The sequence below is a fragment of the Massilia frigida genome, from assembly GCF_011682175.1.
Classification (GTDB): Bacteria; Pseudomonadota; Gammaproteobacteria; order Burkholderiales; family Burkholderiaceae_D; genus Telluria_A; species Telluria_A frigida.
The window spans coordinates 229,554-283,835 of sequence record NZ_WHJG01000002.1; the positions used below are offsets into that span (position 1 = coordinate 229,554).

Annotated in this window: 58 protein-coding genes and 1 tRNA gene (2 of these 59 running past the window's edge); 15 read left to right on the forward strand and 44 right to left on the reverse strand. The window is 63.8% G+C overall.

Annotation, left to right across the window (positions count from 1 at the left end; translation table 11 throughout):
* Positions 1 to 470: the 5' portion of an NAD(P)/FAD-dependent oxidoreductase gene (locus F2P44_RS03320; protein ID WP_167085007.1), read on the reverse strand. 424 nt of this gene lie to the left of the window's left edge; only the first 470 of its 894 coding nucleotides appear in the window; its start codon is at positions 468 to 470; its stop codon lies off the left edge, out of view.
* 149 nt (positions 471 to 619) lie between these two features.
* On the opposite strand from F2P44_RS03320, the gene F2P44_RS03325 reads away from it, so the two are divergent.
* Positions 620 to 835 (forward strand): DUF3820 family protein, encoded by a 216-nt coding sequence (locus tag F2P44_RS03325; RefSeq protein WP_054263608.1) that lies wholly within the window; start codon positions 620 to 622, stop codon positions 833 to 835.
* Positions 836 to 850: 15 nt separating this feature from the next.
* Here F2P44_RS03325 and F2P44_RS03330 read toward each other — a convergent pair whose 3' ends face one another.
* From F2P44_RS03330 to F2P44_RS03345, 4 genes are all read right to left on the reverse strand, one after another.
* Positions 851 to 2,731: a glycosyltransferase gene (locus tag F2P44_RS03330; protein ID WP_187363225.1), complete on the reverse strand. Its 1,881-nt coding sequence runs from the start codon at positions 2,729 to 2,731 to the stop codon at positions 851 to 853.
* Positions 2,732 to 2,840: 109 nt separating this feature from the next.
* Positions 2,841 to 5,027, reverse strand: coding sequence for a putative bifunctional diguanylate cyclase/phosphodiesterase (locus F2P44_RS03335; RefSeq protein WP_167085009.1), 2,187 nt, complete (start codon positions 5,025 to 5,027; stop codon positions 2,841 to 2,843).
* Complete coding sequence (locus F2P44_RS03340) at positions 5,020 to 5,973, reverse strand: EAL and HDOD domain-containing protein (RefSeq protein ID WP_167085011.1); 954 nt, start codon at positions 5,971 to 5,973, stop codon at positions 5,020 to 5,022. The genes F2P44_RS03335 and F2P44_RS03340 overlap by 8 nt, the downstream gene beginning before the upstream one ends.
* A 149-nt stretch (positions 5,974 to 6,122) precedes the next feature.
* Positions 6,123 to 7,058: a LysR family transcriptional regulator gene (locus F2P44_RS03345; protein ID WP_167085013.1), complete on the reverse strand. Its 936-nt coding sequence runs from the start codon at positions 7,056 to 7,058 to the stop codon at positions 6,123 to 6,125.
* Positions 7,059 to 7,209: 151 nt separating this feature from the next.
* Between F2P44_RS03345 and F2P44_RS03350 the strand changes: the two genes are divergently transcribed.
* Positions 7,210 to 7,911, forward strand: coding sequence for a pirin family protein (locus F2P44_RS03350; RefSeq protein WP_167085015.1), 702 nt, complete (start codon positions 7,210 to 7,212; stop codon positions 7,909 to 7,911).
* A 65-nt stretch (positions 7,912 to 7,976) separates the two neighbouring features.
* Here F2P44_RS03350 and F2P44_RS03355 read toward each other — a convergent pair whose 3' ends face one another.
* A complete protein-coding gene (locus F2P44_RS03355; protein WP_229423351.1) occupies positions 7,977 to 9,875 on the reverse strand; it encodes a hybrid sensor histidine kinase/response regulator in 1,899 nt (632 codons plus the stop codon).
* A 181-nt stretch (positions 9,876 to 10,056) separates the two neighbouring features.
* Here F2P44_RS03355 and ribA point away from each other — a divergent pair, with 181 nt between their 5' ends.
* The 3 genes from ribA (at position 10,057) to F2P44_RS03370 (ending at position 13,167) form a co-directional block, all read left to right on the forward strand.
* Positions 10,057 to 10,701, forward strand: coding sequence for a GTP cyclohydrolase II (ribA, locus tag F2P44_RS03360; RefSeq protein WP_308609939.1), 645 nt, complete (start codon positions 10,057 to 10,059; stop codon positions 10,699 to 10,701).
* A gap of 76 nt (positions 10,702 to 10,777) precedes the next feature.
* Entirely contained in the window at positions 10,778 to 12,199 is a 1,422-nt protein-coding gene (locus F2P44_RS03365) for a S1C family serine protease (protein ID WP_167085018.1), read from the forward strand.
* A complete protein-coding gene (locus F2P44_RS03370; protein WP_167085020.1) occupies positions 12,196 to 13,167 on the forward strand; it encodes an FHA domain-containing protein in 972 nt (323 codons plus the stop codon). Before F2P44_RS03365 ends, F2P44_RS03370 begins: the two co-directional genes overlap by 4 nt.
* Before the next feature lie 9 nt (positions 13,168 to 13,176).
* Here the strand turns inward: F2P44_RS03370 and F2P44_RS03375 are convergent, their stop codons facing one another.
* Entirely contained in the window at positions 13,177 to 13,782 is a 606-nt protein-coding gene (locus F2P44_RS03375; RefSeq protein WP_167085022.1) for a YdeI/OmpD-associated family protein, read from the reverse strand.
* Positions 13,783 to 13,871: 89 nt separating this feature from the next.
* Between F2P44_RS03375 and F2P44_RS03380 the strand changes: the two genes are divergently transcribed.
* The 3 genes from F2P44_RS03380 to F2P44_RS03390 all read left to right on the forward strand — a co-directional run bounded on the left by F2P44_RS03380 (position 13,872) and on the right by F2P44_RS03390 (position 16,946).
* Positions 13,872 to 14,927: a sensor histidine kinase gene (locus F2P44_RS03380; protein ID WP_167085024.1), complete on the forward strand. Its 1,056-nt coding sequence runs from the start codon at positions 13,872 to 13,874 to the stop codon at positions 14,925 to 14,927.
* A complete protein-coding gene (locus tag F2P44_RS03385; RefSeq protein WP_167085026.1) occupies positions 14,915 to 15,631 on the forward strand; it encodes a LytR/AlgR family response regulator transcription factor in 717 nt (238 codons plus the stop codon). Before F2P44_RS03380 ends, F2P44_RS03385 begins: the two co-directional genes overlap by 13 nt.
* A 106-nt stretch (positions 15,632 to 15,737) precedes the next feature.
* Complete coding sequence (locus tag F2P44_RS03390; RefSeq protein WP_167085027.1) at positions 15,738 to 16,946, forward strand: acyltransferase family protein; 1,209 nt, start codon at positions 15,738 to 15,740, stop codon at positions 16,944 to 16,946.
* Positions 16,947 to 16,995: 49 nt separating this feature from the next.
* Here F2P44_RS03390 and F2P44_RS03395 read toward each other — a convergent pair whose 3' ends face one another.
* Positions 16,996 to 17,670, reverse strand: a complete 675-nt coding sequence (locus F2P44_RS03395) for a phasin family protein (protein WP_167085029.1) — start codon at positions 17,668 to 17,670, stop codon at positions 16,996 to 16,998.
* Positions 17,671 to 18,063: 393 nt separating this feature from the next.
* Here F2P44_RS03395 and F2P44_RS03400 point away from each other — a divergent pair, with 393 nt between their 5' ends.
* Complete coding sequence (locus F2P44_RS03400) at positions 18,064 to 18,792, forward strand: hypothetical protein (RefSeq protein ID WP_167085031.1); 729 nt, start codon at positions 18,064 to 18,066, stop codon at positions 18,790 to 18,792.
* A gap of 91 nt (positions 18,793 to 18,883) precedes the next feature.
* Here F2P44_RS03400 and F2P44_RS03405 read toward each other — a convergent pair whose 3' ends face one another.
* The 4 genes from F2P44_RS03405 to F2P44_RS03420 all read right to left on the reverse strand — a co-directional run bounded on the left by F2P44_RS03405 (position 18,884) and on the right by F2P44_RS03420 (position 21,497).
* On the reverse strand, positions 18,884 to 19,759 hold the full coding sequence (locus F2P44_RS03405) for an ion transporter (protein ID WP_167085033.1): 876 nt from the start codon (positions 19,757 to 19,759) through the stop codon (positions 18,884 to 18,886).
* A 12-nt stretch (positions 19,760 to 19,771) separates the two neighbouring features.
* The gene (locus F2P44_RS03410; protein WP_167085035.1) at positions 19,772 to 20,182 is read right to left on the reverse strand and encodes a VOC family protein; all 411 of its coding nucleotides are present in this window, start codon (positions 20,180 to 20,182) and stop codon (positions 19,772 to 19,774) included.
* A 15-nt stretch (positions 20,183 to 20,197) separates the two neighbouring features.
* The gene (locus F2P44_RS03415; protein WP_167085036.1) at positions 20,198 to 20,749 is read right to left on the reverse strand and encodes an NADPH-dependent FMN reductase; all 552 of its coding nucleotides are present in this window, start codon (positions 20,747 to 20,749) and stop codon (positions 20,198 to 20,200) included.
* A gap of 109 nt (positions 20,750 to 20,858) precedes the next feature.
* The gene (locus F2P44_RS03420; protein WP_167085038.1) at positions 20,859 to 21,497 is read right to left on the reverse strand and encodes an NAD(P)-dependent oxidoreductase; all 639 of its coding nucleotides are present in this window, start codon (positions 21,495 to 21,497) and stop codon (positions 20,859 to 20,861) included.
* 202 nt (positions 21,498 to 21,699) lie between these two features.
* On the opposite strand from F2P44_RS03420, the gene F2P44_RS03425 reads away from it, so the two are divergent.
* Positions 21,700 to 22,614: a LysR family transcriptional regulator gene (locus F2P44_RS03425; protein WP_167085040.1), complete on the forward strand. Its 915-nt coding sequence runs from the start codon at positions 21,700 to 21,702 to the stop codon at positions 22,612 to 22,614.
* 59 nt (positions 22,615 to 22,673) lie between these two features.
* Entirely contained in the window at positions 22,674 to 23,126 is a 453-nt protein-coding gene (locus tag F2P44_RS03430) for a hypothetical protein (protein WP_167085042.1), read from the forward strand.
* 41 nt (positions 23,127 to 23,167) lie between these two features.
* Here F2P44_RS03430 and F2P44_RS03435 read toward each other — a convergent pair whose 3' ends face one another.
* The 4 genes from F2P44_RS03435 to F2P44_RS03450 are packed head-to-tail and all read right to left on the reverse strand — an operon-like array spanning position 23,168 to position 25,509.
* Positions 23,168 to 23,488 carry a hypothetical protein gene (locus F2P44_RS03435; RefSeq protein ID WP_167085044.1) on the reverse strand — a complete coding sequence of 107 codons (321 nt, stop codon included), beginning with the start codon at positions 23,486 to 23,488 and terminating at the stop codon, positions 23,168 to 23,170.
* Between the two features lie 2 nt (positions 23,489 to 23,490).
* Positions 23,491 to 23,799 carry a hypothetical protein gene (locus F2P44_RS03440; RefSeq protein WP_167085046.1) on the reverse strand — a complete coding sequence of 103 codons (309 nt, stop codon included), beginning with the start codon at positions 23,797 to 23,799 and terminating at the stop codon, positions 23,491 to 23,493.
* Positions 23,800 to 23,801: 2 nt separating this feature from the next.
* The gene (locus F2P44_RS03445) at positions 23,802 to 25,061 is read right to left on the reverse strand and encodes an MFS transporter (protein WP_167085048.1); all 1,260 of its coding nucleotides are present in this window, start codon (positions 25,059 to 25,061) and stop codon (positions 23,802 to 23,804) included.
* On the reverse strand, positions 25,045 to 25,509 hold the full coding sequence (locus F2P44_RS03450; protein WP_229423353.1) for a MarR family winged helix-turn-helix transcriptional regulator: 465 nt from the start codon (positions 25,507 to 25,509) through the stop codon (positions 25,045 to 25,047). The genes F2P44_RS03445 and F2P44_RS03450 overlap by 17 nt, the downstream gene beginning before the upstream one ends.
* 112 nt (positions 25,510 to 25,621) lie before the next feature.
* On the opposite strand from F2P44_RS03450, the gene F2P44_RS03455 reads away from it, so the two are divergent.
* Positions 25,622 to 26,155 (forward strand): PaaI family thioesterase, encoded by a 534-nt coding sequence (locus F2P44_RS03455; protein WP_167085050.1) that lies wholly within the window; start codon positions 25,622 to 25,624, stop codon positions 26,153 to 26,155.
* Here the strand turns inward: F2P44_RS03455 and F2P44_RS03460 are convergent.
* The 27 genes from F2P44_RS03460 to F2P44_RS03585 all read right to left on the reverse strand — a co-directional run bounded on the left by F2P44_RS03460 (position 26,142) and on the right by F2P44_RS03585 (position 49,568).
* On the reverse strand, positions 26,142 to 27,092 hold the full coding sequence (locus tag F2P44_RS03460) for a hypothetical protein (RefSeq protein WP_167085051.1): 951 nt from the start codon (positions 27,090 to 27,092) through the stop codon (positions 26,142 to 26,144). The genes F2P44_RS03455 and F2P44_RS03460 overlap by 14 nt on opposite strands.
* A gap of 122 nt (positions 27,093 to 27,214) precedes the next feature.
* Entirely contained in the window at positions 27,215 to 27,730 is a 516-nt protein-coding gene (ispF, locus tag F2P44_RS03465) for a 2-C-methyl-D-erythritol 2,4-cyclodiphosphate synthase (RefSeq protein WP_167085053.1), read from the reverse strand.
* A gap of 18 nt (positions 27,731 to 27,748) precedes the next feature.
* A complete protein-coding gene (gene ispD, locus F2P44_RS03470) occupies positions 27,749 to 28,435 on the reverse strand; it encodes a 2-C-methyl-D-erythritol 4-phosphate cytidylyltransferase (RefSeq protein ID WP_167085055.1) in 687 nt (228 codons plus the stop codon).
* Between the two features lie 8 nt (positions 28,436 to 28,443).
* Positions 28,444 to 29,130, reverse strand: a complete 687-nt coding sequence (locus F2P44_RS03475; RefSeq protein ID WP_167085057.1) for a hypothetical protein — start codon at positions 29,128 to 29,130, stop codon at positions 28,444 to 28,446.
* 6 nt (positions 29,131 to 29,136) lie between these two features.
* Positions 29,137 to 29,709, reverse strand: a complete 573-nt coding sequence (locus tag F2P44_RS03480) for an NUDIX domain-containing protein (RefSeq protein WP_167085059.1) — start codon at positions 29,707 to 29,709, stop codon at positions 29,137 to 29,139.
* Between the two features lie 16 nt (positions 29,710 to 29,725).
* On the reverse strand, positions 29,726 to 30,049 hold the full coding sequence (locus F2P44_RS03485) for a DUF2818 family protein (protein WP_167085061.1): 324 nt from the start codon (positions 30,047 to 30,049) through the stop codon (positions 29,726 to 29,728).
* Entirely contained in the window at positions 30,049 to 31,566 is a 1,518-nt protein-coding gene (gene nuoN, locus F2P44_RS03490; protein WP_167085063.1) for an NADH-quinone oxidoreductase subunit NuoN, read from the reverse strand. Before nuoN ends, F2P44_RS03485 begins: the two co-directional genes overlap by 1 nt.
* Before the next feature lie 8 nt (positions 31,567 to 31,574).
* Entirely contained in the window at positions 31,575 to 33,080 is a 1,506-nt protein-coding gene (locus tag F2P44_RS03495; RefSeq protein ID WP_167085065.1) for an NADH-quinone oxidoreductase subunit M, read from the reverse strand.
* A 24-nt stretch (positions 33,081 to 33,104) separates the two neighbouring features.
* Positions 33,105 to 35,258 carry an NADH-quinone oxidoreductase subunit L gene (gene nuoL, locus F2P44_RS03500; protein ID WP_167085067.1) on the reverse strand — a complete coding sequence of 718 codons (2,154 nt, stop codon included), beginning with the start codon at positions 35,256 to 35,258 and terminating at the stop codon, positions 33,105 to 33,107.
* 56 nt (positions 35,259 to 35,314) lie between these two features.
* Positions 35,315 to 35,623: an NADH-quinone oxidoreductase subunit NuoK gene (nuoK, locus tag F2P44_RS03505; RefSeq protein WP_099876580.1), complete on the reverse strand. Its 309-nt coding sequence runs from the start codon at positions 35,621 to 35,623 to the stop codon at positions 35,315 to 35,317.
* Positions 35,620 to 36,315 carry an NADH-quinone oxidoreductase subunit J gene (locus F2P44_RS03510; protein ID WP_167085069.1) on the reverse strand — a complete coding sequence of 232 codons (696 nt, stop codon included), beginning with the start codon at positions 36,313 to 36,315 and terminating at the stop codon, positions 35,620 to 35,622. Before F2P44_RS03510 ends, nuoK begins: the two co-directional genes overlap by 4 nt.
* Positions 36,316 to 36,369: 54 nt before the next feature.
* On the reverse strand, positions 36,370 to 36,858 hold the full coding sequence (nuoI, locus tag F2P44_RS03515; protein WP_054263642.1) for an NADH-quinone oxidoreductase subunit NuoI: 489 nt from the start codon (positions 36,856 to 36,858) through the stop codon (positions 36,370 to 36,372).
* Between the two features lie 10 nt (positions 36,859 to 36,868).
* The gene (gene nuoH / locus F2P44_RS03520) at positions 36,869 to 37,960 is read right to left on the reverse strand and encodes an NADH-quinone oxidoreductase subunit NuoH (RefSeq protein WP_167085071.1); all 1,092 of its coding nucleotides are present in this window, start codon (positions 37,958 to 37,960) and stop codon (positions 36,869 to 36,871) included.
* Positions 37,960 to 40,299 carry an NADH-quinone oxidoreductase subunit NuoG gene (gene nuoG, locus F2P44_RS03525; protein WP_167085073.1) on the reverse strand — a complete coding sequence of 780 codons (2,340 nt, stop codon included), beginning with the start codon at positions 40,297 to 40,299 and terminating at the stop codon, positions 37,960 to 37,962. The genes nuoH and nuoG overlap by 1 nt, the downstream gene beginning before the upstream one ends.
* A gap of 15 nt (positions 40,300 to 40,314) precedes the next feature.
* On the reverse strand, positions 40,315 to 41,610 hold the full coding sequence (gene nuoF / locus F2P44_RS03530) for an NADH-quinone oxidoreductase subunit NuoF (RefSeq protein ID WP_167085075.1): 1,296 nt from the start codon (positions 41,608 to 41,610) through the stop codon (positions 40,315 to 40,317).
* A complete protein-coding gene (nuoE, locus tag F2P44_RS03535) occupies positions 41,607 to 42,086 on the reverse strand; it encodes an NADH-quinone oxidoreductase subunit NuoE (RefSeq protein WP_166886563.1) in 480 nt (159 codons plus the stop codon). The genes nuoF and nuoE overlap by 4 nt, the downstream gene beginning before the upstream one ends.
* 25 nt (positions 42,087 to 42,111) lie before the next feature.
* On the reverse strand, positions 42,112 to 43,365 hold the full coding sequence (locus F2P44_RS03540) for an NADH-quinone oxidoreductase subunit D (RefSeq protein ID WP_167085077.1): 1,254 nt from the start codon (positions 43,363 to 43,365) through the stop codon (positions 42,112 to 42,114).
* Complete coding sequence (locus tag F2P44_RS03545) at positions 43,358 to 43,972, reverse strand: NADH-quinone oxidoreductase subunit C (RefSeq protein ID WP_167085079.1); 615 nt, start codon at positions 43,970 to 43,972, stop codon at positions 43,358 to 43,360. Before F2P44_RS03545 ends, F2P44_RS03540 begins: the two co-directional genes overlap by 8 nt.
* A 15-nt stretch (positions 43,973 to 43,987) precedes the next feature.
* The gene (locus tag F2P44_RS34865; protein WP_054263649.1) at positions 43,988 to 44,464 is read right to left on the reverse strand and encodes a NuoB/complex I 20 kDa subunit family protein; all 477 of its coding nucleotides are present in this window, start codon (positions 44,462 to 44,464) and stop codon (positions 43,988 to 43,990) included.
* Between the two features lie 3 nt (positions 44,465 to 44,467).
* Entirely contained in the window at positions 44,468 to 44,827 is a 360-nt protein-coding gene (locus tag F2P44_RS34870) for an NADH-quinone oxidoreductase subunit A (protein ID WP_054263650.1), read from the reverse strand.
* 171 nt (positions 44,828 to 44,998) lie between these two features.
* A tRNA-Leu gene (locus tag F2P44_RS03555) sits at positions 44,999 to 45,085 on the reverse strand.
* Between the two features lie 170 nt (positions 45,086 to 45,255).
* Positions 45,256 to 45,726, reverse strand: coding sequence for a preprotein translocase subunit SecG (secG, locus tag F2P44_RS03560; RefSeq protein ID WP_167085081.1), 471 nt, complete (start codon positions 45,724 to 45,726; stop codon positions 45,256 to 45,258).
* Positions 45,727 to 45,762: 36 nt separating this feature from the next.
* Positions 45,763 to 46,509 carry a triose-phosphate isomerase gene (tpiA, locus tag F2P44_RS03565; RefSeq protein WP_167085083.1) on the reverse strand — a complete coding sequence of 249 codons (747 nt, stop codon included), beginning with the start codon at positions 46,507 to 46,509 and terminating at the stop codon, positions 45,763 to 45,765.
* Positions 46,510 to 46,592: 83 nt separating this feature from the next.
* Positions 46,593 to 47,573, reverse strand: a complete 981-nt coding sequence (locus tag F2P44_RS03570) for an NAD(P)H-quinone oxidoreductase (protein WP_167085084.1) — start codon at positions 47,571 to 47,573, stop codon at positions 46,593 to 46,595.
* A 263-nt stretch (positions 47,574 to 47,836) separates the two neighbouring features.
* A complete protein-coding gene (locus F2P44_RS03575) occupies positions 47,837 to 48,451 on the reverse strand; it encodes a tetratricopeptide repeat protein (RefSeq protein WP_167085085.1) in 615 nt (204 codons plus the stop codon).
* Between the two features lie 76 nt (positions 48,452 to 48,527).
* Positions 48,528 to 49,280 carry a GIN domain-containing protein gene (locus F2P44_RS03580; RefSeq protein WP_167085086.1) on the reverse strand — a complete coding sequence of 251 codons (753 nt, stop codon included), beginning with the start codon at positions 49,278 to 49,280 and terminating at the stop codon, positions 48,528 to 48,530.
* A gap of 81 nt (positions 49,281 to 49,361) precedes the next feature.
* Positions 49,362 to 49,568, reverse strand: coding sequence for a hypothetical protein (locus tag F2P44_RS03585; protein WP_167085087.1), 207 nt, complete (start codon positions 49,566 to 49,568; stop codon positions 49,362 to 49,364).
* Between the two features lie 233 nt (positions 49,569 to 49,801).
* Between F2P44_RS03585 and F2P44_RS36525 the strand changes: the two genes are divergently transcribed.
* Positions 49,802 to 51,055, forward strand: coding sequence for a GMC family oxidoreductase N-terminal domain-containing protein (locus F2P44_RS36525; protein ID WP_167085221.1), 1,254 nt, complete (start codon positions 49,802 to 49,804; stop codon positions 51,053 to 51,055).
* Between the two features lie 18 nt (positions 51,056 to 51,073).
* Here F2P44_RS36525 and F2P44_RS03595 read toward each other — a convergent pair whose 3' ends face one another.
* Entirely contained in the window at positions 51,074 to 51,760 is a 687-nt protein-coding gene (locus tag F2P44_RS03595; RefSeq protein ID WP_167085088.1) for a methyl-accepting chemotaxis protein, read from the reverse strand.
* 520 nt (positions 51,761 to 52,280) lie between these two features.
* On the opposite strand from F2P44_RS03595, the gene F2P44_RS03600 reads away from it, so the two are divergent.
* Together F2P44_RS03600 and F2P44_RS03605 are read left to right on the forward strand one after the other, a co-directional pair.
* Positions 52,281 to 52,835, forward strand: a complete 555-nt coding sequence (locus F2P44_RS03600; RefSeq protein WP_167085089.1) for an FxDxF family PEP-CTERM protein — start codon at positions 52,281 to 52,283, stop codon at positions 52,833 to 52,835.
* 167 nt (positions 52,836 to 53,002) lie between these two features.
* Positions 53,003 to 54,282, forward strand: partial view of a M16 family metallopeptidase gene (locus F2P44_RS03605; RefSeq protein WP_167085090.1) — the 5' portion only. It continues 112 nt past the right edge of the window; 1,280 of the gene's 1,392 nt are visible here — the first part of the coding sequence; it begins with the start codon at positions 53,003 to 53,005; the stop codon falls past the right edge of the window.

The window sequence follows — 54,282 nt, forward strand, 5'->3', positions numbered from 1 at the left end:
GCCATGTGGGAAGACATCGGCATCACGCCGATCACCGCGAGCTGCCGGCCCAGGAATTCGTAGCCGTGGCAGTAGGGACAGTGCAGCACCGAGGTGCCCCAGCGCTCGCGCACGCCCGAAATCGAAGGGAACTGGTCGACCACGCCACTGGCCAGGATCAGGCGCTTGCCGCGCATGCGCTCACCGCCTGCCAGGACGACTTCGAAGCCGCCGTCGACAGGGGCCGCGCTGTCGACCATCGCATCGATGACGCTGGCGCTAGGATAGGCCAGCAGCTGGCGGCGCGCATCGTCGATGATGGCGCGCGGGGCGCGTCCGTCGTGGCCCAGGAAGCCGTGGGCGGCGGCGGCGAAGCGGTTGCGCGGCTGGCCAGCGTCGATCACGCGCACCGGACGGTTGGCGCGCGCCAGTTGAATGGCGGCCGCCATGCCGGCGAAGCTGCCGCCGACGACGATAAAGTCTGTATCCATCATATGCCTTTTGGCTTGTTGGCACCCCGGCCAACTCGCCGGGATTTAATGTAACAATGATAGTTACGTTAACCGGCGATGTCAACCGGAGGATGGTCGCGAATGCGCAAGCGGCCGGGGGACGCGGTTTTTGTTACAGTAGCGGGATCATGAAACCAGAACACCTCCAGCTGCTGCTGACCCGTGAGATGCCTTACGGTAAATACAAAGGCCGCGTCATCGCCGACCTGCCCGGCCACTACCTTGGCTGGTTCGCGCGCGAAGGTTTTCCGCGCGGGGAAATCGGCGAGCTGCTGGCGCTGATGTACGAGCTCGATCACAACGACCTGCGCAGCCTGCTCGATCCCCTGCGCGGGCGGCGCTGATCCGTGCACTGACGGTCAGCCCGTCGCCGTGCGCTCCCCACGCGAGCGATTGCTGCCTGCCGCCGCGATCACTTGCCGGAAAAACGCGACCAGTTCGGGTACATGGGCATCAAAGGTGAAGAGCGCGCGCTGCGACCACACCTGCTCGCGCAGCGCGTCCATGTGCGGACGGTCGCGCAGCAAGGCGCCCAGGTGCGCGATGGAATCGTAGAACAGGCCGGTGCCGAGCGTGCGCGACAATGACTGCGTCGCGACGATGGCGCCCTCGTTGCGGCGCTGGATCATCGGCAGGCCGGCCGCCGCCAGCGTCGCCATGCGCGCCGGATAGTTCAGGTCATCCCAGTTGGCGCGCCGCAGTTCGCCCTGGTTGGTGCTGGCGAAGGCGTGCAGCCAGCCGGCGTCGTAGCGCGAGAATTCGTCGACCCAGCGCGACTGGTCGACGTTGGCGTGCAGGTGCAGGTGGCGTGGCGCCAGGCGCCGTGCGTCGGCGATCCATTGGCGCCACTGGCCGTGCGTGAAGTCGCCGTAGAAATGCAGGTGGATGCCCTGGGCCGCCAGTTCGCCGACGGTGTGGGGATGCAGGCCGATGGGGCGGCCGGGAACCACGGTGTGCAATTCGCCGTCCCCGGCGGCGGACAGCAAGGGTGTGCGCACGTCGCCGAACCAGCTCGCCTTGGGCAGGTCGCCATCGAGCACATGGCAGGGCTTGGACGTCGACAAACCCGGCAAGACCGTATCGAACCAGTCGCGCATTTCCGGGCTGCTGAAAATGCAGCCGTCGGCCAGCTCGAACAGGTCGATCAGCTGCGGCCAGCTGCCTTTTTCAAGGCAGATGAACGGGCCTTCCTTGAAGTGCCACACGAACGGCACGCCGGGCGTGGCCAGCATCAGCTCGTGGCAGAACGGCACCGCCTGCCAGTTCAGCTGGGCGTGGATGATGTGGGGCCGCAGCTGCGCGAGCGCCTCGCGCCAGCGGCTCAAGCGCACTTCGCGCACATGGCCGAAGGGCAGCGGCCCGACCGTGTTGTACCAGTACGGCGCGCGCATCCACAAGCCGTGCAGGGTGTGGCCCTGCTCTTCCAGCGCCAGCACCCGGTCGGCGTTGTAGGCCAGTTCGCCGGCCAGCAGGATGGTCAAGCCATCGTCCGCAGGCGGCGTGGGCGGGCGCGCGCGCATGGCGCGGTACTGCGCCACCTCGTCGATCGCGTTGCCCACCGTAGTGTGGAAGCGCAGCGGCTCGCGCACCCGGTAATGCTGGCGGAACGGGTTGATGCCGCCCGCCGGCTCCTGCATCAGCTTGTGGCGCTGGGCCGGGTGGCTGGTCCAGTCGCACGTTACCCGGCCGGTGCCGGTAAAGGCGCCCTGCGCGCGCAGGCGCGACCAGAACAGGCGTTCCAGGTCGTCCGATTCGAGCTCGTCGCGGTCGGTCCAGCGCAGCTCGCTCCTGCGGTACATGCACTGGACCAGTTGCAGCGCGCCGCCCGCGATCAGGCCGTCGGCTTCGCGGTTGTAATGATGGCGCACGCCCGCGTAGGCGAGAACGGCGCCGGGATGGGCGTGCAGCGCCGCGCACAGCGAGGCCAGATGGTCGCGGTAGAACACATCGTCGCTGGGCAGGCAGGCGATCAGCGGCGCGCGCGCCAGGTCCAGCGCGCAGTTCAGGGCGTTGCCCAGGCCGGTGTTGTGCGGCAGGCGCCGGTAGCGCACGCGCGCGTCAAGCAGGAACGGGGCGACGATGGCGGCCGTGTCGTCGGGCGAGCCATCGTCGATGAGGATGGCTTCCCAGTCCTGCATGGACTGGGCCAGCAGGCTGTCGAGCGCGCGCCGGATGAAACCGGACTGGCCGTAGGTCGGCATCAGCACCGTGACTTGCGGATCGGTAGGGGAAGGGATCATCAAAGCGGACTCTTCAAAGGGGTGGTTGACCTGTGAAGAAAGCATGCGCGGAAAATACGCGCCTTGTTTGATGTTGAGCAGAGGTGCGCGCGATCGGCGATGCGGCGCTTCAGCGGGTCACCATCAGCCGTTTCGCTTCGCGCTGCATGCGGGCAAACTCATCCGCGCACACCGCCTGGCTGAACAGATAGCCTTGCAGCTGGTCGCAGCCGAGGTCGCGCAAGAAGGCCATCTGCTCGGGCGTCTCGACGCCTTCGGCCACGATTTCCTGGCGCAATTGCTGGGCCATCGTCACGATCGCGCGGGCGATGGCGCAATCGTTTTCTTCGTACGGCAGGCCGATCACGAAAGAGCGGTCGATCTTGAGCGTGCTGATCGGAAATTTCTTCAGATAAGCCAGGCTCGAATAGCCGGTGCCAAAGTCGTCCAGCGCCAGCGCCAGGCCCATGGCCACCAGTTCGTTCATGATGGCGATGACGCCGTCGGTGCCGCGCACCAGCAGGCTCTCGGTTATCTCCAGCATGATTTGCGCCGGCTCGACGCGGTGCTGATCGAGCACGTCGCTGATGCGGTCCGGCAGGGTGCAGTCGAACTGGCGCGCCGAGACGTTGATCGCGATCGGCGGCATGGACAGGCCCGCGTCGTCCCACGCGCGGATCTGGCGGCAGGCTTCGTTCATGACCCAGTTGCCGATATCGAAAATCAGGCCGGTCTCCTCGGCCAGCGGAATGAACACGCCCGGCGAGACCATGCCGTGCTCCGGATGGCGCCAGCGGATCAGCGCTTCGGCACCCACGATGCGGCCGCTGCGCAGGCTGACCTTGGGCTGGTAGTGCAGCTCGAACTGGTTGCCGGCCAGGGCGTCACGCAGTTCGGTTTCCAGGCGCAGGCGCTCGCGCGCGCGCTGGTCCATCTCATCGCGGTAGAACAGGAAACCGCCGGCGCCGGATTCGCCGGCCTTGGCCAGCGCCACCTCGGCAAAGCGCAGCAGCGAGGCGGTATCCATGCTGTCGTCGAGGTACAGCGCGATGCCGATATTGGCGCTTACCTGCAGGCCGTGGCCGGCCACCAGCAGCGGCGCGGCCAGTGTCGCCAGCAGCTTTTGCGCCACGATGCCGGCATGCTCGCGCTGGCCGATGCTGGGCAGGGCAATGGCGAATTTGCTGCCGTCGATGCGCGCCAGGATATCCGGCTCGCGCAGCACGCAGCGGAACTGGCGCCCCACCATGCAAATGACTTCGCTGGCCACGTCGTGGCCGAGCGTGTCGCTGATGGCGCCGATGCGGTTCACTTCGACCACCATCAGCGCGCCGTACTCGTTGCCGCGCCGCGCTTCGTTGAGCACTTGCCCGACCAGGTGATTGAACAGCGAGCGGTTCGGCAGGCCGGTCAGGCCGTCGTAGTTGGCCATGCGCTGCATGCGCGCTTCGGCGTCCTTGTGCACGCTGATGTCGGAAAACAGCGAGAAGGTATGGGTGATCCTGCCCGCGGCATTGTGCACCACGCTGATGGTGACCGATTGCGGAAACAGCTCGCCATTTTTGCGCTTGCCGACAATCTCGCCCCGGAACGGGCCGTTGCCCTGCATGGCGGCGCGCACCTTGGCGCGGAACTCGGCGTCGTGCACGCCGGAGCGCAGCAGGTCGGGGGTCTGGCCGATCGATTCGGCCGCCGAGTAGCCGGTGATGCGGGTAAACGAACTGTTGATCGAGACGATGCGCTCGCTGGCATCGGTAATGAGCACGCCCTGGTCGCTGTCTTCGATGATGCGGGCGTACAGGCGGATCTTGTCTTCCTCGGTCAGGTGTTCGGCCAGCGGCGAGAGGTGCACCAGCATGCCGATCGCTTCGCCATCGTCATCGTGGATCAGCGACAGCGCCAGGCGCACCCAGATCACGTCACCGCTCTTGCGGCGGCGCCGCACTTCCACCAGGCAGCTGCCGTGTTCGAGGAACAGTTCGGCGATGCCGGGGTCGACTTCGTCGGTATCGTCGGCGTACAGGAACAGCACGTGCTGGCCGATCGCTTCCTCGCTGCTGTAGCCGAACACCGCCTCGGCGCCACGGTTCCAGCTGGTGAGGTAGCCCGACAGATCGAGCACGATCACCGGTTCGTCGGACGCTTCGTAGGTGTCGGCATGGTGCCGCAGCAGGCGCCGCGCCGGCGGCTGCTGGGCCTCTTTGGCCAGCAGCAGCTCGGCTTCGAGCCGCACCAGCATCTGGGTCAGCGCACTGCCCTCCATCGCGCGCGCGGTGCGCACGAGATCGAGGCTGCGGTCGAGGGCCGATTCAGCCATGATGACGCGCGCCGCTGTCGCGCAGCGCGCCCAGCATCCAGCGGTTCGCTTCGATGACGGCGCCGTTGAAGTCGCACGGCGTCATTTGCAGCGCGCCGATGCGCGCCGCCAGGGCATCGGGTTGGCCCCGTTCGGCGCTTTCGACCAGGTCCAGCAGCGCGCCCAGTTCACCGGCGCGGTGCAGCAGCGCGCCCAGGACCGCGTCGCTGATCGAGAGCGGCGCCAGGATCGCCGGCAGCGGCATGCCGAACAGGACACCGAGCAGCGAGAACATGCCGGTCATGAAGGCTTGCTCCTGGGTGAGCTTGTCCAGGCCGCGGGTGCGGGCCAGCAGTTCGAGCGCACGCGCGCGCACCGACACGCGCGCCAGCAGCATGGGCGAACGAATGTCATCCTTGTTGGCGGCGAACAGCATCAGGTTGAGCCAGCGCCGCAGTTGCTGGCGCCCCAGGATCAGCAGCGCCTGGCCAAAGCTGGTGATGCGCCGCACCACGCCCATGCCGAGTGAATTCACAAGCCGCAGCAGCTGGTAAGAGAGGGTCGGGTCGAGCCGCAGCAGCGCTTCGATTTCGTGGGTGTCGGCATCGGCGGCGACCAGTTGCACCAGTTGCAGGGCGAGCGTGCGCGATGCCGCCTGGCGGGCCGGCTCCCTGGCCGGCGCGGCCATGCACCAGTCGCCATCGATCCAGCGCGCTTCAGGGGGCAGCAGCGCCGCGCTCAGGCGCTGGTCGGCGCAAAACAGGCTGGGCGCGGCCAGCTCGGTCCAGCCCTGGCCGCGCAGCACCTCGGCCAGCCGGACATCAAGCCCGGGCCGGTACAGGCAGGGAAACTCCTCGCGCAAGGCGCCCAGCGCGGCCACGGTGGACGGCGCCATGAGCGCGTCGGCCGCTGCCGCGCCGGCCTCGATCAGCAGGCCGGAAGGCACGCCGCGGCGGTCCGCTAACACGCGTAAAACAAGTAATGGCGCCGGGCTCGAGCAAGTCATCGGGATCGAGAAGGTGGGTAACAGTGAAGTTCATGGTACCCCCGAGTTATTTACCCTCACCAACGTTTCGATCAAGAACTAAGGTGATTCGCGGAAAATTTTTCCCGTGTTCAAGCCGGTGTTGCAAATCCGCCCGGCACGAAACCGGCCAGTTGCGCAAACAGGCCGGGGCGCTGCATGCGCTCGCGCCACCAGCGCAGGGCCGCGCCCTCCTCGCCCACGCGCCAGGCCAGGTAAAAGGTTTCGGCGCCGCGTACTTCCTCGACCTGTTTTTCGATCAACAAGCCGCGTTCGATGGCGGGGCGGGCGCAGGCTTCGGGCAGAAAGCCGAAGCCCAGGCCGGCGATCTGCAAATCGTATTTGGCTTGCATGGTTGGCACGGTCAGCGCGTCCTGGCCGAGCAGCAGGCCGACCGTGCGCGCGGCCATGTTGCGTGCCGAATCGGCCACCACGATGGCACGGTGGTTCTGCAACTGGCTGCGCCCGAGCGGCTCGGGCATGGACGCCAGCGGATGGCCGGGCGCGACGGCGAACACGAAGGGCATGGAGCCAATCACGCGCGCAACGTAGCCGCCCCCGGCCGGACCGTCGCCAGCCACGCCGACCAGCAGGTCGACGCGGCGGTTGAGCAGGGCTTCCCACGGGCCAGACAAGGTTTCCTGCACGATGCGCAGGCGGGTCTGCTGGGCCACTTCGTAAAAGGCGCGGATATCGTCGCGCAGCGCCAGCGCGGAAAACATCGAATCGATGCCGATGCCCAGTTCGGTTTCCCAGCCGGAAGCGACCCGGCGCACGCGGTGTTCCAGGTCTTGCGCTGCCTTGAGCAGGTAGCGCCCTTCGGTGAGCAGCTCGCGCCCGGCCGGGGTGAGCAGGATGCGCGGGCCGTTGCGCTCGAACACTTGCACGCCCAGGTCTTCCTCCAGCTTGGCCACCGTGTAGGAAATGCTCGAGGGCACCCGGTGCAATTCCTGCCCCGCCTTGGAGAAGGAGCCACGGCGGTCGATGGCGTCGATGATCAGCAGTGCTTCCAGGCTCAGTTTTAACATTCGATTTTTTCGATCATAGAGGACGAAATTTTCCGTTTTTTGATTCGCTCGACGACGCCTATACTAGCTTCATCGGTGCAGCGAAACAGAAATCCACCGATAACGTGGATCGAAATTATTGCACATTAACCTTAAAGAAACGGAGCATATCATGTTGGAAATTCGTCAAGGCGCAGAACGTGGCAACGCAAATCATGGCTGGCTGCAATCCAAACATACGTTTTCTTTCGGTCACTATCACGATCCGAAACACGCCGGTTTCGGCCCGCTGCTGGTCATTAACGAAGACAAAGTAGCGCCCTCGCAAGGGTTTGGCACCCACGGCCACCGCGACATGGAGATTATTTCCTACGTGCTGGAAGGGGCGCTGGAACACAAGGACAGCATGGGCACCGGGTCGGTATTGCACTATGGCGATGTGCAGCGGATGAGCGCCGGGACCGGCGTGCGGCACAGCGAATTCAACGGCTCGGCGACGGAGCAGGTGCACTTCCTGCAAATCTGGATCCAGCCGAACGTGACGGGCATTGCTCCCAGCTACGAGGAAAAGCACTTCACGCCGGAGAGCAAAATCGGCCAGCTGCGCCTGATTGCCTCGGGCGACGGACGCCAGGGTTCGGTGCTGATTCACCAGGATGCCGCGATTTATGCGGGGATCCTGAATGGCGGCGAGGCAATCGAGCACACGCTGGCGCAAGGACGCACGGGCTATGTGCACCTGATCCGGGGTTCATTGACGGTGAACGGCGTGCAGCTCAACGGCGGCGATGCCTTGAAAATGACGCAGGAGAGCGCCATCAGGATCGAGAACGCCGAGGCGGCCGAGGTGCTGGTGTTTGACCTGCCTTACTAACCGGCCGTCGATGGTGCGCAGTGTGCGCTGCGCACCATCCGGGCGATCGATCGGGTGCTTGCCTGTCAGGTGGTGGCAGCGCGCAGGCGCTTGGCCACGTCCGCCAGCCTGTACGGCTTGGTGATCAGTTCGAACTGCGCGAGGCCGTTGCCGAATTGCTCGCGCAGCGGACCACTCATGTAGCCGGAGGTGAGGAGGATTTTCATCTCGGGCGCAAGCTCCCTGGCGGCCTGCGCGAGCACCACGCCGTTCATGTCGGGCATCACCACGTCGGTAAACAGCACTTTGATATCACGATGCTGCTGCAACAGGTGCATCGCTTCGGCCCCGCTGTTTGCAGCGATTGCATCGTAGCCCAGGCTTTGGAAGATGGCCACCGTCATGTCCAGCACATCGGGCTGGTCATCGACGACCAGTGCTTTATCGAGACTTGGCGCTTCAGGCTCCGCCCCCAGCTCCGCCTCCTGCGCCGGAAAGTACAAGGAAATGCAGGTGCCTTGCCCCAGCGCCGACTTGATGACCAGGTGGCCGCCCGATTGCTGCATCAAGCCATACACCTGGCTCAGTCCGAGGCCGGTTCCCTTGCCTACCGCTTTGGTCGTGAAAAAAGGTTCCAGCGCACGGGCCGCGACCTCGGGCGCCATGCCGGTTCCATCGTCGCCGACCGTAATGAGCGCATATATCCCCGCAGGGAGGTGATCGATCTCGTTATCGCCAAGGATGACCTGGCGCGTTTCCAGCGAAATGGTCCCGTCGTCATTCAAGGCATCGCGTGCATTGATCACCAGGTTCAGGAGCGCGGACTCGAATTGCGAGACATCGGTGCGCACCGTGCCGACGTGCGCTTTTTCGATCACGAATCTGGCCGAGCTGGGAATGGCCCGTCTCAGCACGGCCTCGAACGACGCGATGACGTGGTTAATGTCAAGCAGTTCGAGTGCCAGCGGTTGTTGACGTGCGAACGCAAGCAATTGGCCGGTGAGCGCGGCGCCGCGCTGTGCGGCGCGCTCCATGCTATCCATGATCCTGCGGTGCTTGGTGGTATCCGAAGGCGTCGCACGCAACAAGTCGATGCCGCTGCAGATCACGTTCAACAGGTTATTGAAGTCGTGCGCGATACCGCCGGTCAGCTTGCCGATGGCCTCCAGTTTTTGCGATTGCTGCAGCGCTTCCCGGGTGCGCTCAAGCATGAGGGCCGCCTCGCGCCGCTCGGTAATATCGCGCGTGATCTTGGCGAAGCCGATCAGCTGCCTGGCCGAGTCGAACACGGGATCGATCACCACGTGAGCCCAGAAGCGGGTGCCGTCGCCGCGCACGCGCCACCCTTCCGTCTCGTAGCGTCCGTCCCGCTCCGCCGTGCGCAAGGCTTTTCCCGGGATGCCGTTGCGTTTATCCTCGTCGGTATAGAAGCGCGAAAAATGGCTGCCCTTGACGTCGTCGAAGTCCAGCCGTTTAATGCGCCTGGCGCCCTCGTTCCAATTGGTGATCAGCCCGGCTGGCGACAACATATAGATAGCGTAATCGGTCACGCTCTGCACCAGCAGCCGGAACCGCTCTTCGCTGGCGTGCAGCGCTTCGGCCGTGCGGCGCTTTTCCGTGATGTCGCGCGTGATCTTGGTGTATCCCAGCAGCTCGTCGTCCGCGCCAAAAATGGGATCGATGACGACGCTGGCCCAGAACAGGGACCCGTCCTTGCGCACGCGCCAGCCCTCGTCTTCGAACTTGCCGGTCGTGCGGGCCTGATACAGCGCCCTGTGCGGAACGCCGTTGGCCCGGTCCTCGGGCGTGTAAAAGGCCGAAAAATGCGTGCCGATGATTTCATCCGGCGTGTAACCCTTGAAGCGTTCCGCGCCCGCATTCCAGCTCACGACCTCGCCATCGGCCGACAGCATATAGATCGCGTAATCGGTGACCTTGGAAATGAACAGGTTCAGGCGGTCGGCTTCGAGATAGGATTGAGACATGGCAACTTTATAGATTAAAATGCAAGTACACTCTTTTTTGTCCAACGGACATTTTCGTTCAGAACACCGTTATGGGGGCGCGCGTCAGGGTTTTCCCGGCCGTGTTAGAGCCCCTCCCCCAACGGCTACCCCCATTTTCCGCTACACTTGCGGCTACAGCAATAGATTTGAGAACATGGCCATGCCCTCCCCCGTCACTGAAGAACTCCTCGATTACACCACCTCGTGCGCACTGCCCACTCCCTGGGCGCAGTTCACCTTGCACGCCTTTGTCGAGCATGCAACGGGCAAGGAGCACCTGGCGATGACCCTGGGCGAGATCGGCAACGGCGCACCCGTGCTCGCGCGCGTGCACTCCGAATGCCTCACCGGCGATGTGCTGTTTTCGCAACGCTGCGATTGCGGCGCCCAGCTCGAAGGCGCGCTCAAGCGCATCGCCGAGGAAGGCCGCGGCATCCTGCTCTACCTGCGCCAGGAAGGGCGCGGCATCGGCCTGGTCAACAAGATGCGCGCCTACCGCCTGCAGGAAGCCGGCGCCGATACGGTCGAGGCCAACCTGGCGCTGGGCTTTCACGCCGACGCCCGCAATTACGAGCTGTGCCAGCCGATGTTCGCCCATTTCGGCATCCACGCGCTGCGCCTGATGACCAACAATCCGCGCAAGATCGATGCGATGGAAAAACTCGGGGTCAGCGTCAGCGAACGGGTGCCCCTGCTGGTGAACCGCAACGCCTTCAACAATAGCTACCTGAACACCAAGGAAGCCAAACTCGGCCACATGATGACCCCGCTGGCCGAGCCGGTCGCGCAAGACGGCGAACTGTAAGGGAACCCGTAACGCGCGCAAATACGCTAAGCTGGTGGCAAGATAGCGGAAACAGCTCTTGCCACCGAAGGATTGCATGAAATTTGTCAATACTGCAGTGCTTGCTTATTGCTTCGCCGCCCATGCTATCGCGGCGCCCGCGACGCCACCCGCGCCGCGCCGCCCGCCCGCCGCCCTGACCATTCCCGCCGTCGTACCCCCGCCAGCCCCGGCCGTCATTCCGCCCGGCGCCCAGCCCCCGGCCCCCGCCCCCGAAGTCGAAGACGACGCCGCCCTGCCGCCGCCCTCCTCGGCCGCGCAAAAAGTGTATTCCGCCGCCAAGGGCGACCTGTTGCAAATCCGTATGCTGCTCAAGAACGGGCGCAGCCAGTCGACCGTGGGCTCGGGCTTCATGGTCGGCACCAGCAACCTGGTGTTGACCAATTACCACGTGGTATCGCAGATGGCGCTCGACCCGGATGTCTACGTGGGCGAATATATCGATACCGACGGCAAGAGCGGCCCGGTCGAGCTGCTCGCCGTGGATGTGCTGCACGACCTGGCGGTGGTGCGCATCAACCGCAACGGCAGCGGCTTTTTCAATATCCCAGAGAAACTGGTCAAGCTGACCCAGGGCCAGTATCTGTATTCGCTGGGCAATCCTCTCGATCTCGGCTTCGCCATTTCGGAAGGCTCGTACAACGGCATCATCACGCGCAGCTTTTACGACCAGCTGATGTTCACCGGCCCGATCAACTCGGGCATGAGCGGCGGCCCCAGCGTGACCGTGGCCGGCGACGTGGCCGGGGTCAATGTCTCGAAGCGGCGCGACGGCGAATTGATCAGTTTCCTGGTGCCGGTGCGCTTCGCCCAGGAGTTACTGAAACGCGTGGCGGCGCAAACCAGCACGCCCAAGGATTTCAATCCCCTGATCGGCCAGCAATTGCTGGCCCACCAGCGCGCCATGATCGACCGCCTGCTCGATGCGCCGCTCTCGCTCAAGACCATGGGTCCGTATCAGGTGCCGGTGCGCGAGTCGGAGCAAGTGCGCTGCTGGGGGCGCTCGAACGTCAAGGCCGAAGCCACCTTCAATGCCGACACCATGGCCTGCGCGATGGAGTCCGCCATCTTCGTATCGGACTCGCAGCAGACCGGGCACGTATCGATGACGCACCAGTACGTGCGCTCGGCCATCCTAGACCCGGTCCGCTTCGCGGTGCTGGCCACGACCCTGTTCAAGACCGATAACCTGGGCAGCACCAAGGACACGCGCCTGACCGGGCCAATGTGCACCGAAAAATTCGTCAAGACCAAGTCGCTCCCGCTGCGCGCGGTGACCTGCGTGCGCGCCTACCGCAAGTTCGCGGGCCTGTACAACTTCACCCTGCTCACGGCCAGCACCGACGACGCCCGCGCCACCTTGCAGAGCCGGCTCGACGTCTCCGGCGTCTCCTACGAAAACGGCTTGCGCACCACGCGCACCTTTCTCGAAGCGCTGGCGCGCGCGACCAAGCCATGAACGCGCCCTACTTCATCGAAACGCTGGCGCGCAATGGCGACGTGCTGCACCGGCACCAGGTCCATACGCTGCCGATCCGCTTCGGCCGCGGCTACGACAACGACTTCATTCTCGACGACGCCTTCGCCGCGCCGCGCCACGCCGTGCTCGAAGCGGGCGACGATGGCCAGGTCGTGCTGCGCGACCTCGGCACCAGGAACGGCGTGATCCACCTGGGCCGGCGCAAGACCAGCCTGGTGCTGACGGGCGACACCGTGATCCGCATCGGCCACACCAGCCTGCGCGTGCGCGGGGCCGACTTTCCGGTCGGGCCGGAACTGGTCGACCGCACCATGCACGGCTGGGAGGGCGGCATTCCGGGCCTGGTCGGCCTGCTGCTGATCGGCGCCTTTGCGCTGTTTACCACCTGGCTGAACGACACCCAGTCGTTCCAGCTGATCCGCTACCTGCTCGGCCTGGCCTACGGCATCGGCGCCGGCCTGGTTTGGAGCGGCGCCTGGGCCTTCGCCAACCGCCTGTTCGGACGCCACGCGCGGCTCGGGCGCCACCTGTTCATCTTCGGCTGCGGCCTGACGGCGATCCTGGTCTACAAAATGGCGTCGAGCACCGCGGCCTACGCGTTCTCGCTCGAAGCGCTGACCGGCTACAGTGCGCACGTGGCGATCGCCATCGTGGCCGGCGTGATCTTCTTTCACCTGGGGACGGTCAAACCGCACCAGACCCGCCGCTTCGCCCTGGCCTGCCTGGTCCTGGCCCTGATCGGATCGGGCCTGACGCTGATCAGCAACCAGCAGCGCTACGGACGCATGGCCGATGAACTGTTCATGTCGGTGCTGATGCCGCCATCGACGCGCGTCAGTCCCGACCACGGGGTCGACGAATTCATGGGCGACGTCGCCGCCATGAAGGCCAGGCTCGATGCCGAGCGCGCCAAAAAGGTCAAGGGCGACGGCGGCGACGACGACTGAGGCGCGAACTCAGGTTTTCTTGGCCATCAGGGGATGCAGCGTCTCGCCGCGCGCCAGCATGGCCGCATAGGTGGCGATACGGCGCGCGCGCGTGTCGGGCTTGACGGCGGTCTGGATGCGAAACAGCACCGCATAGCGGTTCTGCCCATTGAGCGTGGCGAAGAATTCGCGCGCGCCGGGATGCGCATCGAAGGCTGCCTCCAGGTCGGGCGGCACCTGCGCCGCGCTGGCCGGTTCGTAGGCGGCGTCCCAGCGGCCATCCTTTTGCGCGCGCTCCACCTCGGCCAGGCCGGCCGGCTGCATCTTGCCCTCGGCGATAAAGCCAAGCGCCTTGTCGCGGTTCACGCGCGACCAGATGCTGCGGGCGGCGCGCGGCGTCCAGCGCTGCAGCCAGTAGTGCTGGTCGTCGCTTCTTTTCTGGCCGTCGATCCAGCCGAAACACAGCGCCACTTCCAGCGCTTCCTGGTAGGTCACGGTCGCATCCGGCGCGCCCTTCTTCGCGTGGCGCAGCCATACGCCGCGCGATGCGGCATGGTGTTCGGCCAGCCACTGCGCCCAGGCGGCCTGCGAGGCGAATGCGCGCGGGGTGTCGTCCTGCGCCAGCGCTGTTTCCATCCCGTCTTCCATCTCATCGCTCCCGATTCTTTGACATGGGACACAGAATACGCAATCATCAGCGCTTCGACCAGCCCTTCAGCCCCATCATGCGACTTGAACGTTCCACCATCGTCATCGGCGTCGCCTGGCTGCTGTTCTGGACGCTCATGGTATCGGTCGCCGTCGAAGATTATCTGCGCGATGGCGGCAAGACGATGTGGCAGCCGGTGTTGTGGGAAAGCTCCTCGATGCTGGCCGCAACGGTCCTGCTGGCGCTCCAGCGGCGCCTGACGCGCAAATACGACTATCTGCTGGCGACGCCGTGGCGCTGGTTCGGCTTGCAGACGCTTTACCTGCCGATGTACTGGATCGCGTTCGTGCCGATCGCGTTCGGCATCCGCCATGGCGTGTATGCGCTGGCCGGCTCGCACTACGAGCACGAAGCCTGGGGCCCGACCTTCTTTTACGAATCGCTCAAGCTGTCGGTGTTTGTCGGCCTGTTCACGGTCATCGTGTTCGGCATCCTGTCATATCAGGAACTGCTGGAGGCGAAGCTGCGCGCCGAGAAGGCCAATGCCCTGCTGCGCGAGGCGCACCTGCAACGCCTGCGCCAGCAGATGCAGCCGCACTTTCTGTTCAATGCGCTCAACACCATTTCGTCCTTGATGCATTCCGATGTGGCGCGCGCCGACGCCACGCTGATCCAGCTGGCCGACGTGCTGCGTGCCACGCTCGACGTCGGCGAACTGCAGGTCGCGCCGCTATCGACCGAACTGCGGCTGGTGCGCGGCTATGCGCGCGTGATGGAAGAACGCTACGCCGAACGCGTGGCCATCGAATGGCGGATCGACGACGATGCGCTGGCCTGCCCCGTGCCGGTGATGAGCATCCAGCCGCTGCTCGAAAATATCTTCAAGCACACCGTGGAGAAGCGGCGCGGGACGACTCATATCGCCATCGCCGCCAGCCGCCATGACGGCATGCTGGTGGTGACCCTGGACGACGACACCGGCACGCTGGCGCCGGATGCGCCGGCTGGCGTTGGCCTGTCCAACCTGCGCGAGCGCATGGCGGCACTGTACGGCGAGCGCGCCAGCCTGGCCCTGTCGGCGCTGGCGCCGGGGGGCGTGCGCGCGCTCATGAGGGTGCCATGCGCATCCTGATCGTCGACGACGAGCGCCCCGCGCGCGCCAAGCTGCGCCACCTGCTGGAGCAGGAAGCGGGCATCAGCGCCATTGCCGAAGCGTGCGACGGGATCGACGCCATGCAGCAGATCGCGGCGTTCGCGCCGGACGCACTGTTTTTGGATATCCAGATGCCCGAGGTGAGCGGCCTGGAACTGGCCGCCTCGCTGCCCGCGCCGGCGCCGCTGATCGTGTTCGCGACCGCGTTCGACCAGTATGCCTTGAAAGCGTTCGACGCCAACGCCATCGATTATCTGCTCAAGCCCTATGACCAGGCGCGCCTGCGGCGTGCCTTGCAGCGCCTGCGCGAACGCCTGCTGGCGCGCAGCGCACAGCCACTGCCGCCATTCGCGGGCGAGCATGCGCTGCGCCAGTTGCTGGTGACCGAACGGGGCGTCACGCGCGTGATCCGCGTCGACCAGATCGGGTGGATCGAAACGGCCGACAATTACGTGGTGCTGCACACGGCCGGCGAGCAGCCGCTGATGCGGCAAACGCTGGCCGGCCTGCTCGACAAGCTGGGACCGGGATTCGTCCGCTGCCACCGGCGCGCAGCCGTGCAGCTGGCATGGATCGAACGGGTCGAGGCGCTCGACAAGGGCGACTGCGAACTGGTGCTGCGCGACGGCGCGCGCGTACCGTGCAGCCGCCAGTACCGGGCCGCCGTGATCGCGCTGTTGTAAGGCCGCGCCCCGTTTCGCCCCACCGGGAGCCCGGCTCGCCCCATTTCGCTGGTGCGCCGGAGCGTGTCGATCCAGACTGGGGTTTTCCACTCACGAAGCGCGCGCCATGACTTCCTCCCCCAACCGGCTCTGGTTCCTCGACTGGGTCCGCATCCTCGCTTTTTTTGTACTGATCCTCTACCACGTCGGCATGTATTACGTGACATGGGACTGGCACGTCAAAAGTCCCTTCGCCAGCCATGCCATCGAGCCGCTGATGCTGCTGTCGTCGCCGTGGCGCCTGGGATTGCTGTTCCTGGTGTCCGGCGTGGCATCGAGCCTGATGCTGGTAAAGACCGGCGCCGGCCGTTTCCTGCGCCAGCGCAGTGCGCGCCTGCTGCTGCCGCTCATCTTCGGCATGCTGGTGGTGGTGCCGCCGCAGGCGTACTTTGAAGTGGTGGAAAAGGTGGCCTACCAGGGCGGCTACGGCGACTTCATGCAGTTGTACCTCGGCCGTTATCATGGATTCTGCCGGGGCAGCGACTGCCTGATCATGCCGACCTGGAACCATCTGTGGTTCGTGGCCTACCTGTGGGTGTACACGCTCCTGCTCGGTGGCCTGGTGATGGCGCTCGGCGAACGTTTCGACCGGCTGGCCGTGCGCGTCGGCGCGCTGCTGGCCGGATGGAAGATCATCGTGCTGCCGGTGGCGGTACTGGCCATCGCGCGCATGGCGCTGCTGTCGCGCTTTCCGACCACGCATGCGCTGGTGGACGACTGGTTCAACCATGCGAGCTATCTGTTCCTGTTCCTGCTCGGGGCGATGCTCGCGCGCACGCCGCAGTTCTGGCCGCGCCTGCAAGCGCTGCGCTGGCACGGCCTGGGAATGGCGGCAGCCGGCTGGGCCGCACTGACCATCTACTATGCGCTGCCGGATGAGCTGGTCTCGGCGCAGGCACAGATACCGCTGATGCACGCGCAACGCATCGTGTATTGCCTGTTTGCGTGGAGCGCGATCGTGGCCGTGCTGGGATTTGCGCACCGCCACCTCAATTGCGACAGCGCCAACCGGCGCTATCTGGCGCAGGCGGTGTTCCCCGTGTACATCGTGCATCAGACGCTGATCGTCGTGATCGCCCATGCCATCCAGCCGGCCAAGCTGGCACCGCCGCTCGAAGCGCTGGTGCTGATCGTGCTGACCTTGTGCCTCAGTTTTACTGTCGTCGACATCGTGCGGCGCTCACGCGTGCTTGGGCCGCTTTTCGGCATCGCTTCCAGCAATCGTGCAGATCCGGTTACCGAAGCGGGCAAGCAGCCCGCCCCGGCAACGATGTGACTGATTCCGGCCGGCGCCTTGCCGGTCGGACGCGCCCCGGTGCGTATTCTTACGTATTCTTGCCGGCGCTGGCGCCACCGGTTTTCGCGCTCGCGGAGCTGCCAGCCTGGCCAGCCGACGGAGCACCAGTGCTATTGCCCTGCATGCTGGCATGTTGGTCGCTCTGGCTGCTGCCGGCCGAACCGCCCTGGGCGTTGCCGCTCTGGCCGCTCTGCATGCTGGTGCTGCCGCGCACTTCGGTGCTGCCGTTGCCGCGCCATGCGCCACCATGTTGCGTGAACGGATCGCTGAACTTGCGCATGTTCTCCTGCTGGGTGCGCACGCTGCGTTCGGTTTCTTCCGACGCGACGCGGGCCACTTCGTCAGCCAGGGCGCGCGCGGTGCGGGTGGTTTCCTGCACGTGCTGCTCGGTCACGCGGGCCAGTTCGACCTGCGCATCGGCCGCCACGCGCGAAATGTGCTGCTGATAGGCACGCAGTTTTTCCGTGGCGGGCTGGGCGCGCGATACGGCTGCACTGATCACGTCGGTCTGGCGGTCGGCGGTCAGCAGCTGCTGGCTGCCGATGGCAGTCTCTTCCAGCAAGGTCTGGGTCAGTTGGATGTTCAGATTGCACAGCTGCTGGAAGGAATGGAACAACGATTTCGACATATCGTTGAGGAAAGAAACTTGTGCGTCCAGGTGGCTTCGCACAGCAGGCGTCACGGATTGTGAATATGGAAACATGTAGACCTCGTTAAAAGTGGTTGTTTCTAGTAAGCGAAGTTGCTGTATCGGGGACAAGCGGCCTGATATGCGACCCTTATCGCGCCGCCGCAGCGCAGGCGTGTGAGAACTCCTTGTCTCGTATCAAAACTTCTGCAAGATTCGTCTTCAGCACGAGCCCCAAGACTAGGGGACAAGGGCGATCAGAGTTTGATATAGATCAAACGTGTTCAAGTCGGCAACGTTCTCAGCCGCATTACTGACTTGAAACGGTGCACTCGTGCTGCAATGCACCAAAAACATGCCGATTTTGCTCCGACACCGGCCTGGCACAGGCGCTGGCAAGCAAACCCAGCCATGGCGTGAAACTTGCATGCATGGACACCCTAACAACTCGACATAGGGAGCGCTGCCATGCTGCTGAAAAATGACTTGCTCTACTACCCGGCGCAGGCGCGCACGATCCGCATCCTGTGGATCGACAGCGCCGCCAGCGCCGCTTACACCTTCGAACTGGGCGCGAAAGGTGCGCATCCCGAGCTGGCCGCGCTGTCGGCCCTGAGCGCCGACCTGCGCGAACAGCGCGCGCGCCTGCTGCCGGCCGACCCGCATGCGCCCAGCGGCGACAGCGCAGCCCTGCCCGCGCGCCACCGCCAGGTGCGCGACCGGGCCTGGACCGTGGTGCAGGCCCTGGTCGCCGACCAACCGGCGATCTACCAGGCGCGCAAGCGCGGGCGCATGGTGATGGCGCAAAGCGCGCTGCACGGGGTATCGCATCCTTCCATCTATCGCTATCTGCGCCGCTTTTGGGAGCGCGGCCAGCATCCGGATGCGCTGCTGCCGGACTATAAGAACTCCGGCGCGCCGGGCAAGACGCGCGGCTCCAGCGCCAACGTCAAACGTGGCCGGCCGCGCAAAGCGGGCAGCCATCCGGGCCTCAATGCCGACGACGGCATCCGCCGCACCTTTCACGCGGCCGTGGCGCGGTACAGCGCCACCCATGCCGAGTTCTCGCGGCGCGGCGCGTACCGGCAAATGATCCAGGACTTCTTCGAGGCCCGCGATGCCGAACTGCTGCCCACCTTCGGCCAGTTCAATTACTGGATCGGCAAGGACGTGCCCGCCGCCAGCACCTCGGCCTGAACCATCGCCCCGGCGCACCGTGCCAGCTTGGTGCGGCGCATCGGGAACGCTCGCTTGCAGCAACAAGGGCCGCCTTCGCCCAGCCCTTGTTCTATGCGGACAAGGCTTCTCCGCAGTCCTTGCAATACTTCGCTTCCGGCTCATGCCCTTCGCTCAGGCACGAAGGGCAGGTCCGGTTGGTGGGCTTCCAGTTCATGCGCTGCGATGTCATTTCCGCCGTCACGATCCCGGTCGGCACCGCCAGCACGCCCCATCCCAGCAGCATCATGAACGAGGCGATAAACCGGCCCAGGGTGGTCTGCGGGGTCAGGTCGCCATAGCCGACCGTGGTCATGGTCACGGTGGCCCAGTACATCGCCATCGGAATGCTGGTAAAGCCGTTCTTCGGGCCTTCGACCACGTACATCACGGTGCCCAGGATGAGCACAGCCATCATCACCACCGACAGGAAGATGAGGATCTTGCGTCCGCTCGCGCGCAGGGCGCGCCCAAGCCGGAGGTATTCGTCGATGTACAGCGTAAGCTTGAAGATGCGGAAGATGCGCAGCAAACGCAGGATGCGGATGTCGAGGAAGGCCGACGCTTCCGGCACCAGCAGCGCAAACCAGGTCGGCAGCACCGACACCAGGTCGATCACGCCGAAAAAGCTGCTCGCGTAGCGCCACGGATGGCGCACGCAGCACAGGCGCGCAATGTATTCGGCGGTGAACAGGAGCGTGAAGGTCCACTCGAGCACGTTGAGCGGCTTCTCGAGCCGGCCCACTACCGACGGCACGCTGTCGAGAATGACGACCGTGATACTGAGCAGGATGACGGCCACCAGCAGCACGTCGAAATGGCGGCCGGCGCTGGTATCGGCTTCAAAGATAATCGTGTAGACGCGCCGGCGCAGGCCGCTGTCCGGCTTGCCGAAAGCGGGCGGCGTGTGCGGCGCAATGTCCGCCGCCGGCGTGGTTTGTTCTGTCATCGTCGTGTGCGATCAGCCCGGCCAGGCCGGACCTTTCAGCTCGACCGTGTTGCCTTCGGGGTCGTCCAGGTAGATCGACGGCCCCTCTCCTTCGGCGCCGTAACGCGATTCGACCGCGCCGGGTGTGACGCCGCATGCAATCAGATGGGTGCGGATCGACCCGGCATCGAAGGGCTCCACCCGAAAACACAGATGGTCCATATTGCGCCCTTCGCGTCCGGGCGGCGCGCCGCCAGAGCGTCCCAGTTTACCGTCGACCGGCACCAGGTCGACCAGCGCAGCGCCAGCGCGCAGCTGCACCAGGCCTATGTCGTCCTGGCGCCGTTCGATCGTACAGCCAAGCACCTGGCAGTAGAACGTGGTCATGGCGCCGAGGTCCACCACCCGCAGGACCACATGGTCGATGTGACGTATGCGTATCATGACCGCCTCCTTGCCTTAGTCGGCGTGACGTTCGACCCAGACCGCGAACGCGTCGACGAACTTCTTCAGGAAGGCTTTGGTGCTGTCGTTGGTGAGCGTGTCGCCGTCGTAATGGCTGCCGATATTGGCCAGGTAGGCTTCGGGCTGCTGCATGGCGGGCATGTTCAGGAACACCAGCGACTGGCGCAGGTGATGGTTGGCGCCGAATGCGCCGAGCGCGCCCGGCGTGACGCTGACCACGGCGCACGGCTTGCTGCCCCACGCGCTCTGGCCGTACGGACGCGAGCCGACGTCGATCGCATTTTTCAGCGCGGCGGGCACCGAGCGGTTGTATTCCGGGGTGCAGAACAGGACCCCGTCGAATTCCTTGAGCTTGTCGCGGAACTCGGTGTACACCGGCGGCGGCGCGGCGTCGTCGTCCTGGTTGTACAGGGGCAGCTGGCCGATCTCGACGATCTCCATGTCGAGCGTGGGCGGCGCCAGCAGCATCAGCGTCCTGGCGACCTTGCGGTTGAATGAATCCTTGCGCAAGCTGCCAATGATGACAGCGATTTTTCTAGAAGCCATGTTGGTCCTTTCGGGGGGTGGTCGTTCGGTCGGCGGTGGGTGAATTGTAAATCTTAACAATTTTCACAGCACCGCGCGCGCTTTCCTGAACACCCCTCGAACGGCAACCTTAGTAAGCCACAGTGAAACGCTGGCGGCTGTGCGCCGGCTTTTCCAGTTCATCGATCATGGCCACCGCATAGTCTTCCACCGAAATGGCGCTCTTGCCGTCGGCGTCAAGCAGCAGCGCGTTGCCACCCAGGCGGAATACCCCGCTGCGCTGGCCGGGAGAAATCATGGCGGCGGGACTGAGCATGGTCCAGTCGAGCGAGGCCTCGGCGCGCAGCAGCGCGAGCGACTGGCGCGCGCCTTCGGCACTGGCGCGGTACTGCTCCGGAAAGTCCGGCGAATCGAGCAGCTGCGCGCCGGGCGCCACTTCCAGCGAACCGGCACCGCCGACCATCAGCAGGCGCGGCACGCGCGCTTCCTTGACGGCGGCGATGATGTTGCGCGCGCCGCTCACGTAGTAAGCCTGCACATCGCCCTGGGCATGGCCGCTGAAGGCCGACAGCACGGCATCGGCGCCGGCCAGCTGCGCGGTCAGCGCGGCGACATCCATCACGTCCACTGCGCGCGCCTGGAGCCGCTCGCGCGCGGCCAGCTTGTCCGGGCGGGTCGACAGCGCGCTGACCGCATGGCCGCGATTGAGGGCTTCATTAAGCAAGGCTGTGCCGATAAATCCGGTGGCGCCGATCAGTACGATGTTCATTGCGAGACTCCTGCTGTGGTTTGGATGAGATGCATGATGACAGCAAGAATTGATTCGATAAATAGCAGTTGAAAAAATTCATTGTTACTGAATTCTAATCAATTAAGGAGTCATACGCACAACGGTGCACGCCGCCGATGGCGATTGATCGCCCAAGTCGCATGGTTGATAATGGATTGATTTCAATGCCTTATCAATCCCGATGACGCCTCTCGATCAGATCGACCTGAACAGCCTGACCATCTTCGATGCCGTTGCCGAGGCGGGCAGTTTTACTGCCGCGGCGGACCGGCTGGGTGTAGCCAAGGCCAGGATCAGCGTGCAGATAGCGCGCCTGGAGCGCCAGCTGGGCGTGTCGCTGTTCACCCGCACCACGCGCCAGGTGGCGCCCACCGACGCCGGGCGCGCGCTGCACGCGCAATGCCAGCCGCTGCTGCGCGCCCTGTCCGACGCGCTGGCGCAGGCCGGCAGCGACCAGGGCGAATTGTCCGGCATGCTGCGCATCTCCACCACGGCGCTGCAGGTGGCGCACGCCATCGGTCCGGCGCTGGTGCAGTTCATGGCGCTGCATCCGCGCATCACGGTCGACCTGCGCACCGCCGACAAAGTAGTCGACATGATCGCCGAAGGCATCGACCTGTCGTTTCGCATGGGCTGGCTGCGCGACTCGACCCAGCGCGCCATCAAGCTCGGGGAATTCTCGCAGCATGTGGTGGCGGCGCCATCGTATTTGCGCCAGCGCGGTTATCCGGCCACGCCGCAGGACCTGGTGCGGCACGACTGGGTGGCGCTGTCGCTGATGCGCACCCCGCACACCTGGACGTTCACCGGAGCCGATGGCGCCGAGACCGTGGTGCAGACCAATTCGCGCATGCAGGTCGATTCGCCCGCCGCCTTGCTGGCGCTGATCGAGCAAGGCGCCGGGATCACGGTGCTGGAGGGGCAAACGCTGGCTGCGGGCCTGAAGGCCGGCGCCGTGGTCGAACTGCTGCCGCAATGGTCGCTGCCGCGCGGCGGCATGTATGCCGTGCTGCCGCCGGGACGCCAGGCGCCGGCGCGGGTGCGCGCCTTCATCGACTTTTACCGGGACTATCTGCTGCGCGCGGCGACGCCTTGACGATCGGGCAGCCCATCGTGCGGTATGATCTTCGAGGTGTTTACAGGGGGACAAGCGGCATGACTAAAAAAGATGAAGTGGTGCGGGAAATGGCCGGCATGCTGCTGGAATTCATGGCCTTGACCAGGCTCGATTGGGATGCCACCTATTTCCGCTTCGCCAGGCCTGGCGGAGGGACGACCAGCTCCGAATGGCTGTATCGAAAAGACAGGGAATTGAATTATTTCCAGGGCATGGCACAGCTGGAAATGAGATATCAGACCACGCTGGAGAAGCTGGCGGAGGATTTATCCGACGCGATGGTCAGCGAGGGGCGGGAGCGGCCTGTCGTCATCGTCGCCACGGTCGATAGCGGGAAAAATTACAATCTGAAGTTCGATTACAAAAACCCCTCCGCACTGGAGATTCGGCTGCTCAGTCTGGGAACGGCGAATTCCTATTTTGGCGATGACATCGTCATCGATAAAACCGTCGGGGAATTTCAGGAGCACTTGAAAGGCCTGGCGCCGTAAGACGGCAAAACCCCGGCGCCGGCATCGAATGAACCGGGGCCTTACAGCCAGCGGTTGACTGGGGCGTTGCGCAGGCACGCCGTCATGCGCGCTTCGTCGACGATGCCGCGGCCTGTCAGCTGCGCGCCAATCTCAAGGAAGATCGCTTGATCTTCGGCGCAGCCGGTGTTCGCGCACAGCAGGTCGAGCGCCTGTTCCAGCACCCGCGCCTGCGCCGCCTCGTGCGCCGCGACGATCAGGTCGCGCATGCGCAGCTTGAGGCGGCGGTTGGCGCGCTCGCCCTCGTCCTCGCTGCCGAAGTCAGTGCCGTAGTAGCGATCGACATCGTCTGCCAGCGCCGCCAATTGTTCGAGCAAATCCACCGCTAAATCCTGCCACGCCGGAACTCGGCCAGAAATTTCTTCGCCTGCGCGGCGCTCAGGACGACCACCGGATCGCCATGCCACGCATACAAAAACGGCGTGCCGCCCAGGCGATCGGTTAATTTGGCCGACAGCAGGAAGCGGGTGCCGGGCGGATGGAGCGCCGGGTCCACCAGCGCCCGCGCGCACTGCACGCGCAGGCTGGGGGCAAAGGCTTGCCCCGCCATCGGGCGGACGCGCAAGGCGCCGCTGCGCGCATCGACGAACGATTCGACCGCCACGTCGCGGTAAGCCCAGGTATCGCGTGCCATGCTTATGCCTTCACTGCCAGCGCCGGTGCGCGAACGACATGCGCTTCGCGGATCGGCAGGTTGATGAGGGCCGCGGCCAGGGCGAGCACGATGTCGGCGTACCACATCCAGGTAAAGTCGCCATAGGCCACGAACGAGAGCCCGCCGAGCCACGCGCCGAAGAAGCCGCCCACCTGGTGCGACAGCAGCGTCAAGCCGAACAGCGTCGACAGGTAGCGCATGCCGAACAGTTTGCCGACCAGGCCCGCCGTGGGCGGCACCGTCGCCAGCCAGGTGAAACCGAGCGCGCCGGCGAACAGGTAGAAGGTCATGGCGGTCTTGGGCGCCAGCAGGAAGGCGATGACGATCACGGCGCGGCTGGCGTACATCAGGGCCAGCAGGGACTTCATGCGGTAGCGGGTCGACAGCGCGCCGGCGGTCAGGCTGCCGGCGATGTTGAACAAGCCGATCAGCGCAAGCGCATTGGCCGACACGCCCGCCGGCAGGCCGCACAGGCCCACCTCGCCCGGCAAGTGCGTGACCAGGAAGGCGATGTGAAAGCCGCAGGTGAAAAAGCCGGCGTGCAGGCACAGGTAGCTGCGGTCGCGCAGGGCGATCTTGATCTGCGCGCCCAGGCCGATGCCGGGTGCATCAAGCGGCTTGGGCGGCGCCGCGATAGCGGGATCGGGCTTGGCCAGCCCGGCGCCCTTGCGCAGCGGCCAGGCCAGGGGAATCGTGAGCAGAGTGGTGGCCGCCATGGTCAGCATCGCCGCGATCCAGCCGGCGCTGTTGATGATCGCCTGCATCAGCGGCGCGAACACGAACTGGCCGAACGAACCGCCGGCGTTGATGAAGCCCGCCGCGAACGGCCGACGCGCGGCCGGCAAGCGCTGCGCGGTGGCGCCGATCAGGATCGAAAAGCTGCCCGCGCCCGCCCCCGCCGCCGTCAACACGCCCATGGTCAGCATCAGGCCCCACTGCGAGGACACGAATGGCGTTAGCGCCATGCCCGCCGCGAGCATGACGGCGCCGAGGATGATGACCTTGGCCGAGCCCCATTTGTCCGCCACCGCGCCGAACACCGGCTGCGCCGCGCCCCACACGAACTGGCCGATCGCCATGGCGAAGCTGATCGAGGCCACGCCCAGCCCGGTCGAGGTGTTAATCGGCGAGAGAAACAGGCCGGTGGTCAGGCGCGCGCCCATCGTGATCATCAGTATCGCCGAGGCGGCGAGGATCAGCAGCCACGCGGCGCGCGCCGTCATCTCATTCTGGGTGGGCATGGGGCAGGTCCTCGATCAGTGGAGTGAGTTGGGTAAGCGTGCTTTCCAGCTGGGCGTGCAGGGCGCGCACGGCCTCGCGCCCGACCAGTTGTTCGAAAGCGTGCTGGGCGCCGCACCACACCGGGTAGGAGGCGGCGAGTTTTTGCTGCCCGGCCAAGGTGATGGTGACGATGCGCTGGCGGCTGTCGGCACCGGGGCGCGCGACGACCCAGCCGGCTTCCATCAGCGGCTTGAGGTTGCGCGTGAGCGTGGTGCGTTCCATGCCCAGGCGTTCGGCCAGCTCGGCCACCGGCAACGCCTCGCGCGCGACGTTGGCCAGCACGCTGTACTGGGTGGTCTTCAGGCCCACGGCGGCCATATGGTGGTCGTACACGCGCGACATGGCGCGCGTGAGCTTGCGCAGCTTGAAGCAGGTACAGCCCAGCGGTTTTTCAATCGGATCGGTCATATTGTGGCGCTGCGGAAATAGGTGCAGGTACACTGATTGTTTGAAGTATATTACAATTCACGAACCGTGTGCGCATCTCCCGGCTTTTTAACCATCAAGCAAAAGGATGATCATGGAACAGCAAGACAAACGCCAGCAATGGCTGGACGAGGCCGCTGCAATGCGCGCCAGACTGGCCGCGCCGGGCGTGGCGGACCGCGCCACCTTGCGTAGCAGCAGCGGCATGGAATTTTTGGATGGCATCGGCAGCGGCGCCCTGCCCCCGGCGCCGATCGCGCACTTGATGGGGATCCTGCCGATGTCGGTGGAGCCCGGCCGCACGGTATTCCAGGGAACCCCGGAGCGGGCGCACTACAACCCGAGCGGCGTGGTGCACGGCGGCTACGCGGCGACCATGCTCGACACCGCGCTCGGCTGCGCGATCCACACGATGCTCCCGGCCGGCAAGGGATACACGACCCTGGAGCTGAAGGTGAACCATATCCGCGCGATGGCCGATACGACCGGGCCGGTGCGGGCCGAGGCGACGGTGGTCAGCGTGGGGGGCCAGGTCGGCGTTGCCGAGGCGCGCATCACCGATGCGAACGGCAAGCTGTACGCCTTTGCGACGACAACCTGCCTGGTATTCGATATCAGCGCTGGCTGATGAGGGACAGGTTGCCGCTGCCGTCTTGCAGCACGCTGGCGCTGAAGGCGTTGCCGGTTTGCCTGATGCGCGAGAAGTTGCCTGTCGTCCAGGAGAGCGCGCCATGCTGCACCGCGCTGGCGCGGTTGTCGCTGCCGGTCTGGATGATCTCCGAGACGCTGCCGTTCAAGGTCGACGTCGCCGAGGCAAGGTTCTCGTTCCCGGTCTGGACGATGGTCGAGCCATTGACCTGCCCGCTTTCATCGGCACGGGCGACGTTGCGCTCGCCCCGTTGCACGATCGATTGGTCTACCGTGAAGGTGGTGCCGTTCTGGCGCACCGAGGCGTCGTTCAGCGCGCCGGCCTGGTCGACCCGGACGAAGGAGTAGGCGGCATCGGACTGGTCGATGAGTACCTTGTTGGCGATGCCGGCCTGCTTGATGTCCGGTCCGCCGTATCCCGAAAAGTAATGTTGCACCACGATCCGGTTAGCCGCACCGGTCTGGCCCGCGCGCACCGAGAAGGTGGGAATGTCCTTCTGGTTGATGGAAGTGACGTTGGCGCTGCCGCGCTGTTCGAGGGTCAGGCTTGAACTGTTCACATTTTCCTGCCTGAACACGGCCACATTACCCTGGCCGGCCTGGAACAGCTTGTTATCGCTGCGGTCCGTATGGTCCTGCAGGATGTTGGCGTGGTTCGCCCTGCCATCCTGACGAACACTCACACGCGCCACAGTGGCGATCTGGACAATGCCACTGTCACCCATGGCCGGGTCGCCGATGACGTTGCCGGTGCCGATTTGCGTCACGTCCACCTGGGCATAGTCGTTGCTCTCGCGCTGCTCGACCAAGCTCTTGTTGCCGCTTCCCTGCTGGGTGGTGTTGACGTATGCCTGCGGCAGCGCCGGGCCGCTGGCCAACGCCAGGGCGGCGGCGAGGGCCGATAATGCGGACTTCATGATCTTTCTCCCCATGGTTGAACTTGTTGAATCAAGTTCAAGTGTAGGGACCGCGTTTTCAGGCCCGCATGACGGCGATCAAGGTTCCCGGTCGCCGGCCCGGCGGGCCTTGCCGCCGATGCTTACGCGGAGGCGGACTTGATCAGCAGGCAGATCGCCTCGGCGGCCATGCCCTCTTCCCGTCCCAGGTAACCCAGTTTTTCGTTGGTCTTGGCCTTGATGTTGACCTGCTGGGGCGACACGCCGATGTCTTCGGCGATGCGGGAAATCATCTGCGCAATATGCGGCGCCATTTTCGGCGCCTGGGCGATGATGGTCGCATCGATGTTGCCGATGGTGTAGCCGGTGGCGACCACGCGGTGCGCCACTTCGCGCAGCAGGGTGCGCGAATCGGCGCCGGCGAACATCGGATCGGTGTCAGGGAAATGCTTGCCGATGTCACCCAGGCCGGCCGCGCCGAGCATCGCATCGATGATCGCATGCAGCAGGACGTCGGCGTCCGAATGGCCCAACAGGCCCATGCGGTGCGGGATTGCAACCCCGCCGATAATCAGTTTGCGGCCCTCGACGAGGGCGTGGCAGTCGTAGCCGGTTCCGACACGGAACGGCGGGGTGGGATTGTAGGATGCCAGTGTCATGGTCTCACTCATTTCAGGTTAAGGCGCGGCCAGGTACATCTCGGCGATCCGGATGTCCGCCGGCAGCGTCACTTTTAAATTACGGGGATGTCCTTCGACCAGCTTGGGCGACCAGCCCAGGGCCTCGACCGCACTGGCGTCATCGGTAATGACGCTGGCGTCGGTGGCCGCCGCCAGTGCATCGCACAGCAGCTTGTAGCGAAACATTTGCGGGGTCTGCGCCAGCCACAGGCCGTCGCGCGCGACGGTGCTGACGTGGGCGCCGCCGCGCTTGACGGTGTCGACCACGGGCAAGGCCAGCAAGCCGCCGACCGGATCGTCGCCGACCGCGTCGATCAGCCTGGCGATCAGGGCGGCGTCCAGTCCCGGCCGCGCCGCGTCGTGCACCAGCACCCAGTCATGCGCGTGCAGCTCGCCTTCCAGCGCCCGCAGGGCGTTGCGGACCGACTCCATGCGACTGGCGCCGCCGCAGCGCAGCACGGTGGCTGCGCCGGACGGCACGATGGCGTCGATATACGCGTCGTGCGCGCTGACCACGACGTAGGTATGGGCGATCAGGGGGCTCGACACGAAGGCGTCGAGCGTGTGGCGCAGCATCGGCTTGGCGCCGATCGGCAGGTATTGCTTGGGACTGCTCGATGCCATGCGCGCGCCGACGCCGGCGGCGGGGATCAGGGCAATATAGCGCGGTGCGATCTGCTTCATGGCTGTCTTCATCTGTCTCGGTTAGCCGGTCTCACAATGGACTGTACCTCACCTGCGCAAACTTTGCTCAGGCGCGCATACTCTTGCGGCGTGTCGATGGCGGCTTGTAGAGGGTCTACTTTGGCCATCTCTTTCTGTATATACGGTGCCCAGCCGGTATTGAGTTCTTGCCGTAACAAGGCCAGGGCCTGGCCGCGCGGCGCGTACAGGGGTTTGTCGTTGAAGCGCCGGGCCAGTGCCGCGCGCACCGTTACTTCCACTTTCGGCAAATGGTCGAGATAGGTCTTGAGGTGGCGCATCTCATGCGCAAGAATCTCCTGATATGCACAAGAACCCGGGCGAAATTCGCGTCCGACATAGACCACTACCGGGCTGTACAGCAGCGAGACGGTGATCCGCACCGCCACGCACTCGTAACCGGTGACCGGGTCGACCAGCATCGGCGCGTCGAGCGAGATCGTGGAGCGCGACTCGGTCTTGGTCAGGCCCAGCACGAAGGTACCCGGCGCCCCCGGCTTCATGGCGCTCAGGCCATGGAAGGAGACCGTGTTGTTGATGGAGTAGCCGTTCGGTGTCGAGTGCAGGACCGAGATCGCCTTGGCCATCGTGTCCTCGCACTGCGCCTGGAAGGCGGAGCGCGCCGCCCAGCTGCTGTGCGAGCAGAGCAAGGCCAGCACGAGTGCCAGGATTTTCATGGCGGATCAAGCCGGCGGCCAGCTTCCGCCGAGGAGTTTGTCGAGCCAGAAGGCGCCGATGATGGTCTTCACGTCCGTGATCTGGCCAGTGCGCACCATCTCGAGCATCTCGGGCACGGTGGCGCTGAAGGTTTCCAGGAACTCGCCCTCGTCCAGGCGCGCCTCGCCGGCGGTGAGGCCGCGCGCGACGAATAGTTCAAGGTGCTCGTCCGAGTAGGCGATGGCGTTGTGGATGGTGCTGATGAATTGCCAGTCGGTTGCCGTGTAGCCGGTTTCTTCCTGCAGCTCGCGCTTGGCGCAGGCCAGCGGCTCTTCGCCGGCATCGATTTTCCCGGCCGGGAATTCGATGAAGACGCGCCCGAGCGGATAGCGGAACTGGCGTTCGAGCAGCACCCGGCCATCGCCCAGCAGCGGCAAAATCACCACGGCGCCTGGATGGCGGATGTATTCGCGGGTGGCGACGGCGCCGTTGGGCAGGCTGACCCGGTCGCGCGAGACCTTCAGGAAGCTGCCCTCGTAGGCCAGTTCGCCATCGATACGCCGCTCGGTCAGATGATCGTTGGTGAGGTGCGGCTGCATGCGCGGCTCCAATGAATTAGTGATGGCGCTTGCGCAGGTAGCGCATGACGAAACCGGGGAACGCCAGCACCACGAACAGCGGCACGGTGATCATGTAGAACTCCTTGGCCTGGCCAAAGACGTTCCCGATGCGCGCTTCAAGCAGGTAGGCGATGCCGCCGACAACGAAGTACAGCACCACCAGTTCCAGCACGCGCCACCAGCCGGCCTTGACGGCCCCCCGGTCGGCGCTTGCCTGGCCCACCGGGATGAAGCCGAACAAGCGTTCATTCATGAACGGCAGGTTGGCCCCCGCCAGTGCCACGGCGATCGCCAGCCAGCTCGATAACGACACGTCCATCAGGAACCGATAGTCTTCGTCATCGCGTTCAGGCAAGCGGCCAGCAGCGGACCGGCAAACACGCCCAGCAGCACGGCCGCGATCCCGTTCATCGAGAGCACGGCGCGCATGTCGAACGGCGCAACGATCGGGGTGGTATCAAGCGGTTCGTCAAAGTACATCACCTTGACCACGCGCAGGTAGTAGAACGCGCCGATCAGCGAGAACATCACCGCGACCACGGTCAGCCACACGGCACCGGTCGAGAGCACCGCTTCGAGCACCGCGAACTTGGCCGCGAAGCCCATCATCGGTGGCACGCCGGCCAGCGAGAACAGCAGGATCGCCATGACCGCCGCGAACCATGGGCTGCGCTTGGCCAGGCCCTTGAAGTCGTTCAATTCCTCGGCTTCGAAGCCGGTACGCGCCAGCATCATGATCAGGCCGAAAGTACCGAGGGTCGTCAACACGTAGGTGATCGAGTAGTACATGGCGGCGCTGTAGGCGGAAGCGGCATTGCTGGCGTCCGGGATGGCGTTGGCGTCCAGCGGATTGGCGACCACGCCGGCCAGCAGGCCCAGCAGCACGAAGCCCATCTGCGCGATGGTCGAATAGGCCAGCATCCGTTTCAGGTTGGTCTGGGCAATCGCGGTCAGGTTACCGATCGCCAGCGACAGCACGGCCAGGACCATCAGCATCTGCTGCCAGTCGATCGCCATCGGCAGCAAGCCTTCCACCAGCAGGCGGATGCAGATCGCGAACGCGGCCAGCTTCGGCGCGCCGCCCAGCAGCAGGGTCACCGCGGTTGGCGAACCCTGGTATACGTCAGGCACCCACATATGGAACGGGACGACGCCAAGCTTGAACGCCAGGCCGGCCACCAGGAACACCAGGCCGAACACCAGGATGTTCAGGTTGGCGGTGGACGCTGCCGCCGCCTTCGAGATTTCATTGATGTCGAGCGAACCGGTGGCGCCGTACAGCATCGAAATACCATACAGCAGGAAGCCGGACGCCAGCGCGCCGAGAATGAAGTACTTCATCGACGCTTCGGTCGAGACGGCGTGATCGCGGCGCAGCGCAACGAGGGCGTACAGCGACAGCGACATCAGTTCCAGGCCCAGGTAGATGATCAGCATGTTATTACCGGAGATCATGATCATCTGGCCGAGCATCGAGAACAGCGCGAGCACATAGAATTCGCCGCCCAGGTTACCGGACAACATGCCGCGCTCGGTCGCATAGGTGCGCGAGTAGACCAGCGTGATGCCGATGGCCAGGTAGGTGAACAGCTTGAGCAGGTTCGCCATCGGGTCCGACACGAACATATTGTGGAACGTGTAGACCGTGGTGCCGGCCGCATAGTCCGAGTAAGTCAGGGCGGCGCAGCCGACCAGTGCCGCCAGTGACAGCCAGTAGGTCAGGACGCGCTTGCCATCCTTGAGGAACATGTCGATCAGCAGGATCGCCGAGGCGGCGACCAGCAGGAAGATTTCGGCGTAAACCGGGATCAGGTTGGGATTCGTAGTCTGGATCATAGTCTTCTTTATTGCGGCAGTTTCGACACGGAGACATGCTGGAGCAGGTCCGCGACCGAGGTTTGCATCGTGTCGGTGAACGGCGCCGGGTACAGGCCCATGGCGATCACGGCGATGGCCAGGATGCCGAGCATGACGAATTCGCGCGTGTTCAGGTCCGTCAGTTCGGCGACGTGCTTGTTGGCGACAGCGCCGAAGACAACGCGCTTGACCATCCACAGCGAGTAAGCCGCGCCGAAGATCAGGGCGGTCGCCGCCAGCATGCCGATCCAGAAATTGAATTCGACGGCGCCCAGGATGACCATGAACTCGCCCACGAAACCGGAGGTCGCCGGCAGGCCGCAGTTCGCCATCGAGAACAGCACGATAAAGGCGGCGAACTTGGGCATGCGGTTGACCACCCCTCCGTAGTCGGCGATCTGGCGCGAGTGCATGCGGTCGTACAGAACGCCGATACACAGGAACATGGCGCCCGAGATGAAGCCGTGCGAGATCATTTGCACGATGCCGCCCGAGACCGACATCTGGTTGAACATGAAAAAGCCCAGGGTCACGAAACCCATGTGCGCGATCGACGAATAGGCGACCAGTTTTTTCATGTCCTTCTGCACCAGCGCCACCAGGCCGATGTAGATCACGGCGATCAGCGACAGGGTGATGATGAAGCCACCCATGTAGTGCGATGCGTCAGGGGTAATCGGCAGCGAAAAACGCAGGAAGCCGTAGGCGCCCAGTTTCAGCATGATCGCGGCCAGCACGGCCGAACCGCCCGTTGGCGCTTCGACGTGGACGTCCGGCAGCCAGGTGTGGACCGGGAACATCGGCACCTTGACGGCAAACGCCATCAGGAAGGCCAGGAAGATGAAGATCTGCTCTTTCATCGTCAGCGGCAGTTTGTGCCACGTCAGGATGTCGAAGCTGCCGCCCGACGCGTTGTACAGGTAGATGATCGCGACCAGCGTCAGCAGCGAACCGAGGAAGGTGTACAGGAAGAACTTGAACGACGCGTACACGCGATTCTCGCCACCGAACACGCCGATGATGATGAACATCGGGATCAGGGTCGCTTCGAAGAAGAAGTAGAACAGCAAGCCGTCCATGGCGCAGAACACGCCGATCATGAGGCCCGACAGGATCAGGAAGGAACCCATGTACTGGGCCACGCGCTTTTCGATCACTTCCCAGGCCGAGATCACGACGATCACGGTGATGAAGGCCGTCAGCGGCACGAACCACAGCGACAGGCCGTCGATCGCCAGCGAGTACATGATGTTGAAGCGGCCGATCCACGGCGTGCTTTCGACGAACTGCATGCCGTGCGCGGCGTTATCGAAGTGCTGGATCAGCGGCAGCGTCACCAGGAAGCTGGCGATGGAGGCGATCAGCGCCATCCAGCGCGTCAGTCCCGGCTTGTCGTCGCGGCCTATCGCAAGAATGGCCGCGCCAAGGACGATCGGGAGCCAGATCGCCAGGCTCAGATACGGAGGGAAGTTAGAAATCGTAGACTGCATCATGTTTTGTTGTCTTTGCGTGTCTGATTAAGCGTGCCAGAACGGGAGGAAGTACATCAGTGCGCCAAGCACGCCGATGATCATCACGAACGCGTAATGGTAGATATAGCCGGTCTGTCCGAGACGGACGATGGACGAGAACCAGCCAACCACTTTCGCGCTTCCGTTGACGACCAGGCCATCGATCAGGCCCTTGTCGCCGATATTCCAGAGGCCGTTGCCAAGCAGGCGCGCGCCACCGGCGAACACCACGTCGTTGAACTTGTCCATGTAGTACTTGTTGTCCAGCAGCGTATGAATGGCCGTGAACTTGGCATAGAACCAAGCCGGTACACGCGGATTGACCATGTAGCAGTAGTACGCCGCGCCCACGCCGCCCAGGGCCAGCCAGAACGGCGCGGTCTGCAGGCCGTGGATGACCATGCCGACCGGGCCATGGAAGCCTTTGGCCAGTGCCTTCATGGCGCCGTGGCTGTCGCCGACGGTGATCACACCGTCGAAGAATTTACCGAACAGCATAGGCTCGATGGTCAGGAAACCGATGATCACCGATGGAATGGCCAGCAGGATCAGCGGCAGGGTCACCACCAGCGGCGACTCGTGCGGCTTCTGGCCCGGGGCCAGGCCGTGATGCGCGTGGTCGTCGTGCGCCGCCTCTTCATGGTGCGCGTCGGCGTCGTGCGCGTGCGCATCGGCGTGCTTGGCGTCGTGCTTCGCAGCGTTCTTCTTGGCGTTCTTCTTGGCTTGCTTCGCATCGTGCTTCGTATCGTGCGCATGATGGTCATGCGCATGCGCCTTGCCGAAACGCTCTTCGCCGTGGAACACCAGGAAGTACATGCGGAAGGAGTAGAACGCCGTGACGAACACGCCGGCCAGCACTGCGAAGTTGGCAAAGCCAGCGCCCCAGATGTGGGTCGCGTGCACCGCTTCGATGATGCTGTCCTTCGAGTAGAAACCGGAGAAGAACGGGGTACCGATCAGCGCCAGGGAGCCGAGCAATGCGGTGATCCAGGTGATCGGCATGTACTTGCGCAGGCCGCCCATGTTGCGGATGTCCTGGTCGTGGTGCATGCCGATGATGACCGAGCCGGCGCCGAGGAACAGCAGCGCTTTGAAGAATGCGTGGGTCATCAGGTGGAACACGGCGACCGAGTAGGCCGACGAACCGAGTGCGACGGTCATGTAGCCGAGCTGCGACAGGGTCGAGTAAGCGACCACGCGCTTGATGTCGTTCTGGATGATGCCCAAAAAGCCCATGAACAGCGCCGTGATCGAACCGATCACCAGCACGAAGGACAGCGCGGTGTCGGACAGTTCGAACAGCGGCGACATGCGCGCCACCATGAAGATGCCGGCGGTAACCATGGTCGCGGCGTGGATCAGTGCCGAAATCGGGGTCGGGCCTTCCATCGAATCGGGCAGCCAGACGTGCAGCGGGAACTGGGCCGATTTGCCCATCGCGCCGATGAACAGGCAGATGCAGGCAACCGTGAGCAGCATCCAGTCCGAACCCGGCAAGGTCATCAGGGCCAGCGCTTCTTTTTTGGCGAAGACTTCGGTGTAATTCATGGAACCTGCGTACGCCAGCAGCAGTCCAATACCCAGGATGAAGCCGAAATCGCCGACGCGGTTGACCAGGAACGCTTTCATGTTCGCAAAGATCGCGGTCGGACGGGTGTACCAGAAACCGATCAACAGATAGGAGACCAGGCCCACCGCTTCCCAGCCGAAGAACAGCTGCAGGAAGTTGTTGGCCATGACCAGCATCAGCATCGAGAACGTAAACAGCGAAATGTAGGCGAAGAAGCGGTTGTAGCCTTCATCTTCGGCCATGTAGCCAATGGTGTAGATGTGCACCATCAGCGACACGAAGGTGACCACGCACATCATCATCGCCGAGAGCGCATCGATCTGGAAGCCGACTTCCATTTTCAGGGTGCCGACGGTCATCCAGTTATAGATGGTGCCGTTGAAGCTGGCGCCGTCGAGCACGGCCATCAAGGTCTGCACCGACAGGACCAGCGCGATCAGCACGCCCAAAATCGTGACGGTATGCGACGTTTTACGGCCGACCAGGTTACCGAAGAATTTTGTTCCGAACAAGCCCGCAATCACCGCACCAGCCAGCGGCGCCAGTGGTACGGCAAGAAGGACGTTAGGGTTAAGAAGTTGCCCCGCCATGTTGAACCTTAATCGTTATGTATTCGAGTATGAATGTAAGCGCCAAACGGACCGGATTAGCCTTTGAGGGTATCGAGGTCTTCCACATTGATCGTGTCCAGGTTACGGAACATGACCACCAGGATCGCGAGGCCGATTGCCGATTCGGCGGCGGCCACGGTCAGGATGAAGAAGACGAAGATTTGCCCCGCCGCGTCGCCCAGGTAGTGGGAAAACGCGATGAAGTTCAAATTCACGGCCAGCAGCATCAATTCAATCGCCATCAGCAGGACGATGACGTTTTTGCGGTTCAGGAAGATCCCGACGATCGAGATCGCGAACAGGATCGCGCCCAGGACCAGGTAGTGTGCGAGCGATAAGGTCATTTTGTCTCCTTGGGGGCGGCAGCGGCGTCAGGCGCCGTGGCGGCCTGGGCTTCGGCGGCGGCCAGCGCGGCCGCTTTCGATGCCGCGTCGATGGCGGGCTGGTCGACCGTGGCCATCTTCACGATGCGCAGGCGGTCGTTACGCTTGACGCGCACGGCATCGCCCGGATTGAAGGCCTTGGTATCCTTGCGGCGGCGCAAGGTCAGCGCCACGGCGGCAACGATGGCCACCAGCAGGATCGCCGCGGCGATCTCGAAGCCGAGGATGTACTTGGTGTAGATCAGCAAGCCCAATTCCTTGGTGCCGCCGATGTTCGCGCCGACCGTTTCGGCCTCCTGCTCGAACTTCATGAAACCGCGCCACAGCACCGCCGCCATTTCCAGCACGATGAGCGCGCCGATGCCGGTGGCCAGCGGCAGGTAGGACCAGAAGCCCTCCCGCATGCGGTCCATATTAATATCGAGCATCATGACCACGAACAGGAACAGCACCATCACCGCGCCGACATACACGAGCACCAGCACGATGGCCAGGAACTCGGCCTTGAGCAGCATCCAGATGCCGGCCGCATTGAAGAACGCCAGCACCAGGAACAGTGCCGCGTGGACCGGATTGCGGGCAGTGATAACGCGGGTCGCGGCGAGGATCATAATCGCCGAGAACACGTAGAACAACACAGTTTTAAATTCCATAACTAACCCAGAGTTCTTGCAATTGAATTTGCTAAATACATCGTTGGCTAACGACTAGCGGTAAGGAGCATCGGCCGCGCGCGCGGCGGCAATGTCATCCTCGTAGCGGTCACCGACAGCGAGCAACATCTCTTTCGTATAGTACAGATCGCCGCGTTTTTCGCCGTGGTATTCCAGCACGTGCGTCTCGACGATCGAGTCAACCGGGCAGGATTCTTCGCAGAAGCCGCAGAAAATGCACTTGGTCAGGTCGATATCGTAACGCGTCGTGCGGCGCGAACCGTCGTCGCGCTGTTCCGATTCGATCGTGATCGCCATGGCCGGGCACACCGCTTCGCACAGCTTGCAGGCGATGCAGCGCTCTTCCCCGTTGGGGTAGCGGCGCAGCGCATGCAGGCCACGGAAACGCGGCGACATCGGGGTTTTCTCTTCCGGATACTGCACGGTGATCTTGCGCGAGAACGCATAGCGTCCGGTCAGCGCCAATCCCTTGATCAGTTCGGTCAGCAGCATGCTGCTGAAAAAGTCTTTCACTCGTTCCATTTTGTATTCCTTACTTCCAAATGTTCCAGGATGTCTGCATCCAGCCTGCGACCAGGACCAGCCATACCAGCGTCACCGGAATGAAAATCTTCCAGCCGAGGCGCATGATCTGGTCATAGCGATAGCGCGGGAAGGTGCCGCGAACCCAGATGAACAGCGAGACGATCACGAAGGCCTTGGCGAACAGCCAGAAGAAGCCGAGGAAGCCGCCCAGTACGCCGCCCACTTCCATGAAGGCGAACGGCGCGTGCCAGCCACCCAGGAACATGATCGATGCCAGGGTGCCGATCAGAATCATGTTGGCGTATTCGGCCAGCATGAACATGGCGTAGGACATGCCCGAGTATTCGACCATGTGGCCGGCCACGATTTCCGACTCGCCTTCGACCACGTCGAACGGAGAACGGTTGCATTCGGCCAGACCCGAGGTCAGGTAGACCACGAACAGCGGCAGCAGCGGCCACACGTTCCACGACAGGATGTTCAGGCCGTGCGACACGCCCCAGCCGAGGTTCTGGCCGCTGACGATGTCGGAGAAATTCAGGCTGCCCGATACCATCAGGATCACGACCAGCACGAAGCCGATCGGAATTTCGTAGGAAATCATCTGGGCCGAGGCGCGCATCGCGCCCATGAACGAGTATTTCGAGTTCGACGCCCAGCCGGCAATGATGATGCCGTACACCTCGATCGAGGTGATCGCCATCAGCAGCAGCAGGCCGGCATTGACGTCGGCCAAAGCCACGCCAGGACCGAAGGGCACCACCACCCAGGCGGCCAGCGCCGGCATGATGGTCATGATCGGACCGAGCACGAACAGGCCGCCCGATGCCTTGGCCGGCACCACGATCTCTTTGAAGAGCAGTTTGAGCGCATCGGCGATCGGCTGCAGCAGACCCATCGGGCCGACGCGGTTGGGACCGACGCGGATCTGGATCCAGCCGATCAGCTTGCGTTCCCACAGGGTCGCGTAGGCAACCAGGCCCATCAGCGGCAGCAAGACGCACAGGATCTTGATCATGGTCCAGACCACTGGCCAGATATAGCCGATATTGGTCGCGCCCCAGGCGTTGACGCCATCAATCATTTCAGGCAGAGCCATCAGACCCCCTCCCCTGCTTTTTCAACTGTGATAGCACCGAACATCGCGCCCAGCGTGGCGGTCAGCGGGTGCGCCGAGGCGACACGCACGGTGTTCGCCGGCAGGCGCGCATCGATGCCGGCCACCAGGATGGCCGAACCGGTACCTTGCGACACCTTGACTTTGCCACCAGCCTGCACTTTCAAGCTGTCGGCCAGGGCGGACGGCAAGGTGACCAGCGGCGCGTTGGCGTCGGCGGTGCGCAGCAGCGGCTCGGAACGGCGCGCGATGGCGTCGGCGAAGTAGATCGGCACGTCGGTGACGCGCTCCAGGGCGCCGCTGGTGCCGAACGAAGCCGACTTCAGGGCGGCCTTGCCGGTGTTGTTCAGCTTGGCCGACAGGTCGGTCACGCCTTTGCCGAACAGCTCGTCGCGGATCGCTTCGGAGGTGTCGTATTCGAAACCGGTCAGGCCCAGCAGGTTGCCCATCACGCGCAGCACTTTCCATGCCGGACGGGTATCGCCGAGCGGCTTGACGGTGCCGTTGAAGCTTTGCGCGCGGCCTTCGCAGTTCACGAAGGTGCCCGAGGTTTCGCTGAATGGCGAAATCGGCAGCAGCACGTCGGCGTACTCGAAACCATGCTGGAAGGCCGACATGACGACGACCATGTCGGCGGCGTCGAGCGCGGCGCGGGCTTGCTGCGGATCGGCAGCATCGAGCTCAGGCTCGGCGTTGAGCAGCACGTAGGCTTTTTTCGGTACCGAGAAGGCCGCTGCGGCGTTCTTGGCGGTCGCGCCGACCAGGTAGCCACCAACCGTGTTTGCCGCTTCCGTCAGGTAGCCGAATTTGGCACCGGTCTGTTCAGCGATCCACTGCGCAGCCGCATGCAGCGCGGACGCTTGCGGATGGTGCGCGGCGGCGTTGCCCAGCAAGACCACGCCCGGCAGGTTCTCGTCGCCGGTGTTCAGGCTGGCGGCGATGGCCCTGGCGGCGTCGGTCGCTTCAATCCCCTCGAAACCGGCCGGTGCGGCCACGCCCTTGGCGGCGGCGACAGCGGCCACGATGCTTGATAAGGCAGCCAGCCAGTCGGACGGCGCGGCAATGATCTTGTTGGCGGTCGGGATCAAGAGCTCGTCATCCGAGGCGTGCACCAGCGACAGCTTGGCGCCGCCCTTGACCGCAGCGCGCAGGCGCGTGGCGACCAGCGGGTGATCCTTGCGGATGAACGAGCCGATGACGAGCGCGCGCTTAACCAGCGACAACTCGGCGATCGGCATGCCCAGCCATGGGGTGACCTGGCCGTCCAGCGCGAAGTCGCTCTGGCGCAGGCGGAAGTCGATGTTCTCGGAACCGATGCCACGCATGGCTTTGGCAAGCAGGTGCAGTTCTTCGACGGTCGAATGCGCGGTGGCGACGGCGGCAATGCTGTCGGCGCCATGCTCATGCTTGATATTGCGCAAGCCATGTGCCACGTATTCGAGCGCGGTCTGCCAGTCGGTCTCGGCCCACTGGCCGCCCTGCTTGATCATCGGTTTGGTCAGACGCGACTGGTTATCCAGCGCTTCGTACGAGAAACGGTCTTTGTCCGAAATCCAGCATTCGTTGATCGCATCGTTTTCCAGCGGCAGGACGCGCATGACTTTGCCGCCCTTGACCTGGACGATCAGGTTGGTGCCGAGCGAATCGTGCGGGCTGACCGATTTGCGGCGCGACAGTTCCCAGGTACGGGCGCTGTAGCGGAACGGCTTCGAGGTCAGTGCGCCGACCGGGCACAGGTCGATCATATTGCCCGACACTTCAGAATCGACGGTCTTGCCGACGAAGGAAGTGATTTCGGCGTGTTCGCCACGGCCCAGCATGCCCAGTTCCATCACGCCGGCCACTTCCTGGCCGAAACGCACGCAGCGGGTGCAGTGGATGCAACGGGTCATTTCCTGCATCGAGATCAGCGGGCCGGCATCTTTCGGCGGCACCACGCGTTTTTCTTCTTCGTAGCGCGAGTTCGATTTGCCGTAGCCGACCGCCAGGTCTTGCAACTGGCATTCGCCGCCCTGGTCGCAGATCGGGCAGTCGAGCGGGTGGTTGATCAGCAAGAATTCCATCACGGATTTCTGTGCCTGTACCGCCTTCTCGCTGTTCGAGCGCACGATCATGCCCGCCGATACCGGCGTGGCGCAAGCCGGCAAAGGCTTCGGTGCCTTCTCGACTTCAACCAGGCACATGCGGCAGTTCGCTGCGATCGACAATTTCTTGTGATAGCAGAAGTGCGGAATGTAGGTGCCCAGCTTGTTGGCTGCGTCCATCACCATGCTACCCGGTGGGACTTCTACCTTCTTACCGTCAATTTCAATTTCAACCATGAGAGTTCTCTGGCCTTAGATATAAGCGGGCACCAGACAGTGCTTGTGCTCGATGTGATATTCAAATTCTTCGCGGAAGTTCTTCACGAAAGCGCGTACCGGCATCGCCGCCGCATCACCGAGGGCGCAAATGGTGCGGCCCTGGATGTTGTCGGCGATCGAGTTGAGCATGTCCAGGTCGTCGGGACGGCCCTGGCCGTGCTCGATGCGGTGGACCATGCGGTACATCCAGCCCGTGCCTTCGCGGCACGGCGTGCACTGGCCGCAAGACTCTTCATAATAGAAATACGACAGGCGCAGCAGCGACTTGACCATGCAGCGCGTCTCGTCCATGACGATCACGGCGCCCGAACCGAGCATCGAGCCGGCCTTGGCGATCGAATCGTAGTCGAGATCGGTGTTCATCATGACGTCGCCGCGGATCACCGGGGCGGACGAACCGCCGGGAATGACCGCCTTGATCTTTTTGTCGCCGCGCATGCCGCCAGCCAGTTCCAGCAGCTTGGCGAACGGCGTGCCGAGCGGCACTTCGTAATTGCCCGGCAGGTTGACGTCGCCCGAGATCGAGAAAATCTTGCTGCCGCCATTGTTCGGCTTGCCGATGGCGGCGTACTTCTCGCCACCCATGTTCAACAGGAACGGTACCGCAGCAAAGGTTTCGGTGTTGTTGATCGTGGTCGGCTTGCCGTACAGGCCGAACGAGGCCGGGAACGGCGGCTTGAAGCGCGGCTGGCCCTTCTTGCCTTCGAGCGATTCGAGCAGCGCGGTTTCTTCGCCGCAGATGTAGGCGCCGTAGCCGTGCGCGGCGTGCAGCTGGAAGTTGAACTCGCTGCCCATGATCTTGTCGCCCAGGAAGCCGGCGGCACGCGCCTCGTCCAGTGCGTCTTCAAAGCGCGCGTATTCGGCCCAGATTTCGCCGTGGATGTAGTTGTAGCCGACCGTGATGCCCATCGCGTAGGCGCCGATGGCCATGCCTTCGATCAGCGCGTGCGGATTGTAGCGGATGATGTCGCGGTCCTTGAACGTGCCCGGCTCGCCTTCGTCGGTGTTGCAGACGAGGTATTTCTGGCCCGGGAACTGGCGTGGCATGAAGCTCCACTTCAAACCCGTGGGGAAACCGGCGCCGCCACGGCCGCGCAGGGAACCGGCTTTCAGTTCGGCGATGATCGCTTCCGGCGTGATTTTTTCTTCCAGGATGCGGCGCAGCGCGGAGTAGCCGCCGCGGTTCACGTAATCCTGCAAATGCCAGTTCTGGCCGTCGAGGCCGGCCAGGATGACCGGGTCGATGTGACGTGAGTGGAGCGATGTCATTTCTTGAGTTCCTCGACCAATGCGTCGATTTTGCTATCCGACATCAGGCTGCACATGCGCTTGTTATTGACCAGCATCACCGGCGCATCGGCGCAAGCGCCCATGCACTCGCCTTCGACCAGCGTGAACTGGCCGTCGGCCGAGGTGGCGCGGTAGCCGATGCCGAGTTTTTCTTGCAGGTAGTGACCGGCGTGCTCGCCGCCCGACAGGGCGCACGGCAGGTTGGTGCACACGGAGATCTTGTACTTGCCGACCGGCTTGACGTTATACATATTGTAGAACGTTGCCACTTCCTGCACGGCAATGGCGGGCATGCCGAGGTAATCGGCCACGTCCTGCATCACTTCCGGCGGGAGCCAGCCTTTTTCATCCTGCGCAATGGCGAGCGCCGCCATGACCGCGGACTCTTTATGGTCGGGCGGGTACTTGGCGACTTCACGGTCGATTTTTTTGTATGACTGCTCTGATAACAACATGGTTGTGCCTCAATTGGTCGACAGCTTAGCGGTCGATACTGCCGAATACGATGTCCTGGGTGCCGATGATGGTGACGGCGTCGGCCAGCATGTGGCCGCGCGCCATTTCATCCAGGCTTTGCAAGTGCGCATAGTCGGGGGTACGGATCTTCAGGCGGTACGGCTTGTTGGCGCCGTCCGACACGATGTAGATGCCGAACTCGCCCTTCGGATGCTCGACCGCGGCATACGCCTCGCCCGGCGGCACGTGGAAGCCTTCGGTAAACAGCTTGAAGTGGTGAATCAGCGATTCCATGTTCGACTTCATCTCGGTGCGCTTTGGCGGCGCGACCTTGTGGTTGTCGGTCATGACCGGGCCCGGATTGGCGCGCAGCCAGCGCGACGCCTGCTGGATGATGCGGTTCGACTGGCGCATCTCTTCCACGCGCACCAGGTAACGGTCGTAGCAATCGCCATTGGTGCCGACCGGGACGTCGAAGTCCATCTTGTCGTACACGGCGTACGGCTGCTTCTTGCGCAGATCCCATTCCACGCCCGAACCGCGCAGCATGGCGCCGGTAAAGCCCATGGCTTTTGCCGCTTCAGGCGACACCACGCCGATGCCGACGGTACGCTGTTTCCAGATACGGTTGTCGGTCAGCAGGGTTTCGTATTCGTCGACGTAGGTGACGAAACGCTTGCAGAAATCGTCGAGGAAGTCGAGCAGCGAGCCCTGGCGGTGTTCGTTCAGCTCGTCGATGGCCTTGGCGCTGCGGATGATCGAGGCTTTGTGCTTCGGCATCGCATCCGGCAGGTCGCGGTACACGCCACCCGGACGGTAGTAGGCCGCGTGCATGCGCGCGCCGGACACCGCTTCGTAGCAGTCGAACAAGTCTTCGCGGTCGCGGAAGGCGTACAGGAACGGACCCATGGCGCCGACGTCGAGCGCGTGCGTGCCGAGCCACATCAGGTGGTTCAGCAGGCGCGTGATTTCGTCGAACATGACGCGGATATACTGGGCGCGCACCGGCACCTCGATGCCGAGCAGCTTCTCGATCGCCATCACATAGCCGTGCTCATTGCTCATCATCGACACATAGTCGAGACGGTCCATGTACGGCACCGATTGCAGGTAAGTGCGGGTTTCGGCCAGCTTTTCGGTGGCGCGGTGCAACAGGCCGATGTGGGGATCGGCGCGCTGGATCACTTCGCCGTCGAGCTCGAGCACTAGGCGCAGCACGCCGTGCGCGGCCGGGTGCTGCGGACCGAAGTTGAGGGTGTAGTTCTTAATTTCAGCCAAGGTTTTTGCTCCCAGGATTCATCCCGTAGGTTTCTTCGCGGATCACGCGCGGAATGATTTCACGCGGCTCGATCGTCACGGCTTGGTAGATCACGCGCTTCTGTTCGGGGTCGTAACGCATTTCGACGTAACCGGACATCGGGAAGTCCTTGCGGAACGGATGGCCGATGAAGCCGTAGTCGGTCAGGATGCGGCGCAGGTCGTTGTGGCCTTCGAACAGGATGCCGTACAGGTCGAACGCTTCGCGCTCGTACCAGTTGACGGAACGCCACAGTTCAACCACCGATGGCAGCACCGGCGTATCGTCGTCTTCGGCGAACACGCGCACGCGCACGCGCCAGTTGTGTTCGATCGACAGCAGGTGCGAGACGGCGGCGAAACGCGCGCCATCCCAGCTGCCTTCGCCGTAGGTGGAATAATCGACGCCGCACAGGTCGAGCAGTTGTTCGAATTTGAGCGCGGGATGGTCGCGCAGGGTCTGCATCGCGGCAATATAGCCGGCGGCCTTGACCACTACGGTCACTTCGCCCAGCGCCACGGTAATAGCGGCGCCCTCACCCAGTGCGGTGCGCAGGGCGAGTTCAAGGGCTTCGAGTTTTGTCGTCATGGTGGAAACCGCTTCTTAACGTGCGATGGTATTGGTGCGCTTGATCTTGTTCTGCAGTTGCAGAATCCCGTACAGCAGCGCTTCAGCGGTCGGCGGACAGCCCGGCACGTAGACATCGACCGGCACGATGCGGTCGCAACCACGCACCACCGAGTACGAATAGTGATAGTAGCCGCCGCCGTTGGCGCAGGAACCCATCGAGATGACCCAGCGCGGTTCCGGCATCTGGTCGTAGACCTTGCGCAGGGCGGGAGCCATCTTGTTGCACAGCGTGCCGGCAACGATCATCACGTCGGACTGGCGCGGCGAGGGACGGAACACGACGCCGAAGCGGTCCATGTCGTAGCGGGCCGCGCCCGTGTGCATCATTTCGACGGCGCAGCAAGCCAGGCCGAACGTCATCGGGAACATCGACCCGGTACGCGCCCAGTTGATCAGCTTGTCTGCTGTCGTGGTGATGAAACCTTCGTTTAATACGCCTTCAATTGACATGGCTTATTCCCAATCAAGGGCACCTTTCTTCCAGATATACCAAAAACCGACCACAAACTCGGCGATGAACACCATCATCGTCACGAAGCCGGACCAGCCCAGCTCACGCATGGAGACACCCCATGGGAAGAAGAATGCCGTTTCCAGATCAAACAAAATAAACAGGATTGCCACCAGATAGTAGCGGACGTCGAACTTCATGCGCGCGTCTTCAAACGCTTCAAAGCCGCACTCGTAAGGCGACAGTTTGGCGGAATCGGGCTTGTGGGGAGAGAGCAGATATCCAAGTACCTGCGGGACGACACCGACACCGATGCCGACCAGGATGAACATCAGGACGGGGAAATAATTATCGAGGTTCACTTGATGAGCCTATATTGAACGATCGGTTAATGAAACACTGCATGTCGCAGCGCCCTACCGCACGAACCTGGCTTGAACCTTGCCACCAGGACCGAACGACTGATCCTCGCAAAAAAGCCAGCTTAGGCATAAACATATTCGCTTATGCAACCTTGCTGGCTTTTATATTCTTGGTGCCGACGGCGAGACTCGAACTCGCACAGGCTTTCGCCCACTACCCCCTCAAGATAGCGTGTCTACCAATTTCACCACGTCGGCATTGAGTCCGCTATTCTAACATTGTTACATCACTGTATTCAATGCAAAATTGCGCGAAAACAAGGATAAAACAGAAAAACTTTACTTCTTTTTGATACTGATCAATATTCGATCATGCTGCCTGCGCTAACCAATACTCTGTGCGCGGGCAGTATTCTACCAGAACTCAATTACTTTGGCACGGTATTCGCAGGTACTTCCGGCGCAGTGCTTGCCGGCGCCGCAGGGGCGACACGGGCGGCAGGAACCGCACCACCGGTCACTGGCGCATTCGGTGCCGCCACGGGAGCTGCCGGCGCGTTCAGCGACGGTGCGGTGGACGGGATCGCGCCCGGACCAGTCACTGGCGCTGGCGCCGTGATGGTGGCACGATCCATGACGCCGCCGCTGACCTGGCCCTTGTTTTTCGTGGCAAAGAACGCCAGGCCCAGGGTGGCACCGAAAAATACCGCAGCGGCCACGCCGGTCGACTTCGACATGAAGTTCGACGAGCCGGTGGCGCCGAACAGGCTGCCGGAAGCGCCGGAACCGAACGCCGCTCCCATATCGGCGCCCTTGCCATGCTGCAGCAAGACCAGACCGATAATCGCCAGAGCGGAAATAACCTGTACAACTACAACCAGATTGAACAACGTGTTCATTGCTTATTCCATTCCAAGTTTAACAACAATAATATTTCAATTGGCTGCATGAAGGATGGCAAGGAAATCTGCCGCCTTCAATGCTGCCCCGCCGATCAAGCCGCCGTCGATATCTGGCTGAGCCATCAATTCCAGGGCGTTATCGGGCTTCATGCTGCCGCCGTACAAAATCTGCACTGTCTCGGCCGCTACTGCATTCTTGGCCATCAGCTGCGCGCGCAGCTGGGCATGGACTTCCTGGGCCATGGCTGGGGTGGCGGTCTTGCCGGTACCGATCGCCCACACGGGTTCGTAGGCAACGACGATCTGCGCCACGCGCTCGCCCACCAGGTCGAGCACGGCGCCGAGCTGGCTCGATACCACGGCCACGGTCTGGCCGGCTTCGCGCTCGGCCAGCGTTTCGCCGACGCACACGATCGGGGTCATGCCCGCGTCGAGGACAGCGACGGTTTTCTTCGCCACCAGCTCGCTGCTTTCGCCATGGTAGGCACGCCGTTCGGAGTGGCCGACGATGACGTACTTGCAAGCAAAATCAGCCAGCATGGCCGCCGCGACTTCGCCGGTGAAGGCGCCGCCCGGCTGGGCCGAGACATCCTGGGCGCCCCAGGCGACCGGGCTGCCGCTCAAGGCATCCTGGCACTGGGTCAGATAAGGGGCCGGCGCGCACACGGCACAGGTGGCGCCGGATGCGTCCGCGCCCGCGACGATGCCCGCCAACAGACTGGCATTCGCGGCACGGTTGCCGTTCATCTTCCAATTTCCTACGACGAGTTTGCGACGCATAGTAGCCCAGATTTAATTAACCCGCTATTTTAACCCCCGATCCGATGTCGGTCAAACAAAGGCCGGGAGCAGTTGCCAGCCGATCACACCACCTGCAACATGATCTTCCCGATATGGGTCGAACTCTCCATCAGGGCGTGGGCCTGGGCGGCCCGTTCCAGGGGGAAGGTCTTGAAAATGACGGGACGGATCTTGCCCGCATCAAACAGCGGCCAGACGTGTTCGCGCAGGTTCGCCGCAATGGCACCCTTGAAGGCGACCGGGCGCGGGCGCAGGGTCGAGCCGGAAATCGTCAGGCGCCGGCGCAGCACCTGGCCAAGGTCGATATGCGCCTTGGCGCCGCCCAGCAGGGCGATCAGGGCGATGCGGCCATCGTCGGCCAGGCAATCGATTTCGCGCGGCAGGTAGTCGCCGCCGACCATGTCGAGGATGACGTCGACGCCCTTGTTGTCGGTAAGCGACTTGACCACGGCGGCGAAGTCTTCGGTTTTGTAGTCGATGCCGCGTTCGGCACCGAGCGATTCGGTGGCGCGGCATTTGTCGGCGCTGCCAGCGGTGGCGAACACGCGCAGGCCGAAGGCGGCGGCGAGCTGGATGGCGGTCACGCCGATGCCGGAGGTGCCGCCCTGCACCAGCAGGGTTTCGCCGGCGGCCAGTTTGGCGCGGTCGAACACATTGCTCCACACCGTGAAGTAGTTTTCAGGCAGGGAGGCCGCTTCGAGCGGGGACAGGCCGGCGGGCACGGGCAGGCATTGCTGGAGCGGCGCGGCGCAGAATTCGGCGTAGCCGCCGCCCTGGACCAGGGCGCACACCATGTCGCCTTGCTGGAAGGTACTGCCGGCCAGGTCGCCGCCGACGATTTCACCGGCCACTTCGAGGCCAGGCAGGTCGGACGCGCCCGGCGGGACCGGGTAGTGGCCGAGGCGCTGCAGGACATCGGGACGGTTGATGCCGGCCGCGTGCACGCGGATCAGCACTTCGCCGGGTTTCAGTTCAGGGACGGGACGCTCGCACAGTTGCAGAACATCGGGAGGGCCGGGTTGCTTGATTTCGATGGCACGCATGGGATGGGGCTCGCTGGAAGCAAAAGGCGATTGTACGGGAAGTGGGGTTGGGCCGTCGCTCCCGCCCGCCTCCCCCCCACCACTGTCGCCTCCCACTGTCGCCCCCTCCCCACCGTCGTTCCCGCGCAGGGCTAGGCGCCCCCACGGCAACCCAAGTTCGTGCTGTAGTCACTGGCTTATCTACGAACTTGGGTTCCCGCCGAGTGCCGCCTTGGCGCGGGAACGACGGTGGGGTGGTGCGAACGACGGAAGTGGCATTACGCCTACCCCGCCCCTCCCCCGCTACGCGACTGCCTCGGCAATGGCGTCCCCGGACGCCATGCGCGCGACAGCGCCTGCGCCTCGTCGATCTGCTCCTGCGTCATGCGCTTGGCAATCGCCGCCCTCTGCTCGGTTGCATTCGCATTGCCGCCAGCCGCCGCCAGGTTCCACAACATATACGCCAGCACCTTATCCTGCGGCATGCCCGCCGCGTGATACCGGTACATCAGCCCCAGCGCATGCTGCGCCTCCGCGTGGCCCTGCTCGGCCGCCTTGCGGAACCACGCGATCGCTTCCTTGTGATCGAGCGGCACCGCATTGCCGGTGTAGTACATCGCCCCCACCACATACTGCGCATCGGCCTTGCCCTGCGCGGCCGCCTTGCGGTGCCACAGCATGGCTTGCTTGTAGTCGCGCGCCACCCCGCGTCCCATGTAATACATGAGGCCGAGCAAATGCTGGGCCTCCATATGCCCCGCCCGCGCCAGCGGCGCGACTTCTTTCAGCGCGCGCGTGTAGTCGCGCGCATTGTAGGCGTTGGCGCCTTCGGTAAAGCCGGCCAGCGCGCTGCCGTGCAGGCCAAGTGCGACGATCATCGCAACGAATAATTTTTTCATGGTTCGCGTATCGCACCAAGAACGGCTTGCCCGTCCTGTTGATCCAGTCGTCCGTCTCATGTGAAAGCCATGACGGTTATTTCCAGCTGACTTTGCCAAGGCCGTCGACGCTGACGCTGCGGTTGGGCGGCTTGCCGTACACCGTCACCGAACCGAGCCCGCTCAGGCGCAAGGTCGCACTCTGGCGCGCCATCACCGCCGCATTGCCCAGCCCGTTCAAGTCGAGAGTCACGCTGTCGACCTGGAAGTGCTGCGCGTCGAGGCCGCCGAGCCCGCCCAGATTGGCCTTGAGCCACTTGGCGCCGCCGCTCAGGGTCGCATACCCCGCCCCGCGCAGCACCAGCTCCACGCCCTCGCTGGCAACGCCCTGCAGGTTCAGGCTGCCCACCCCGCCCAGGCTGGCGCTGACGAGGCGGTAATTGCAATTGACCTTCATCGAACCGGCCCCTTCCAGCGACAGCTCCAGCTCGTCGCCCGAAAAACCGCTGACATCGGTCCAGCCGATGCTTTCGGAGGCCACTTCACGCAAGCTCGGCAGGGTCAATTCGGCGCGCACGCTGCTGCCGCGCCCTTCGCTGCCGATGGACAGCGTGTCGCCGTCCTGCTCGGTGGTGATGGAGCGCACCAGGCGCTGGTCGCCGCTGATGACCAGGCTGGGCACGGCGCCCTGGCGCAGGCGCAGGTCGATGGCGCCGTCGAGCCTGACCCGCTGCGCCCTGGCGTCGACCATGCGCGTTTCGGTGACATTCCCGTCCGAGGCGGCGCTGGCCGGGGCAAACAGCGTGCACAAGGCTGCCGCCAGTGCTCCGGCGTGGAAAAACTGATTCATTGCGCGTCTCCAGATCTTCTTATCGGTGCCGGTCCGGCCGGCCGGTACATACACTACCAGCAAGCAGGCCGGCCTTCCAGCTTATTGTGGCAACTGCGCCTTTTCAGCGGCGCTCAGGCGGCGCGCACTGACGACCACCACCGGCATCGCGGCGCCGCCGGCAGCGGCAACAGCGGCCACCTCCGGCGCGCTGCGCTGGGGCGCATCACCGGCCGTGGCGAAGGTGGTGGCGCCGATCACGGCGACAACGGCAAGAAAGATGGCTTCCATGTGTTTGGCGATGTTCATGATGCGCTCCTTGGCTTGGGTTCGATGACGTGGCGGTATGGTGTAACTTTAACCACGCGCCGCGCGCGCTTCCAGCGGATTGCGACGAACTGCATTTTTCGCCACCTGTTCGCACAAATCGGCGCGATGGAACGCATTGCGATTGACGCGCCCGCCACGGCGGCCGATACTCGGGCCCATGTCCGACTCCCCCCCCCTCGTCCGCCGCGCGCGGCACGCCCTCGCACGACGCGATCGTCGTCGGCAGCGGCCCCGGCGGCGCCAGCGTGGCGCGCGAACTGGCCAGCCGCGGCCTGCGCGTGCTGATCCTCGAACAAGGCAGCGCCGCCCCGCTCAGCGGCACGCTGGGCCAGATGGCGCGCATCGCCGCCATTCCGGGCAAGGGCGCCTTCATCCACCGCGACGGTTCGCTGCTGGTGCAGGGCATCAATGCCGGCGGCAGCTCCAGCATCAATTTCGCCACCGCCGCCGATCCGCCCCTGGCCCGCTTCGCCGCGCACGGCATCGACCTGGCGCCGGCCCTGCGCGCGCTGCGCGCCGAGCTGCCGATCGGGCCGCTTCCCGATGCGCTGGTCGGCCCGATGGCGACCCGCATCATGCAGGGCGCCCGCACGCTGGGCATGGATTGGCAAAAGCTCGACAAGATGATCCGCCCGCAGCTGTGCCGCAGCGCTTGCTGGCGCTGCGTCTATGGCTGCCCGTTCGGGGCCAAGTGGAGCGCGCGCGACTTCATCGACGAGGCTTGCCGCCACGGCGCCATCTTGATCGACGCGGCGCGCGCCACGCGCGTACTGCTGATGCACGGCGAGGCGGCGGGCGTGGAGTATGTACGCGGCGGAAAACTCCAGCAAGCGCTGGCGCCGCTGGTGATCCTGGCCGGCGGCGGGGTCGGCAGCCCGCGCCTGCTGCACCAGAGCGGCTTGCGGGCGCAAACCAGCAGCCTGTTCAGCGATCCGGTGATCGCCCTGATGGGTAGCGTGGACGGCCTCGATGGCGGTGCCGAGGTGCCGATGGCGGCCGGCATGCGCCTGGACGAGGCCGGCATTTCGCTGGCCGACATGACCTTGCCCAAGCCGATGTACCAGTGCTTCACGGCCCAGGCCGGGCGCTTCGACCGCCTGTTCGCGCATCGCCGCACGCTGTCGATCATGGTCAAGATCGGCGACCAGGCTGGCGGCGCGGTGGGGCCGCGCTGGGTCGACAAGACGCTGCACCCGGCCGAGCGCGCCAAATTCGGCCAGGGCGAAGCCATGGCGCGTGCGATCCTGGCCGCCTGCGGCGCCACCCACGTGTTCAAGAGCCGCCATTTTGCCGCGCATCCGGGCGGCAGCGTGCCCATCGGCGACGGCGTCGACGGCGAGCTGCAAGCCGGCGTACCCGGCCTGCATGTGTGCGACGCCTCGGTCATTCCGGGGCCGTGGGGCTTGCCGCCGACCTTGACCTTGCTGTGCCTGGGCAAGTGGCTGGGCCAGCGCCTGGCGCGCTGACGCCCTCCCCGCCCGGTCTCAGCTGGCCAGCGCGCCGTTCAGCGCCTGGTGCACCAGATCGTCGATTTCGCCGGTGATCAAGGTCATGCTGCTGGCCACCACGGAAAACTCCTTGCCGGCCTGGCCGGCGCGCGCGGCGACGATCTGGGCGTTGAAGGCGACCATGCGGGCCTGCTTGGCGATGGTCTGGATATCGCCCATCATTACCTGGAGCTGGCGCTTTTGCAATTGCGCGTGGCGCTTCGATTGTTCCTCATACACCAGGGTCAGGCCGTTGAGCACGCTCAGCAGGGACGTGGTGCTGCGCACCAGCTCGTCGAGCAGCGCGGGTGCGCCGCGGCCTTCGCCGACGATGGCGTCGAGGGTCGATTCGGCCAGGGCAATGAAATCGCGGATCACGCGGTCGCCCTGCAGCACGCCGAAATAGGCGTCGCGCAGCTGGGCGCAGAACACGCCCGGCAGGCCGCCCTTGCCTTCGACCAGGGTGAGATGGGCGTCGCGAAACAGCGCCAGCGTCGCGCGCGCGGTGGCGGCCGCGCCCTCGTGGCCCATCGAGGCCAGCACCGCGTACAGGACCACCCGCTGCGACGTGAAGCGGCGCCGGCCCGACAGATTGATCAGCGCGCCAAAAACGTCGCCCGACAGCTTGACGCCGTCAAAGCCATCGTCGCGCGGGCGTTCCGCGATGCTCGCATCTTCCAACATGGTGCTCTCCTTCTTCATGCCGGCGGCGACTTCGCCATCCGGGCAAGAAAGCAGGTGCAGAATCCGTGCCAGCTGCGGGGGCCCATGTCGGCGGTCCGCCTCACCAAAGTAGCGCAATGCAGCACAGGCGCAGCACCAAGACGGCGAGTCGCACACCAGCATGATGCGAAACCTGGGTGTTAAGCCACCTTAACAGTGCGGCAACTTAGGATTTACTTAAAGCCAACCTTCCTAAATTTCTCGCCTTCTTGTAGGAATAGGACTACAAACAGAAATGATATAAACACCAATGGTGCTGTGCAGCAGACTTTAAGCGAGCTCTTCACTATGAAGATGGGTTTGTCATAGGGCATTCATATCAACTAAACGTTCTGTTTAGCAAATTGCAACGAAATGTAAAGAGGCGGCCTCATCCTTACTACTGTCACATGCCGATGTTAGATTGGGCCCTCGCGTCCACACACGCGATTCAAGCCCCAATCCGGCCTTAACAAAAGGCAACTTTAATAGGTGTTTTATGATGAAAAAATCCAAAGTTTTCCTGTCGGCCATCGCGCTGGCATCCGCTGCACTCGTGTCGAGCCACGCATCCGCTGTCGAAATCGTCAATAACTCGACCCTGGAACTGGTAGACAACTTCGCTGAAGCCGATGGCTTCTTCACTGGTGGCAACAAAGGCAATACCTTTGTTGACAACTACAGCTTCACCCTGTCCCAGGCTGGCGAATTCGCCGCTGGCGTCCTGTCGATCACCGGCAACGCCAAGAATGGCCTGGACATCACCGGTTTCAACCTGATCGACAGCACTGGTACCCTGTTCGGCGGCACCCTGCTGTCGACCGGCGCGACCGACCAATGGTCGCTGTCGACCGCCAGCCTGAGCGCTGGCGCCTACACCATCCAGGTCAAAGGCAGCATCCTGTCGAACGCCGCTGGCCGCTACTCGGCAAACATCGCCCTGGCACCAGTACCTGAGCCAGAAACCTATGCCATGATGCTGGCCGGCCTCGGCCTGCTGGGCTTCACCGCACGCCGCCGCAACAAGAAGGCAGCAGCAGCCGCACTGGCAGCGTAAGCACTCACGCGCCCTGCATAAAACCGTCGTAGCTTCGCGCTACGACGGTTTTTTTTCGCATGCATATGTTTGTTTAAAAACCAACGTACGTTAAGATACTTCGCCATGCAGCGGGTCCCGCCCCTGCGGCCAAGGTCGTTTCCCAGGTTTTTATCATGAGGTCTTTCATGCGCATGCGCCAACTCCCCGTTCTCATCGCCGGACTTTCCCTGTCGCTGACCGCTTTTGCGGCCGCCAGCGACAGCTGGAACATCCCCGTCAACGTCAAGAAGCTCGATAACGGCCTGACCGTGATCGTCTCGCCCGACCATACCTCGCCCACCGTCGGCGTGAGCGTGGTGTACCACGTGGGCATGCGGCTGGAACCGAAAAACCGCACCGGCTTCGCCCACCTGTTCGAGCACCTGATGTTCCAGGGTACGCCGAACGCGCCCAAGGGCGTGTTCGACAAGGCCATCACCGGCGGCGGCGGGCGCAACAACGGTTCGACCCGGCCCGACTTCACCAACTATATAGAGACGGCGCCGGTATCGTCGATCGAGTCGATCCTGTGGCTCGAAGCGGACCGCATGAAAACGCTCGACTTCAACGAAAAAACCCTCAAGAACCAGCAGGACGTGGTCAAGGAAGAAATCCGCGTCAACGTGAAGAACCAGCCGTACGGCGGCTTCATGTGGATCGACATCAACCAGCAGGCGTTCCAGAAATGGGAAAACAACCACGACGGCTACGGCAGCTTCCAGGACCTGGAAGGCGCCAGCCTGGACGACGTGCGCAATTTTCACCGCGATTACTACGGTCCCAACAATGCAGTGCTGGCGATCTCGGGCGACGTGACCCCGGCCCAGGGCTTCGCGCTGGCGCAAAAATACTTCGCCGCCATTCCGAAACGCCCAACGCCGCCAACGACCGACTTCAGCGAACCGCTGGGCACGGCCGAAAAACGCATCGAGCAAAGCGACGCGCTGGCCCAGGTGCCGGCCATTGCCGCCGCCTGGAAGATGCCGGCGCGCGGTAGCCGCGACCTGGCGCCGATGGCGGTGCTGGGCGAACTGCTGGCCGGCGGCGACGCCTCGGTGCTGTACCAGGGCCTGGTCAAGGGGCGCGAAGTGGCGCTCAACGTCGACTCCCTGTACGGGCTGACCAGCCCGTGGGAATTCGACGGCCCGACCTTGTTTACCGTGTTCGCGCTGTACAAGCCAACCAGCAGCGCCGACGCCATGCTCAAGGGTATCGATGACGAAGTCGCGAAGATTGTGGCAGGCGGGGTCGATGCGGCCACGCTCAAGCGGGTCAAGACGCGCATGCTGGCCAACTGGTACAACACGCTGGAAAGCTTCATCGACCGCGCCGACACCCTGGCCAAGCTGCAAACCCTGTGGGGCGACGCCAACGTGGTCAACCAGATCCCGGGCTGGATCGACGGCGTGACCTCGGAAGACATCCA

Excerpts from the sequence above, each read along its gene's own strand:
- F2P44_RS03385 (WP_167085026.1), top strand. The coding sequence starts at position 14,915 with ATGCGCATCCTGATCGTCGACGACGAGCGCCCCGCGCGCGCCAAGCTG.
- F2P44_RS03355 (WP_229423351.1), bottom strand. The coding sequence starts at position 9,875 with ATGTCTCAATCCTATCTCGAAGCCGACCGCCTGAACCTGTTCATTTCC.
- F2P44_RS03455 (WP_167085050.1), top strand. The coding sequence starts at position 25,622 with ATGGAACAGCAAGACAAACGCCAGCAATGGCTGGACGAGGCCGCTGCA.
- F2P44_RS03440 (WP_167085046.1), bottom strand. The coding sequence starts at position 23,799 with ATGGCACGCGATACCTGGGCTTACCGCGACGTGGCGGTCGAATCGTTC.
- F2P44_RS03400 (WP_167085031.1), top strand. The coding sequence starts at position 18,064 with ATGCTGCTGAAAAATGACTTGCTCTACTACCCGGCGCAGGCGCGCACG.
- secG (WP_167085081.1), bottom strand. The coding sequence starts at position 45,726 with ATGAACACGTTGTTCAATCTGGTTGTAGTTGTACAGGTTATTTCCGCT.
- F2P44_RS03450 (WP_229423353.1), bottom strand. The coding sequence starts at position 25,509 with ATGACCGATCCGATTGAAAAACCGCTGGGCTGTACCTGCTTCAAGCTG.
- F2P44_RS03495 (WP_167085065.1), bottom strand. The coding sequence starts at position 33,080 with ATGATGCAGTCTACGATTTCTAACTTCCCTCCGTATCTGAGCCTGGCG.
- F2P44_RS03365 (WP_167085018.1), top strand. The coding sequence starts at position 10,778 with ATGAAATTTGTCAATACTGCAGTGCTTGCTTATTGCTTCGCCGCCCAT.
- nuoH (WP_167085071.1), bottom strand. The coding sequence starts at position 37,960 with ATGGCTCTGCCTGAAATGATTGATGGCGTCAACGCCTGGGGCGCGACC.
- F2P44_RS03430 (WP_167085042.1), top strand. The coding sequence starts at position 22,674 with ATGACTAAAAAAGATGAAGTGGTGCGGGAAATGGCCGGCATGCTGCTG.
- ispF (WP_167085053.1), bottom strand. The coding sequence starts at position 27,730 with ATGACACTGGCATCCTACAATCCCACCCCGCCGTTCCGTGTCGGAACC.
- tpiA (WP_167085083.1), bottom strand. The coding sequence starts at position 46,509 with ATGCGTCGCAAACTCGTCGTAGGAAATTGGAAGATGAACGGCAACCGT.
- F2P44_RS03460 (WP_167085051.1), bottom strand. The coding sequence starts at position 27,092 with ATGAAGTCCGCATTATCGGCCCTCGCCGCCGCCCTGGCGTTGGCCAGC.
- F2P44_RS03570 (WP_167085084.1), bottom strand. The coding sequence starts at position 47,573 with ATGCGTGCCATCGAAATCAAGCAACCCGGCCCTCCCGATGTTCTGCAA.
- F2P44_RS34865 (WP_054263649.1), bottom strand. The coding sequence starts at position 44,464 with ATGTCAATTGAAGGCGTATTAAACGAAGGTTTCATCACCACGACAGCA.
- nuoE (WP_166886563.1), bottom strand. The coding sequence starts at position 42,086 with ATGTTGTTATCAGAGCAGTCATACAAAAAAATCGACCGTGAAGTCGCC.
- F2P44_RS03350 (WP_167085015.1), top strand. The coding sequence starts at position 7,210 with ATGTTGGAAATTCGTCAAGGCGCAGAACGTGGCAACGCAAATCATGGC.
- F2P44_RS03485 (WP_167085061.1), bottom strand. The coding sequence starts at position 30,049 with ATGGACGTGTCGTTATCGAGCTGGCTGGCGATCGCCGTGGCACTGGCG.
- nuoL (WP_167085067.1), bottom strand. The coding sequence starts at position 35,258 with ATGGCGGGGCAACTTCTTAACCCTAACGTCCTTCTTGCCGTACCACTG.
- F2P44_RS03420 (WP_167085038.1), bottom strand. The coding sequence starts at position 21,497 with ATGAACATCGTACTGATCGGCGCCACCGGATTTATCGGCACAGCCTTG.
- ribA (WP_308609939.1), top strand. The coding sequence starts at position 10,057 with ATGCCCTCCCCCGTCACTGAAGAACTCCTCGATTACACCACCTCGTGC.
- F2P44_RS03545 (WP_167085079.1), bottom strand. The coding sequence starts at position 43,972 with ATGACGACAAAACTCGAAGCCCTTGAACTCGCCCTGCGCACCGCACTG.
- F2P44_RS03425 (WP_167085040.1), top strand. The coding sequence starts at position 21,700 with ATGACGCCTCTCGATCAGATCGACCTGAACAGCCTGACCATCTTCGAT.
- F2P44_RS03375 (WP_167085022.1), bottom strand. The coding sequence starts at position 13,782 with ATGGAAACAGCGCTGGCGCAGGACGACACCCCGCGCGCATTCGCCTCG.
- F2P44_RS03335 (WP_167085009.1), bottom strand. The coding sequence starts at position 5,027 with ATGGCTGAATCGGCCCTCGACCGCAGCCTCGATCTCGTGCGCACCGCG.
- F2P44_RS03575 (WP_167085085.1), bottom strand. The coding sequence starts at position 48,451 with ATGAAAAAATTATTCGTTGCGATGATCGTCGCACTTGGCCTGCACGGC.
- ispD (WP_167085055.1), bottom strand. The coding sequence starts at position 28,435 with ATGAAGCAGATCGCACCGCGCTATATTGCCCTGATCCCCGCCGCCGGC.
- F2P44_RS03390 (WP_167085027.1), top strand. The coding sequence starts at position 15,738 with ATGACTTCCTCCCCCAACCGGCTCTGGTTCCTCGACTGGGTCCGCATC.
- F2P44_RS03600 (WP_167085089.1), top strand. The coding sequence starts at position 52,281 with ATGAAAAAATCCAAAGTTTTCCTGTCGGCCATCGCGCTGGCATCCGCT.
- F2P44_RS03370 (WP_167085020.1), top strand. The coding sequence starts at position 12,196 with ATGAACGCGCCCTACTTCATCGAAACGCTGGCGCGCAATGGCGACGTG.
- F2P44_RS03380 (WP_167085024.1), top strand. The coding sequence starts at position 13,872 with ATGCGACTTGAACGTTCCACCATCGTCATCGGCGTCGCCTGGCTGCTG.
- F2P44_RS03580 (WP_167085086.1), bottom strand. The coding sequence starts at position 49,280 with ATGAATCAGTTTTTCCACGCCGGAGCACTGGCGGCAGCCTTGTGCACG.
- nuoG (WP_167085073.1), bottom strand. The coding sequence starts at position 40,299 with ATGGTTGAAATTGAAATTGACGGTAAGAAGGTAGAAGTCCCACCGGGT.
- F2P44_RS03475 (WP_167085057.1), bottom strand. The coding sequence starts at position 29,130 with ATGAAAATCCTGGCACTCGTGCTGGCCTTGCTCTGCTCGCACAGCAGC.
- nuoN (WP_167085063.1), bottom strand. The coding sequence starts at position 31,566 with ATGATCCAGACTACGAATCCCAACCTGATCCCGGTTTACGCCGAAATC.
- F2P44_RS03345 (WP_167085013.1), bottom strand. The coding sequence starts at position 7,058 with ATGTTAAAACTGAGCCTGGAAGCACTGCTGATCATCGACGCCATCGAC.
- F2P44_RS03510 (WP_167085069.1), bottom strand. The coding sequence starts at position 36,315 with ATGGAATTTAAAACTGTGTTGTTCTACGTGTTCTCGGCGATTATGATC.
- F2P44_RS03410 (WP_167085035.1), bottom strand. The coding sequence starts at position 20,182 with ATGATACGCATACGTCACATCGACCATGTGGTCCTGCGGGTGGTGGAC.
- F2P44_RS03480 (WP_167085059.1), bottom strand. The coding sequence starts at position 29,709 with ATGCAGCCGCACCTCACCAACGATCATCTGACCGAGCGGCGTATCGAT.
- nuoF (WP_167085075.1), bottom strand. The coding sequence starts at position 41,610 with ATGACATCGCTCCACTCACGTCACATCGACCCGGTCATCCTGGCCGGC.
- F2P44_RS03405 (WP_167085033.1), bottom strand. The coding sequence starts at position 19,759 with ATGACAGAACAAACCACGCCGGCGGCGGACATTGCGCCGCACACGCCG.
- F2P44_RS03395 (WP_167085029.1), bottom strand. The coding sequence starts at position 17,670 with ATGTTTCCATATTCACAATCCGTGACGCCTGCTGTGCGAAGCCACCTG.
- F2P44_RS03325 (WP_054263608.1), top strand. The coding sequence starts at position 620 with ATGAAACCAGAACACCTCCAGCTGCTGCTGACCCGTGAGATGCCTTAC.
- F2P44_RS03595 (WP_167085088.1), bottom strand. The coding sequence starts at position 51,760 with ATGTTGGAAGATGCGAGCATCGCGGAACGCCCGCGCGACGATGGCTTT.
- nuoK (WP_099876580.1), bottom strand. The coding sequence starts at position 35,623 with ATGACCTTATCGCTCGCACACTACCTGGTCCTGGGCGCGATCCTGTTC.
- F2P44_RS03445 (WP_167085048.1), bottom strand. The coding sequence starts at position 25,061 with ATGCCCACCCAGAATGAGATGACGGCGCGCGCCGCGTGGCTGCTGATC.
- F2P44_RS03585 (WP_167085087.1), bottom strand. The coding sequence starts at position 49,568 with ATGAACATCGCCAAACACATGGAAGCCATCTTTCTTGCCGTTGTCGCC.
- F2P44_RS03415 (WP_167085036.1), bottom strand. The coding sequence starts at position 20,749 with ATGGCTTCTAGAAAAATCGCTGTCATCATTGGCAGCTTGCGCAAGGAT.
- F2P44_RS03330 (WP_187363225.1), bottom strand. The coding sequence starts at position 2,731 with ATGATCCCTTCCCCTACCGATCCGCAAGTCACGGTGCTGATGCCGACC.
- nuoI (WP_054263642.1), bottom strand. The coding sequence starts at position 36,858 with ATGGAACGAGTGAAAGACTTTTTCAGCAGCATGCTGCTGACCGAACTG.